This window comes from Enterobacter sp. SGAir0187 (assembly GCF_002952735.2).
Lineage (GTDB): Bacteria > Pseudomonadota > Gammaproteobacteria > Enterobacterales > Enterobacteriaceae > Enterobacter > Enterobacter quasiroggenkampii.
In genome coordinates this window covers 286,680-344,350 of record NZ_CP025034.2, presented here as the reverse complement: position 1 = coordinate 344,350, position 57,671 = coordinate 286,680, and the positions used below count along the sequence as shown (strand labels likewise).

General features: G+C 58.0%; 33 protein-coding genes (2 of these 33 cut by a window edge). 15 read left to right on the top strand and 18 right to left on the bottom strand.

What is annotated here, in order from left to right; all coding sequences use genetic code 11:
• Positions 1-3,715, top strand: the 3' portion of a protein-coding gene (gene hrpA / locus CWR52_RS01545; protein WP_104948622.1) for an ATP-dependent RNA helicase HrpA. Its footprint begins 188 nt before the window's first position; only the last 3,715 of its 3,903 coding nucleotides appear in the window; the start codon falls outside the window, past its left edge; the stop codon is at positions 3,713-3,715.
• A 69-nt stretch (positions 3,716-3,784) separates the two neighbouring features.
• Here hrpA and CWR52_RS01540 read toward each other — a convergent pair whose 3' ends face one another.
• The 4 genes from CWR52_RS01540 to CWR52_RS01525 all read right to left on the bottom strand — a co-directional run bounded on the left by CWR52_RS01540 (position 3,785) and on the right by CWR52_RS01525 (position 8,654).
• Positions 3,785-4,444 carry an O-methyltransferase gene (locus CWR52_RS01540; RefSeq protein ID WP_104948621.1) on the bottom strand — a complete coding sequence of 220 codons (660 nt, stop codon included), beginning with the start codon at positions 4,442-4,444 and terminating at the stop codon, positions 3,785-3,787.
• 76 nt (positions 4,445-4,520) lie between these two features.
• Entirely contained in the window at positions 4,521-5,900 is a 1,380-nt protein-coding gene (locus tag CWR52_RS01535) for an efflux transporter outer membrane subunit (RefSeq protein WP_104948620.1), read from the bottom strand.
• The gene (locus CWR52_RS01530; RefSeq protein WP_047746356.1) at positions 5,900-6,979 is read right to left on the bottom strand and encodes an HlyD family secretion protein; all 1,080 of its coding nucleotides are present in this window, start codon (positions 6,977-6,979) and stop codon (positions 5,900-5,902) included. The genes CWR52_RS01535 and CWR52_RS01530 overlap by 1 nt, the downstream gene beginning before the upstream one ends.
• Before the next feature lie 22 nt (positions 6,980-7,001).
• On the bottom strand, positions 7,002-8,654 hold the full coding sequence (locus CWR52_RS01525) for an MFS transporter (RefSeq protein WP_104948619.1): 1,653 nt from the start codon (positions 8,652-8,654) through the stop codon (positions 7,002-7,004).
• Positions 8,655-8,857: 203 nt separating this feature from the next.
• On the opposite strand from CWR52_RS01525, the gene CWR52_RS01520 reads away from it, so the two are divergent.
• Positions 8,858-9,658, top strand: coding sequence for a YdcF family protein (locus CWR52_RS01520; protein WP_104948618.1), 801 nt, complete (start codon positions 8,858-8,860; stop codon positions 9,656-9,658).
• A 408-nt stretch (positions 9,659-10,066) separates the two neighbouring features.
• Here CWR52_RS01520 and gap read toward each other — a convergent pair whose 3' ends face one another.
• Complete coding sequence (gap, locus tag CWR52_RS01515) at positions 10,067-11,068, bottom strand: type I glyceraldehyde-3-phosphate dehydrogenase (protein ID WP_024908382.1); 1,002 nt, start codon at positions 11,066-11,068, stop codon at positions 10,067-10,069.
• A gap of 189 nt (positions 11,069-11,257) precedes the next feature.
• Here gap and cybB point away from each other — a divergent pair, with 189 nt between their 5' ends.
• Complete coding sequence (cybB, locus tag CWR52_RS01510) at positions 11,258-11,788, top strand: cytochrome b561 (RefSeq protein ID WP_104948617.1); 531 nt, start codon at positions 11,258-11,260, stop codon at positions 11,786-11,788.
• 89 nt (positions 11,789-11,877) lie between these two features.
• Here cybB and CWR52_RS01505 read toward each other — a convergent pair whose 3' ends face one another.
• The gene (locus tag CWR52_RS01505) at positions 11,878-12,945 is read right to left on the bottom strand and encodes an oxidoreductase (RefSeq protein ID WP_104948616.1); all 1,068 of its coding nucleotides are present in this window, start codon (positions 12,943-12,945) and stop codon (positions 11,878-11,880) included.
• Between the two features lie 13 nt (positions 12,946-12,958).
• A complete protein-coding gene (locus CWR52_RS01500; protein ID WP_104948615.1) occupies positions 12,959-13,702 on the bottom strand; it encodes a DeoR/GlpR family DNA-binding transcription regulator in 744 nt (247 codons plus the stop codon).
• Between the two features lie 740 nt (positions 13,703-14,442).
• On the opposite strand from CWR52_RS01500, the gene CWR52_RS01495 reads away from it, so the two are divergent.
• The 4 genes from CWR52_RS01495 (at position 14,443) to CWR52_RS01480 (ending at position 37,332) form a co-directional block, all read left to right on the top strand.
• Positions 14,443-15,780 (top strand): TolC family outer membrane protein, encoded by a 1,338-nt coding sequence (locus CWR52_RS01495; RefSeq protein ID WP_104948614.1) that lies wholly within the window; start codon positions 14,443-14,445, stop codon positions 15,778-15,780.
• A gap of 121 nt (positions 15,781-15,901) precedes the next feature.
• Positions 15,902-33,907 (top strand): Ig-like domain-containing protein, encoded by an 18,006-nt coding sequence (locus CWR52_RS01490; protein WP_104948613.1) that lies wholly within the window; start codon positions 15,902-15,904, stop codon positions 33,905-33,907.
• Positions 33,908-33,979: 72 nt separating this feature from the next.
• Positions 33,980-36,160: a type I secretion system permease/ATPase gene (locus CWR52_RS01485; protein WP_104948612.1), complete on the top strand. Its 2,181-nt coding sequence runs from the start codon at positions 33,980-33,982 to the stop codon at positions 36,158-36,160.
• Positions 36,157-37,332: an HlyD family type I secretion periplasmic adaptor subunit gene (locus CWR52_RS01480; RefSeq protein ID WP_104948611.1), complete on the top strand. Its 1,176-nt coding sequence runs from the start codon at positions 36,157-36,159 to the stop codon at positions 37,330-37,332. The genes CWR52_RS01485 and CWR52_RS01480 overlap by 4 nt, the downstream gene beginning before the upstream one ends.
• Positions 37,333-37,367: 35 nt before the next feature.
• Here the strand turns inward: CWR52_RS01480 and CWR52_RS01475 are convergent, their stop codons facing one another.
• Complete coding sequence (locus tag CWR52_RS01475) at positions 37,368-38,252, bottom strand: MarR family transcriptional regulator (RefSeq protein WP_104948610.1); 885 nt, start codon at positions 38,250-38,252, stop codon at positions 37,368-37,370.
• Between the two features lie 276 nt (positions 38,253-38,528).
• Between CWR52_RS01475 and CWR52_RS01470 the strand changes: the two genes are divergently transcribed.
• On the top strand, positions 38,529-39,992 hold the full coding sequence (locus CWR52_RS01470) for an EAL domain-containing protein (RefSeq protein ID WP_104948609.1): 1,464 nt from the start codon (positions 38,529-38,531) through the stop codon (positions 39,990-39,992).
• A 31-nt stretch (positions 39,993-40,023) separates the two neighbouring features.
• Here CWR52_RS01470 and CWR52_RS01465 read toward each other — a convergent pair whose 3' ends face one another.
• The 3 genes from CWR52_RS01465 to CWR52_RS01455 form a co-directional block, all read right to left on the bottom strand.
• Entirely contained in the window at positions 40,024-40,296 is a 273-nt protein-coding gene (locus CWR52_RS01465) for a DUF883 family protein (RefSeq protein ID WP_104948608.1), read from the bottom strand.
• Positions 40,297-40,415: 119 nt separating this feature from the next.
• Positions 40,416-41,084 (bottom strand): epoxyqueuosine reductase QueH, encoded by a 669-nt coding sequence (locus CWR52_RS01460; RefSeq protein WP_048030544.1) that lies wholly within the window; start codon positions 41,082-41,084, stop codon positions 40,416-40,418.
• A 252-nt stretch (positions 41,085-41,336) separates the two neighbouring features.
• Positions 41,337-43,127, bottom strand: a complete 1,791-nt coding sequence (locus CWR52_RS01455) for an LTA synthase family protein (protein ID WP_104948607.1) — start codon at positions 43,125-43,127, stop codon at positions 41,337-41,339.
• A 205-nt stretch (positions 43,128-43,332) separates the two neighbouring features.
• On the opposite strand from CWR52_RS01455, the gene CWR52_RS01450 reads away from it, so the two are divergent.
• The 3 genes from CWR52_RS01450 (at position 43,333) to CWR52_RS01440 (ending at position 46,610) form a co-directional block, all read left to right on the top strand.
• Positions 43,333-43,608 (top strand): metal/formaldehyde-sensitive transcriptional repressor, encoded by a 276-nt coding sequence (locus CWR52_RS01450; protein WP_008502288.1) that lies wholly within the window; start codon positions 43,333-43,335, stop codon positions 43,606-43,608.
• Positions 43,609-43,639: 31 nt separating this feature from the next.
• Complete coding sequence (locus CWR52_RS01445) at positions 43,640-44,758, top strand: S-(hydroxymethyl)glutathione dehydrogenase/class III alcohol dehydrogenase (protein WP_021242543.1); 1,119 nt, start codon at positions 43,640-43,642, stop codon at positions 44,756-44,758.
• Between the two features lie 160 nt (positions 44,759-44,918).
• Positions 44,919-46,610 (top strand): methyl-accepting chemotaxis protein, encoded by a 1,692-nt coding sequence (locus tag CWR52_RS01440; protein ID WP_104948606.1) that lies wholly within the window; start codon positions 44,919-44,921, stop codon positions 46,608-46,610.
• 89 nt (positions 46,611-46,699) lie between these two features.
• Here CWR52_RS01440 and CWR52_RS01435 read toward each other — a convergent pair whose 3' ends face one another.
• From CWR52_RS01435 to CWR52_RS01420, 4 genes are all read right to left on the bottom strand, one after another.
• Positions 46,700-49,081, bottom strand: coding sequence for a glucose/quinate/shikimate family membrane-bound PQQ-dependent dehydrogenase (locus tag CWR52_RS01435; protein WP_104948605.1), 2,382 nt, complete (start codon positions 49,079-49,081; stop codon positions 46,700-46,702).
• Between the two features lie 254 nt (positions 49,082-49,335).
• Positions 49,336-50,259 carry a LysR substrate-binding domain-containing protein gene (locus CWR52_RS01430; protein WP_045910501.1) on the bottom strand — a complete coding sequence of 308 codons (924 nt, stop codon included), beginning with the start codon at positions 50,257-50,259 and terminating at the stop codon, positions 49,336-49,338.
• Positions 50,260-50,440: 181 nt separating this feature from the next.
• Entirely contained in the window at positions 50,441-51,325 is an 885-nt protein-coding gene (locus CWR52_RS01425; RefSeq protein WP_104948604.1) for an SDR family oxidoreductase, read from the bottom strand.
• Between the two features lie 64 nt (positions 51,326-51,389).
• Positions 51,390-51,779 (bottom strand): YdeI family stress tolerance OB fold protein, encoded by a 390-nt coding sequence (locus CWR52_RS01420; RefSeq protein ID WP_045910503.1) that lies wholly within the window; start codon positions 51,777-51,779, stop codon positions 51,390-51,392.
• 138 nt (positions 51,780-51,917) lie between these two features.
• Between CWR52_RS01420 and CWR52_RS01415 the strand changes: the two genes are divergently transcribed.
• The 4 genes from CWR52_RS01415 to CWR52_RS01400 are packed head-to-tail and all read left to right on the top strand — an operon-like array spanning position 51,918 to position 54,411.
• Entirely contained in the window at positions 51,918-52,421 is a 504-nt protein-coding gene (locus tag CWR52_RS01415; protein ID WP_104950877.1) for a hypothetical protein, read from the top strand.
• 9 nt (positions 52,422-52,430) lie between these two features.
• Positions 52,431-52,877: a DUF421 domain-containing protein gene (locus tag CWR52_RS01410; protein ID WP_104948603.1), complete on the top strand. Its 447-nt coding sequence runs from the start codon at positions 52,431-52,433 to the stop codon at positions 52,875-52,877.
• Between the two features lie 11 nt (positions 52,878-52,888).
• Positions 52,889-53,407: a 2-oxo-tetronate isomerase gene (locus CWR52_RS01405; RefSeq protein ID WP_104948602.1), complete on the top strand. Its 519-nt coding sequence runs from the start codon at positions 52,889-52,891 to the stop codon at positions 53,405-53,407.
• Positions 53,408-53,424: 17 nt separating this feature from the next.
• Positions 53,425-54,411 (top strand): SDR family oxidoreductase, encoded by a 987-nt coding sequence (locus CWR52_RS01400; protein ID WP_104948601.1) that lies wholly within the window; start codon positions 53,425-53,427, stop codon positions 54,409-54,411.
• Here CWR52_RS01400 and CWR52_RS01395 read toward each other — a convergent pair whose 3' ends face one another.
• The 3 genes in view from CWR52_RS01395 to CWR52_RS01385 are tightly spaced (at most 8 nt apart) and all read right to left on the bottom strand, a layout consistent with a single transcriptional unit that may run on beyond the window.
• Positions 54,412-56,037 (bottom strand): alpha-amylase family protein, encoded by a 1,626-nt coding sequence (locus CWR52_RS01395; protein ID WP_104948600.1) that lies wholly within the window; start codon positions 56,035-56,037, stop codon positions 54,412-54,414. It abuts the gene before it with no gap.
• Positions 56,038-56,045: 8 nt separating this feature from the next.
• Positions 56,046-57,056 (bottom strand): cytochrome d ubiquinol oxidase subunit II, encoded by a 1,011-nt coding sequence (gene cydB, locus CWR52_RS01390; RefSeq protein WP_104948599.1) that lies wholly within the window; start codon positions 57,054-57,056, stop codon positions 56,046-56,048.
• Positions 57,056-57,671 carry the 3' end of a cytochrome ubiquinol oxidase subunit I gene (locus CWR52_RS01385; RefSeq protein WP_104948598.1) on the bottom strand. 788 nt of this gene lie beyond the right edge of the window, so 616 of the gene's 1,404 nt are visible here — the last part of the coding sequence; the start codon falls outside the window, past its right edge; the stop codon is at positions 57,056-57,058. Before CWR52_RS01385 ends, cydB begins: the two co-directional genes overlap by 1 nt.

The window sequence follows — 57,671 nt, the reverse complement described above, 5'->3', positions numbered from 1 at the left end:
GCGCGAAGCTGCGCGCCCGGCGATTACCTACCCGGAAAACCTGCCCGTCAGCCAGAAGAAACAGGACATTCTTGAGGCCGTCCGCGACCACCAGGTGGTGATTGTGGCGGGTGAAACCGGTTCGGGGAAAACCACCCAGCTGCCGAAAATCTGTATGGAGCTGGGCCGTGGGATCAAAGGCCTGATTGGCCACACCCAGCCGCGTCGACTGGCGGCGCGCACCGTTGCCAACCGTATTGCCGAAGAGCTGCAGACGGAGCCGGGCGGCTGCATCGGCTACAAGGTCCGTTTCAGCGATCACGTTAGCGATAACACCATGGTCAAACTGATGACCGACGGTATTCTGCTGGCGGAAATCCAGCAGGATCGCCTGCTGATGCAGTATGACACCATCATCATTGACGAAGCGCACGAGCGCAGCCTGAACATCGACTTCCTGCTCGGCTACCTGAAAGAGCTGCTGCCGCGTCGCCCGGATCTGAAAGTGATCATCACCTCCGCGACCATCGACCCGGAGCGCTTCTCGAAGCACTTCAACAATGCGCCGATTATCGAAGTCTCTGGTCGTACCTATCCGGTCGAGGTGCGCTATCGCCCGATTGTTGAAGAGGCGGACGATACCGAGCGCGATCAGCTGCAAGCCATCTTCGATGCCGTTGACGAGTTGGGTAACGAAAGCGCGGGCGACATTCTGATCTTCATGAGCGGCGAGCGCGAAATTCGCGATACCGCCGATGCGCTCAGCAAGCGCGACCTGCGCCACACCGAGATCCTGCCGCTGTATGCCCGCCTGTCCAACAGCGAACAGAACCGCGTCTTCCAGCCGCACAGCGGACGCCGCATCGTCCTGGCGACCAACGTGGCGGAAACCTCGCTGACCGTGCCGGGCATTAAGTATGTGATCGATCCGGGTACGGCGCGCATCAGCCGCTACAGCTACCGTACCAAGGTCCAGCGGCTGCCGATTGAGCCGGTCTCCCAGGCGTCTGCTAACCAGCGTAAAGGCCGCTGCGGCCGCGTGTCGGAAGGGATCTGTATTCGTCTCTATTCCGAAGACGATTTCCTGTCGCGCCCGGAATTTACCGACCCGGAAATTCTGCGCACCAACCTGGCGTCCGTTATCCTGCAGATGACCGCCCTGGGGCTGGGCGACATCGCGGCGTTTCCGTTCGTCGAAGCGCCGGACAAACGCAACATCCAGGACGGCGTGCGTCTGCTGGAAGAGCTCGGGGCGATCACCACCGACGAGCAGGCGACGGTCTACAAACTGACGCCGCTGGGTCGCCAGCTCAGCCAGCTGCCGGTCGACCCGCGTCTGGCACGCATGGTGCTGGAAGCGCAAAAGCACGGCTGCGTGCGCGAGGCGATGATCATTACCTCGGCGCTCTCCATTCAGGATCCGCGCGAGCGTCCGATGGACAAACAGCAGGCGTCGGACGAAAAGCACCGTCGCTTCCACGACAAAGAGTCCGATTTCCTCGCCTTTGTGAACCTGTGGAACTATCTCGGCGAGCAGCAGAAAGCGCTCTCCTCGAACCAGTTCCGCCGCCAGTGCCGCGTGGATTTCCTCAACTACCTGCGCGTGCGCGAGTGGCAGGATATCTACACCCAGCTGCGCCAGGTGGTGAAAGAGCTGGGCATTCCGGTCAACAGCGAACCGGCGGAGTACCGCGAAATTCATATCGCGCTGCTGACCGGCCTGCTGTCCCACATTGGGATGAAGGACGCCGAGAAGCAGGAGTATACCGGCGCGCGTAACGCCCGTTTCTCCATCTTCCCCGGTTCCGGCTTGTTCAGGAAGCCGCCGAAATGGACCATGGTCGCTGAGCTGGTGGAAACCAGCCGCCTGTGGGGGCGCATTGCCGCACGTATCGATCCGGAATGGGTGGAGCCGGTGGCGCAGCATCTGCTTAAGCGCTCGTACAGTGAACCGCACTGGGAGCGCGCGCAGGGCGCGGTGATGGCGACCGAAAAAGTGACCGTTTACGGCCTGCCGGTGGTCGCCGCGCGTAAGGTCAACTACAGTCAGATCGATCCGGCCCTGTGCCGCGAGCTGTTTATCCGCCACGCGCTGGTGGAGGGCGACTGGCAGACGCGGCACGCCTTCTTCCGTGAAAACCTGAAGCTGCGTGCTGAAGTGGAAGAGCTGGAGCATAAATCGCGCCGCCGCGACATTCTGGTGGATGATGAAGCGCTGTTCGAGTTTTACGACCAGCGCATCAGCCACGACGCCATCTCCGCCCGCCATTTTGACAGCTGGTGGAAGAAGGCCAGCAAAGAGACGCCGGACCTGCTCAACTTTGAAAAGAGCATGCTGATTAAAGAGGGCGCGGAGTCGGTCAGCAAGCTCGACTACCCGAACTTCTGGCATCAGGGCAACCTCAAGCTGCGTCTGACCTATCAGTTTGAGCCGGGGGCAGACGCGGACGGCGTGACCGTCCACATTCCGCTGCCGCTGTTAAACCAGGTTGACGAGAGCGGGTTCGAGTGGCAAATCCCCGGCCTGCGCCGCGAACTGGTGATCGCGCTGATCAAATCCCTGCCGAAACCGGTGCGCCGCAACTTTGTGCCTGCGCCGAACTATGCGGAAGCATTTTTGGGCCGCGTCACGCCGCTGGAGCTGCCGCTGCTGGACGCGCTGGAGCGCGAGTTCCGCCGCATGACCGGAACAACCATCGACCGCGATGACTGGAACTGGGATCAGGTGCCCGATCACCTGAAAATCAGCTTCCGCGTGGTGGACGATAAAAATAAAAAGCTGCTGGAAGGGCGTTCCCTGAGCGAGCTGAAAGAGGCGCTGAAAGGCAAAGTCCAGGAGACGCTCTCTGCGGTGGCCGACGACGGCATCGAGCAGAGCGGGCTGCACATCTGGAGCTTTGGTCAGCTTCCGGAAAGCTACGAGCAGAAGCGCGGCAACTATAAGGTGAAAGCCTGGCCTGCGCTGGTGGACGAGCGCGACAGCGTGGCGATCAAACTGTTTGATAACCCGCAGGAACAGCAGCAGATGATGTGGCGCGGGCTGCGCCGCCTGCTGCTGCTCAACATCCCGTCGCCGATCAAGTATCTGCACGAGAAGCTGCCGAACAAGGCCAAGCTGGGGCTCTACTTTAACCCGTACGGCAAGGTGCTGGATCTGATTGACGACTGCATCTCCTGCGGCGTGGACAAACTGATCCACGAAGCGGGCGGCCCGGTCTGGACGGAAGAGGGCTTTGCTCAGCTTCACGAGAAGGTGCGTGCGGAGCTGAACGACACCGTGGTGGAGATTGCCAAACAGGTCGAGCAGATCCTCACTGCCGTGTTCAACATCAATAAGCGCCTGAAGGGGCGCGTGGATATGACCATGGCGCTGGGGCTGTCGGACGTGAAGGCGCAGATGGCGGGGCTGGTTTACCGCGGCTTTGTCACCGGCAACGGCTTCAACCGTCTGGGCGATACGCTGCGCTATCTGCAGGCCATTGAAAAACGCCTGGAGAAAATGGCGGTCGATCCGCACCGCGATCGCGCGCAGATGTTGAAAGTGGAGAGCGTGCAGCAGGCGTGGCAGCAGTGGCTCAACAAGCTGCCGCCAGCGCGTCGCGACGATGAAGACGTGCAGGCGATCCGCTGGATGATCGAGGAGCTGCGCGTCAGCTTCTTTGCCCAGCAGCTCGGTACGCCGTATCCGATTTCGGATAAGCGTATTTTGCAGGCGATGGAGCAGATTTCCGGTTAAAACCCTTGCCCGTTTTTCTCCCTCTCCCGTGGGAGAGGGTTGGGGTGAGGGCACCAGGCCGCAAAATTTTCACCCATTCACAATCGCCAGCGTAAACCCATCCCATCCCTTAACCCCCACCGTTTGCAGCGCGGTGGCGGTTAAGCGCGGATTATCTCCAGTCATTTCAATAAACCGACGCACGCCCAGCACGCGCGCGTCGTCGCTTTGGCCGTTAATGACTTCGCCATCACGGACCACGTTATCGCCGATAATTACCGTACCGGGGCGGGAGTAGTGCAGCGCCCATTCCAGATAGCCGGGATTGTTCGGCTTATCGGCATCAATAAAGATCAGGTCGAACGGCGGAACCTCGCCGAAATTCTCCAGCGAGCTCAGCGCCGGGCCTTCAATTAATTCAATACGTTCGTCTAGCCCCGCGAGGTGAATATTCTGGCGGGCAACCCCGGCATGCGTCGGGTCGGCCTCAAGCGTAATCAGCTTACCGTCCGGCGGCAGCGCGCGCGCCATCCAGATTGAGCTGTAGCCACCCAGCGTCCCAATCTCAAGAATGCGTCTTGCCTGCGTCATGCGCACGAACAGTGCCAGCAACTGCCCCTGATTGGCCGCGACATCGTGTTCGGGTAGCCCGGCGCGTTTGTTGTTTTCCAGTACCTGGCTCAGTACGTCATCGTCATGAATAAGCGAAGAAATCATGAAATTATCAACTGCAGACCATTGTTGTTGCATAGATTGACTCCTTGGATTTTTCTCCCTCTCCCTGTGGGAGAGGGTCGGGGTGAGGGCATCAGCGCGCAAGCCGGGTTCATGCACTCTTCCAGCCGCCGCCCAGCGCTTTATACAAATCAATCTGCGCCAGCAGCAGGTTATTTTTCACCTGCACCACGCTGGTCTGAACCGAGTACAGCGTGCGCTGCGCGTCCAGCACGTCCAGATAGGAGGAGTAGCCGTTGCGATTGCGGTTCTGCGCAATGCGCAGCGTCTCCTGGGCCACCTCCTGCTGGGCAAGCAGCTCCGTCAGCTGTTCCTGATAGCGACTTATCGCATCAAGGCTGTTGTTCACTTCGGCAAACGCGTTACGCACGGTTTTTTCATAGGCGTACAGCGCCTGGTTACGCTGGGACTGGGAAATGTCTACCTGCGCATTCAGCGCCTGGCGGTTCAGCAGCGGGGCGAGAATACTGCCCCCGACACTCCAGAGCTGAAGCGGGTTGTCCAGCAGGCCGGATAGGGTGCGATCCTGAACCGATCCGCTGGCGGTCAGGTTGAACGACGGCAGCAGGCTGGCGCGCGACGCCGCGAGCGAGGCATCCGCCGCCACCAGCTGGCGTTCGGCCTGGACGATATCCGGGCGGCGGTTCAGGAGCGTAGAAGGCAGCTGCGACGGCAGCGTCAGCGGCGTCAGCGCCGCAAAGCTTTCGCTGCGCGCCACGTCGCCCGGGTTGCTTCCCAGCAGCAGGCTCAGGGCATTCTCCTGCTGTGCGATCTGATGCTGCAGCACGGGCACCTGCGCCCGCGTTGAGCGCAGTTCGGAATCCGACTGCATCAACTCCAGACGCGAGCTGTAGCCCGTTTCAAACTGACGTTTCGCGAGGTTAAATGCCTCCTCGCGCGATTTCAGCGTGGACTCCGTCACGCGCAGCTGTTCGTCAAGCGAGAGCAGGGTGACATAGCCGGATGCAACGGAAGACGCGACGGTCAAATCCGCGGCCGCGGCGGCGGCTTTTTGCGCCGCCAGCGAGGCTTCGGCAGCGCGCGAGGTGCTGCGGTTGACGCCCCAGATATCCACGTCATAGCTCGCCGTCAGGCTCCCTCTGTACAGCGTGCCGTAAACCGGCAGCCCGGTCGCGGCGGATTGTGAACGGGCGCGCGTCCCGGTTACGCCCGCGTCAAGCGAGGGAAACAGGCTACCGTCGGCCGCATAGACCCGCGCCTGATACTCGTTTATCCGTTCGCGGGCGATCAGCACGTCGCTGTTATTCTGCAGCGCCTGGTCCACATAGCGGTTGAGATGGTTGTCATGGAAATTACGCCACCAGAGCTGCTCCGTCGGGCTGGCAGGGCCGGAGACGGTGCGCCACTGGGTGGGGATGTGCAGCGTCGGCTGCGCCGGTTTCACGTCAACGGACTGGCATCCGGCCAGCATGACCGCCGTCACCAGCGCGGCTATCGGGCGAAGGAGCATTACTTCGCCTCCCGCGTATCAATGGTCACCTGTACCGACATACCCGGACGCAGCAGCGCGGAATCTTCTGGCTTACCGAGCACCTCAATGCGCACCGGAATACGCTGGGCAATTTTGACAAAGTTGCCGGTGGCGTTATCCGGCGTGATGGCGCTGAACTCCACGCCGGTTGCCGGGGAGATGCTCTCCACGCGGCCCTGATACGCTTTATTGTTCAGGGCATCTACCGTGAATTTCACCGGCTGACCGACGCGCAGCTCCGCGAGCTGGGTCTCTTTAATATTGGCGATGACCCAGTGCTGCGGCGGCACCAGGGTGGTGAGATGGGTTCCGGCGGTCACGTAGGCCCCGAGGCGCACGGCGATCTGGCCGAGCTGACCGTCACGCGGCGCCACAATGCGGGTATTTTGCAGGTCAATCTGCGCCAACTCCAGCGCTGCTTTAGCGTTTTCAACATCCGCTTCCAGCGCACCGCGGTTCACAATCACCGTCTGCAGATCCTGACGCGACATCTCAAGCGCGGCTTTGGCCTGGTCGATATCGGCGCTGCCCTGGGCGGCACTGGCCAGCGCCGCGTCGCGCTCGCGAATGGAAAGCGAGCCGTCAGATGTCAGCTCTTTCACCCGCTTTAAATCCGCCTGGCTTTTCAGGCTCTGGGCGCGGGCATTTTTCAGCGCCGCGTCATTTTTGGCGATCGTTGCTTCGGCGCTTTTACGCTGCTGCAGGTTGTTATTCAGGGCGGCAATTTTCATCGCCAGCTGCGCCTCGGCCTGGTGCACGCGCTGACGGTAGATACGGTCATCAATCTGCAGCAGCAGGTCGCCTTTTTTGACCTGCTCAAAGTCCTGAACCTTCACCTCGGTGATATAGCCGTTCACCTGCGGGCTGATAAACGTCGTCTGGCCGCGCACGTAGGCGTTATCGGTAAACTGCGCGTGACGGGTGAACGGCGGCAGCTGCCACGCATAAAGGATCACCAGCACGCCGACGATACCGATGGCGGCGGCGGTGAAAACGGAAACAATGCGCACATTTTTGCGGGTGTTGGCCTGCTCTTTGGCGGCATCCTGCTGACTCATAAACTCTCCAGAAGTATTTCAATTATTTGTTGCCGGTGGCGTTCTTCAGCGCCAGACGGGCAGTGATGCGCAGGCGCAGCAAGCGCCATAAAATCCAGACCAGCGTGGCGGCAGCGATGCTCGCCGTCAGAAGATAAGTATCGTTGTAAGCCAGAATGTTTGCCTCAAGGGCGGTGACCGTTTGCAGCTGCGTTATCGCCTGGGTCCCCAACAGCGAACTGTCACCGATCAGGCTTTTATACATCTGGGTATAAAGCTGAATGCGCTCGTTGACCAGCGGGTTAAGCGTGGTGAGCTGGTCCGCCAGCAGGCTGGAGTGGTACTTCTCGCGCCAGGTCTGGAAGGTGCCGAGGATCGCGGAACCCAGCAGGCCGCCGAGGTTCTGGCTCATGCCAAACATCACCGAGAAGCTGACCAGGTTACGCGGGTCGGCGATCACCCCGCCAATGGCGGCCAGCATAGCGGGCGCCAGGAAGAAGGCGCTGCCGAAGCCCAGCAGGAACTGGCTGACCATCAGCTGATCCGGGCGGGTCAGGTTATTGGACTGGCTGTCCAGCAGCGAGGCAACAATCATCAGCGCCAGAGACGTGATGATTGGCCACGCCAGTTTCGTCGGCTTGATGGTGAGACAGCTGGTGACAATCCCGCAGACGATCCCGGCGAAAATAGACCACGCCAGGTGCGTCATCTGCTCGTTCTGTAAGCCCACGTACTGCAGCCAGCCGATGACGCCGGTGTTTTGCTCGGCCAGCACGATGCGGATCAGCAGCATAATTAGCCCCAGGCGGACTATGCTGCCGCTCGACAGCCAGCGGGTGTTCAGCAGCGGGTTGGCGCGGTTATGTTCAAAGACGATGGCAGCGACAATCAGCACCAGCGATAGCGCCAGCGACCAGCCGATCCACGGCGCCTCGAACCACCAGTCCAGACGGCCTAAAGAGAGCACGGCGCAGAGCAGCGCCATTCCGGGAGCCAGTAAAAAAAAGGTGATAAAGTCTTTTTTCTCGAAGACCTTGCGCCGGTCGCCCGGCGGCAGTTTTAAGGCTATCACGCAGGCCAGGGAGATCAGCGCCAGCCCCAGCTCGAAGAAATAGAGCCCGCGCCACTCGTCCAGCTGCAGCAACTCGGTCGAAAACAGGCGGGCCAGCGGGATGGCGAGTGACGATCCGGTGATGCCGATGGTCAGCGCCTTGAGGCGGTGCTTCGCCGGCCAGGCCTGGATCTGATAGTAAATCCCCAGCGAGCTGAGCGCGGCGGCCACCATGCCGTGCGCGGCGCGAACCATCAGCGCCGAGCTGAGATCGTTTACGAACAGGTGGAAAAAGGTCACCAGCACGTACAGCACCAGAAAACCTTCCGTAAAGGCGCGCAGGCCGTACTGCTGGCGGAATTTCACCAGCAGCAGGTTGATGGAGATGTTGGTCATCACATAGACCGCGGGCAGCCAGGCGATTTCGGTGGACCAGGCCCCGAAAGTCCCCTGCAAATTTTGCAGGTTGGCGGTCACCACCGCATTGCCCAGCGCCCCCGTCAGGCAAACCAGCAGCCCAACGACGCCATAGGCAATGCGTTTTGGCGTACTGTGTTCGGGCGTGGAGGGCGAACCCAGCAGGGCGGGTTTCTCATGTGGCTGCCACTCGCGAGGAGCATAAGGGTCGCGTTCGGGCAGGCGCATAACGTCGTTTACCTTAGAAATGATTGAATAATTAGCGGGCTAGCGATTCTACGTCTGCCGCAAATGATAATTCAAGTGAATATGATTTACGCATGTTAATCAAATGGTGAAGGGAAATTTAAGGAAAAAGAGCGGCCCGATGTCGCCGTTGTGTTGAGAACCTTAAGTCGCTACCCTGAAGGGATACAGAGAAGGAGTTCATCATGGAACAGACCCATTTTCCCATCCTGCCGGATGCCACGCTGGCGGCCATCAATACTGTCGGTGAATGGCTGGCGCAGGATGACCTGAGCGGCAGCCGCCAGCACCTGGACGTCGATGCGGTGATCCTGGCAGGGAACGCGGTGATCCCGACCATTGAGGCGGCATGTCGAATTGCCGCGAAGAGAGATGTACCGCTTCTGATTAGCGGTGGCATCGGCCATTCGACCCCCTTTTTATATACCGCCATTGGCAATCATCCACGTTACCACACCGTACCGGTCACAGGGCGGGCTGAAGCGAGCATTCTTGCCGACATTGCGCGGGCGTTCTGGCAGATCCCCGAGGCGCAGCTGTGGGTTGAGGATCGCTCCACCAACTGCGGTGAAAACGCGCGCTTTAGCTGGAACATGCTGAAACAGCGCCATCGAACGACCGGACGGGTGCTGGTGGTGCAGGATCCGACGATGCAGCGCCGCACGATGGCGACGTTTGCCCGCGTTTGTCGGGATGAGCCCGTATCGCCGCAGTGGGTCAGCCATCCTGGGTTTACGCCGACGCTGCAAAACGGTAACGAAGGTGTGGAATTCAGTGAGGGCAACACCGGCCTGTGGCCCGTTGACCGTTACCTTTCACTGGTTATGGGGGAACTGCCGCGCCTGTATGATGACGCCAACGGCTATGGCCCGGCCGGGCGGGATTTTATCGCCCACGTTGCCTTTCCGGAGGCGGTGACTGCCGCGTGGAAACAGCTACAGCAGGATCCTGTCCTGACGGATGCGTTGTCCAGGCGCTCGCTTTAGGGACGTAATTAGAAGCAATAACAACCGCTTCAGAATAACATTTGGCTTACAGCGACACCCTGGTCCGGCTGTAAATCGCCGAAGCGTTTCCGTAAGGCCGGGGCGAGGCGCAGGGATGCGCCGAGAGGGCGTGGCCTGCAGGGATGCAGGCTCATGCCCGACCCGATAGCCTGAAGGAATAAGCTGAGGGTACCGCAAAGCGGCGATTTACCGCCGGAAGCCTGGGTCGGCAGGGTGGTGGCGATTGAGCCACCCTGGCACGTTCACCGGTCATGTCGTTACAGAGTAGCAAGGAACATAACGTGAACGGAATGACCACCAGAGCCGTATGTTCCCCTCACCCTAACCCTCTCCCATAGGGAGAGGGGATGGTTCACAGCTCATATTAGCCTTGAATAAAGAAAAAAATCACAGCGCCGCAAACTTATCCAGCGTCCGCACCAGCTGCGTCACAAACCCATACTCGTTGTCATACCAGGCAACGGCTTTCACCAGCTGAAGGTCTCCCGCTTCTGACACCTCCGTCTGCGTGGCGTCAAACACTGAACCATAATGTGAACCAATCACATCTGACGACACGATCTCTTCATCGGTATACCCGAACGATTTATTGCCCTGCGTCGCCTTTTTCAGCGCGGCGTTGATCTCCTCAACGGTCACTTTCTTGCCCAGAATGGCCACCAGTTCGGTAACGGAGCCCGTTTTAACCGGCACGCGCTGCGCGTGGCCCTTCAGCTTGCCGCTGAGCGCAGGGATCACCAGACCAATGGCTTTGGCGGCGCCGGTGGTATGCGGAATGATATTCTCTGCCGCCGCCCGCGAGGCGCGAAGATCTTTCCCGCGCGGGCCATCCACCAGCGCCTGCGTACCGGTATAGGCGTGAATGGTGGTCATGGTGCCCACTTTTATTTCAAACGCATCGTTCAGGGCTTTCGCCAGCGGGGCAAGGCAGTTGGTGGTGCAGGAGGCGACGGAGATGATGGTATCACCCGCGTCAATGGTGTCGTCATTCACGCTGTAGACGATGGTTTTCATGTCACCCGCAGGTGCGGAGATGAGCACTTTCTTCGCGCCCGCGTCCAGGTGCGCCCGTGATTTTTCTTCAGAGGTATAAAAACCGGTGCACTCCACGACGATATCCACACCGGCGGTTTTCCACGGAATGTGCTTTGCCTCTTTTTCGGCATAGACCGCTATGGTTTTACCATCAACAATCAGCGCATCCTCCGTGAAATCCACGCTCCACGGGAAGCCACCGTAGTTGGAATCGTGCCTGAGCAGGTAGGCCAGCACTTTGGGGGAGGTGAGGTCGTTGATGGCGACGACGGTATTACTGTCCTGGGTTTCAAGAAGGCGACGAAGTACAAGGCGGCCAATACGTCCAAAACCGTTAATGCCAATTTTACTCATGGTGTTCTCCTGTAAACGTGTCGATGTGACAGTTTGAACTCATCCAGGCTTAGACCATCACGGGCAGGGCGGCAATTGAAGATGCTTCATGCGGGAGGATGTATTTGAAAAACCATACAGAAAAGTTAATGAATTTTTAAGGAAAGGAGATTATGTTGGCGCGGTAACTGTTTTTAATCGAGAAATCACATGCGCACTAAATATACAAGCCTGCAAATTGGCATCCACTGGCTGGTGTTTCTGTTAATCATCGTCGCTTACTGCGCCATGGAGTTCAAAGGTTTCTTCCCGCGCACCGCGCGCCCAGCGATCAATATGATCCACGTCTCATGCGGTATCAGTATCCTGGTGCTGATGGTGACGCGTCTGCTGGTTCGCCTGAAATTCCGCGCGCCGCCGATTCAACCGAAGCCAAAAGCAATGGTGACGGGGCTGTCTCATCTGGGGCATCTGGTGGTGTATCTGCTGTTTATTGCGCTGCCGCTGATTGGCATTGTGATGATGTATAACCGGGGCAGCGACTGGTTTGCCTTTGGTCTGGCGATGCCGCATGCGGCGGAGTCCAATTTTGACCTGGTAGATGTGCTGAAAGAGTGGCACGAGACACTGGCAAATCTGGGCTATTTTGTGATTGGCCTGCACGCGGCGGCGGCGCTGATGCATCACTATTTCTGGAAAGATAATACTCTTCTGCGCATGATGCCGAAAAAGCGTTCGTAGTCTTCTCGCCCGGCGGCGCTTCGCTTGCACGGGCCTACAAACGGCTCTGAATCGTAGGCCGGGATCGCTACGCGTCACCCGGCTTGTTTTTAACCCAGCAAAGCACGCTCTTCAGCTGTTAATGCCAGCGCCTGCGTTGACCCCGTCTCCGACGACGTCACCGCCGCTTCCAGCACGGCCATGACTGCCAGTGCCTCAACCGGGTGGACAGGATTGGTGATTTTCCCAAGCAGCGCGTCACGCACGTTGATGTAATACTGGCGCTGATCGCCTTTCGGGGTAGGGATCGTCTGCGATGCGCCGTCAGCGCCAAAGAACACCATACTGTCGATGTCTTCGCCCCAGGTTTCACTGCCCGGGATCACCCCGGAGAGCAGCTGTGCTTCCTGCTGATCGATTCTGGCCTTCACCACGCTGCCCTTGTCCCCGTGGACGGCAAAGCGCGCCGTACCGCCTGCCACCAGCATGCTGGCGTGCAGAATCACCTTATGCTCCGGATAGTTTAAGACCACGTGCGCCCAGTCGTTGATTTCTGCGCCGTCGCGCAGCGTCGCGATATTCCCCTGAACCGACTGCGGTAGGCCAAAGAGCTGCAGCGTCTGGTCGATAAGATGAGGACCCAGGTCAAACCATAAGCCGCTTCCGGGGACGTTCTGCTCGCGCCAGCGCACGCGCACTTCCGGGCGGAAGCGGTCGATATGCGACTCCAGGTGCTTAACCTTGCCGAGCGTGCCTTGCTCAATGACCTGCTTAATGCCGAGGAAATCGCTGTCCCAGCGGCGGTTGTGGAAGACAGAAAGCAGTAGCTGCTTTTCCTCGGCCAGCGCAATCAGGTCGCGGGCTTCCTGCATGTCGAGGGTGAAAGGCTTATCCACCACGACATGCTTGCCGGCGTTCAGAGCCAGCGTCGCCAGCGGGGCGTGCGTGGCGTTGGGGGCGGCAATCACCACCAGGTCAACATCAGGATGCTGAATAGCCTCTTCAGGGGTGGCGACCACCTCTACGTCCGGCAGATCGCGTTTCACCTTCTCTTCATCACGAGAAGAGACCACTGCCAGCTTAAGCCCGTCCACAGACTGGATTAACGGGGCATGGAAGGTTTTGCCCACAAATCCATACCCGATCAGCGCAATGTTAATTGTTCGAACTGTACTCATGAACTTCTCCACGTTAATTCGCGCACACCGTGACCTGCAATGCGCCAGGGTCCCCAAGCTCTGGCCAGGGACGATCTAAAAAGAGTTGTTGAATGTTGGATAACCCGGAAACCAGATACGGCTCGCAGCGGTTGACTTTCAGGTGGTCGGCAACAATCCAGTGCGCATAGCTTGCGTCAAGCATCGCGCGCTTAACCTCGGCATCCGCTTCTTTACCGGCGCTCAAACCGAGTTCAGCATGAATGGCGCACGCCCCGAGGATGGCGATATCTGCCCGATAGCGGGACAGCAAGGACAAGGTGGCGCTTCCGGCAAACAGGCGCTGCTTATGGTCCCATTTCCCGCCGAGCAGGATCAGCTCAACGTCTTCCCGGTCGCTAAAATGCTGGGCGATGTCCAGCGACGTGGTAATGACGGTGAGCGGCCCGCGAAGAAAGGAAGCGACAGCCATCACCGTGCTGCCCGCATCCAGAAACAGGGTAGAACCCGCAGGAACCTGCTGTGCGACCTGTTTTCCCAGGCGCTGTTTGGTTTCCGGCAGCAGCGTATTGCGGCCCTGGCGATTCATGGCGGAAAGATTCAGCGCGATGGCCCCGCCGTGGTTCTTCTGCGCCAGCCCCTGGTTTTCCAGGTCGGTCAGATCCCGACGGATGGTATCGGCTGAAACCTGCAGCTTTTCTGCCAGCTCGGTGATGCTGGCCTGGCCTTGCTCGCTCAGGATATCCAGAACGTGGCGTTGTCGTGCGGTTTTGTGCATCGGTGTGCATTCCTGCAAAATGTCGCAATAGTTTGCATAATACAGCATTTTAACGCAGAGAAAAGGGCAACGTCGTTTTGGTGTCGGGGAGAGGCGTGATGATTCAGATGCGTGATTATTAAAATTTTATTAAACAGGTATAAGTAAGCCGTTTTGAATGTTAACCACAATGTTATTGTTATGTTTTATTTAACGATTTGGGTTATGTAACCACTGCATTCCTATTGTCTGGATTTTTATTCTGTTTAATATTTTTGGTGTGGTTTTTGATTGCTTTAATTAGTTTATTAATAGCATTAAATTCTAATTTGACTTGTTTGGCTACTTAAATTGACACTTCTTTGAAAATCTTTGTGTCTGACCCGCCCGGAAATTAACGCAAAAATGTGCAGGTAACGAATTAAGAATTTTCCTTAAATAACAGTCGGTTTATATGTTTCATCTGAAAGGTCATTTTAAGAGTTTTGTCCAGAAACCCCATCTTTTTTCTTAATTGTAACACCACATTAACATTGGGGGTGTAGTGGCTTATAACGCATTTTGTTATGCTGCTAACCACTTTAGGAAATAAGTAAATTCTTAATTTAAATAAGACGCAGGCAGATCTCATCTCCAGAGTAAATGGGTATGGGGAGTTTTACCTAAAATTCGGCAAGGATGCGAAATAAGATATTTGTCTAATTATCTATACCTCTTTTTGGGTAATTGCTTCAGTGTCACTCAGAGTCAGGGAGATAAAAATGACGATATTGCGAAAGCCTATGTTACGTCGATTTACAGCAGCACTGGCATTCATTTCATTAGCCATAAATACGGCGTACGCCAATAGTAGTCAGGTGGGTATTGCCCCGGTTGCCACGACAACCTTAAAAGAAAGTATTCTTTTTGCTATCGATCGCGATCCGTCGATTAGTCAACAGGCCGCGCAACTCGGTATTGGTCAGGCGCAAATAGATGAAGCGCGCAGCGGCTGGATGCCGCAAATATCGCTGAACGGCAGCACGGGCCATAGCCAGACCACCGATTCCAGCGGGTCGCTGAAGAATTCAGCCGCGTGGGGGCTGAGCCTGACGCAGCTGATATATGACTTTGGCAAGACCAATAACAGCATCAGCCAGTCTTCCGCCCAGCGCGATAGCTACCGCTACCAGCTGATGAGCACACTCTCTGACGTGGCGGAAAAAACGGCGCTGAGCTATGTCGAGGTCAAACGCTATGCCGATCTGCTGCAGGCGGCAAAGGAGAACGTTCAGGCGCTAAAAAATGTTGAGCAGCTGGCAAAGCTGCGCGCCGACGCGGGCGTGAGCTCGACCTCCGATGAGCTCCAGACCCGCACGCGTATTGCCGGCATGCAGGCGACGGTTGCGCAGTATCACGCCGCCTTAAACAGCGCCCGCGCAAGGCTCGCGGTATTAACCGGAATGCAGGCCGATAACTTTTCGCCTGTACCCGCAAATCTCGCGGTTGAGCCTGATTCGCTCAACCGCATTGATTATTCGCTGATACCGGCGGTTATGGCCGCGCAAAACATGGAGCGCTCTGCCCAGTATGGCGTGGAAACGGCGAAGTCCCAGCACTGGCCGACCCTAAGCCTGAAGGGCGGACGTACCCGTTACGAGTCGGACAACCGTTCGTACTGGGACGACCAGATCCAGCTCAACATTGACGCACCGCTTTATCAGGGCGGCGCGGTCTCTGCACGCGTGCGGCAGGCTGAAGGGGCACGGGCGATGGCCTCCTCTCAGGTCGATCAGGCGCGTTTCGATGTCCTGCAAAAAGCCTCCGTCGCGCAGGCGGACTGGACCGGTGCACGGGGAAGAATGGAGGCCGGGAAACAGCAGATGGAAAATGCCCTGCGCGCCCGTGATGTCTATAAAAATGAGTACACCCTGAGCAAGCGGAGCATTAACGATCTGCTCAGCGTTGAGCAGGATGTCTGGCAGGCCACCTCGGCGAAAATAATCGCTGAGTATGATGGCTGGAGTTCGGCAATTAATTATGCTTCCGCGGTTGATAATTTAATGCCGCTTATTGGAATAGAGAAAAACGCTGCCGCAAAACTACCCGATTTGAGTTAAAAAAAGACGCGTATTGTCGCGCAAAATAAGTCTGAAAATAATGGGTGTTTTTTCCCAGGGATAGCTACATCCGTCTGGTGGACATATCCACAGGAATCCGTACACCTGCAAGGAGAGAAATATGAGTAACATAAAGGTTGTTGATGTCATCATTCGCAAAACGGCGGAGAAAACGAAATTAACCGGCGAAGGGAATTTGTCGGTCTCAATTTCCTCCCCGAGCGTGATTGAAATCCAGGGTTCTGCTCAGGATGTGGCGCGTTATGTCCGCCAGGGAAAAGACCTCCTCATTTATATGAAAGATGGCAGCGTGATTCGCTGCAATAACTATTTTGTTGAAGATCCTGAAACGCATACTCAGTCAGAGCTGGTATTCAACGATCGTCAGGAACTGACGCATATTTCCTTTGCCGATGCCGGGGAAGCATCAGGCGTGGCGGTGACCGAGTTAACCGCGCAGGCCACACCGATTAGCAGCATTCAACCTTTCCTGGAGCAGGAAAGTGTCTTAAGCGACGCGCCGTGGGGCTGGATTGCCGGGGCTGCGTTAGGCGGCGGTGCCATCGGGGCGCTGCTGGCAAACGGCGGCGACGGCGATACGAAAACAAAAGTTATTGATAATACGAAAGAGGTGGAAAGCGCCACGCCAACCTTCCTGCTGTCGGATAAAGCGGGTGACAAGCAGGGCGTGCTGACAGCAAACGCGATCACGGACGACAACACGCCAACCTTTAGCGGCACCGGTCAGCCGGGCGCGACGATCCAGATCAAAGACAGCAGCGGCAGCACCATCGCCAGCGCCATGGTGAGTAAAGAGGGTACCTGGACGGTAAAATTACCGACCCAGACGGACGGGGAACACACCTGGTCGGTGGTGCAGATCGACGGCAGTAAGACTACCGATGCGGGCAATATCACCGTAACGGTCTCGACCGCCGAGGCCGCCATTACGCTGGCCACCACGGCGGGTGATAACGTGCTTAACGCCAGCGAGCAATCCGCAGGCTTTACGCTCTCCGGCGCCAGCAAGAATCTGGCGCAGGGCACCGAACTTACCGTGACGCTGAACGGTAAAACCTACGCGACCGAGGTGGGCGCTGACGGGACGTGGAGCGTTAACGTACCCGCGGCCGACGCGCAGGCGCTGGGTGATGGCACCTGGACGGTCAACGTCAGCGGCAAAGACGCGGCGGGTAACACCGTGAGCGGCAGCCAGACAATCGGCGTGGATACCGTCGCGCCAACCCTCTCTGTCGATACCCTCGCGCAGGACAACATCATTAATGCCGCCGAGCACAGCCAGCCGCTGACGCTGACCGGCAAAACGAATGCGGAAGCCGGTCAGATCGTCACGGTCACGCTGAACGGTAAAAACTACAACGCCACGGTGGGCAGCGACGGCACCTGGTCCGTCACGCTTGCCGCGAACGACGTGCAGGCGCTCAGCGAGGGCAATCACACCCTGACGGTGAACGTCAGCGACAAAGCGGGCAACGGCTCGTCTGTCACCGCCGATTTTGCGGTGGATACCACCGCGCCGGTCGTCACCATCGATACCGTGGCGGGCGACGATATTCTCAATACCAGCGAGCAGGATCAGGCGCAGATTATCTCCGGGCAGGCAAACGGCGCCGCCGCGGGGGATGTGGTCACCGTGACCGTTGGCGGCCAGTCCTTCACCGGCGTGGTGCTGGCGGACGGCAGCTGGAGCGTAGGCGTTCCGGCGTCCGTGCTGGGCGCGCTGGGGGAAGGTAACCATACGATTTCAGTTTCCGTGACCGACGCGGCAGGCAACACCGGCAGCGCCACACACGGCATTACGCTGAGCGGCAACCCGCCAGAATTTACGATTGATACCATCAGCCAGGACAACGTGTTGAATGCTCAGGAGGCAATGCAACCGCTGAGCCTGACCGGCACCAGCAACCTGCCTGACGGCAGCGCCATCACCGTGACGCTGAACAACGTCAGCTATCTGGCCACTGTTGAAAACGGCATCTGGGCGGTCCAGGTGCCGGTGTCCGACGTCCTGAATCTGGCGAACACGCTTTACACCGTCAGCGTCAGCGGTACCGACAGCGTGGGTAACAGCGGTTCTGCCGAAGCGAATCTGCTGGTGGATACCGTCCTTCCGCAGGTCATCATCAATACGTTTGCGGGCGACAACCTGGTCAATCACGCCGAAGCGGGTGTGGATCAAACGCTCAGCGGTCGCGTCACCGGCGCGGCGGCGGGCGATACCATTTCTGTCACCGTGGGCGGCAAGAGCTACACCGCCACGGTGGGCAGCGATCTGACCTGGAGCGTAAAAATCCCGTCAGCGGATCTTCAGGCGTTCGGAGACGGCGATTTAACCTTCACGGCGTCGGTGACCAATTCGCACGGCAATACCGGCACCGGCGAGCGCGATATCAACATCAACGCGCAGCTGCCGGGTCTGCGCGTGAATACCATTTCCGGCGATGACGTGGTCAACGCCATTGAGCAGCAGCAGGATCTGACCGTCACCGGCTCCAGCACCCATCTGGCTGCCGGCACGCAGATTACCGTCACCATCAATAACGTTGAGTACGTTACCGCGGTGAACGCCAGCGGCCACTGGCAGATCGGCGTTCCGGCCGCGGACCTGCAGGCCTGGACGGCGGGCGGCATGACGGTGAGCGTCAGCGCGGTAGATGCCTGGGGCAATCCCGTTGCGGCTGAACACCCGATTGAACTCGATCTGAACGCCGTGGCGGTCACCATTGATACCGTCTCCGGCGACGACATGCTGAATGCGGCAGAAAAAGGCGCCGATTTAACTCTCTCCGGCCAGACGCAGGGCGTGGAGGCGGGGCAGACCGTGGTGGTGAAATTCGCCGACCAGACCTTTACCGCACAGGTGCAGCAGGACGGCTCCTGGAGCCTGACCGTGCCTGCCAGCGCCATGGAAACCCTGATCGACGGGCGCGCGCAGGTGAGCGTCAGCGTCACGAACGTCAACGGCAACAGTGCCGACGCGTCGCGCGTGGTCACGGTGGATACGCTGCCGCCAGCGATTACGCTCGATAATCTGACCGCCGACAACATCATCAACGCGGCTGAGGCGCAGCAGGATTTAGCCTTGAGCGGCACCAGCGGTGCGGAACCCGGCCAGACGGTCACCGTGACGCTGAACGGCAAAACGTATCAGACCACGGTCCAGACGGACGGTACCTGGCAGCTGATCGTACCGGCGGCTGACGTCGGCGCCCTCAACGATGGCATCGTGACCGTGACGGCCACCGTGAGCGACGTGGCGGGCAACAGCAGCAGCGCCGACCGCGTTGGGCTTGTGGACGCGACCGTGCCGCAGGTGACCATTAACGACTTTGTCACCGACACCAACACCGTTAACCAGCTCGCCCATTCACAGGCGCAGATCCTGAGCGGCTCCGTCACCGGTGTGGCAGCGGGCGACCTTGTGACCATTACCATTAACAGCGTCGATTACACCACCGTGGTGGATGCGGCGGGCAACTGGAGCCTTGGCCTGCCGGCGTCTGTCGTACAGGGGCTGACGGACGGCACCTGGACCATCGACGTCTCCGTGACCGACAGGTCCGGTAATACCGGAAGCACTTCGCTGGATGTGGTGGTGAATACCGTGACGCCTGTCATCGGTATTAACACGCTGGCGGCGGACGACGTGATCAACGCGGCTGAGAAAGGCGAAGCTCTGCAGATTTCCGGCACCAGCAACCAGCCGGAAGGCACGACTATCACGGTGACCCTGAACGGCGTTCACTACACGGCCACCGCTGACGCCAGCGGCAACTGGAGCCTGACCGTTCCGGCGGCAAACGTCTCGGCGCTGGGCGAAGCGAATTACACCGTGACGGCGAGCGTCACCGATAGCGTAGGCAACAGCGCCTCAGCCACACACGATGTGCTGGTGGACAGCTCGCTACCGGTGGTGACGATCAACACGCTGGCGGGCGACAATATCGTTAACGCGGCGGAAGTGGCGGCAGGGCAAACCCTGACCGGTAAGGTGACGAACGCGGCGGCAGGTGACACTGTCACTATTATTCTTGGCGGCCAGACCTACACCGCTACCGTGCAGGACGATCTGACCTGGAGCCTGCCGTTAAGCGAGAGCCAGCTTACCGCGCTCGGCAACGGCGACCTCACGGTCTCCGCCAGCGTGACCAACGCGCACGGCAATACCGGCTCTTCTTCTCTCGACTTCACCATCGACGCCCAGCTTCCGGGGCTGCGTATTGATACGGTCGCAGGCGACGACGTGATCAACGTGATTGAACACGCGCAGAACCTGATTGTGTCCGGCACCAGCACCGATCTGGCGGCGGGCAGTGCCGTCACCGTAACCATCAACGGCAAAGCGTATTCCGCAACGGTGCTGGCGGACGGTACCTGGCAGGCGGCGGTACCGGCGGCGGACGTGTTCCAGTGGGCAGATGGCTCGCTGGATATCAAGGCAAGCGCGCAGGATGCCTCCGGCAACCCGGTAACCATCGGGACCGTCGTGGACGTCGATCTCGCGCCGGTCGCCATCACCATCAGCAGCGTGACCGACGACAACGTGCTTAACGCGGCGGAAAAAGGCCAGGATCTGGTGCTGTCCGGTACGACATCCAACGTTGAAGCGGGCCAGACCGTCACCATCACCTTCGCAGGGAAAACGTATACCACGACGGTGGATGGCAACGGCGACTGGACCTGGACCGTTCCGGCTGCCGATCTGAGCGGCCTGAAAGAGGGTGACGCCAGCGTGCAGGTCAGCGTCACCAACGTGAACGGCAACACGGCCTCTTCGGCGCAGGCATTCAGCGTCGACACCACCGCGCCGACGGTGACCATCAATACCATCAGCGGCGATAACATGCTGAATGCGGCTGAGGCGACGCAGGATCTGACCCTGAGCGGGACGTCTACGGCCGAAGCAGGCCAGACGGTCACCGTGACCTTCAACGGCAATCAGTACAGCGCGCAGGTGCAGGCGGACGGCAGCTGGACGCTCGACGTGCCTGCGGCGGATCTGGCAGGCATTACCGATGGCAGCGCGGCGGTCACGGCATCCGTGTCCGATAAAGCAGGTAACCCGGCCAGCGCTGGATCCTCGGTGTTGGTGGACACCACCGTGCCGCAGATCACCTTCAACATCGTTGCCGGCGACGACATCGTGAATATTGCCGAACACGGCCAGGCGCTGATCGTCTCCGGTAAGGTGACGGGCGCGCAGGCGGGCGACGTGATCACCGTGACCCTGAACGGCAAAGACTACACCGCCATGCTGGACGCGTCCGGCAGCTGGAGCGTGGGCGTTCCTGCGGCGGACGTGGGCGCGCTGGCCAATGGTGACCAGACGATCTCCGCGACCCTTACCGATAAAGCCGGTAACAGCGCCACCGCGACGCACGAATTTGACGTCTCCCTGACCGCGCCGGTCATTGCCATCAATACCCTGGCGGTTGACGACGTGATCAACGCGACCGAGAAAGGCCAGGATCTGCAGGTATCCGGCACCAGTAACCAGCCGGATGGCACGACCATTACGGTGACCCTGAACGGCATCAGCTATACGGCCACCACCGACGCGAGCGGGAGCTGGAGCGTGACCGTTCCGGCGGCAAACGTCTCGGCGCTGGGCGAAGCGAGCTACGCCGTGACGGCGAGCGTGACTGACGCCGCGGGCAACAGCGCGAGCACCGGCCATAGCGTGCTGGTCGACAGCGCGCTGCCGCAGGTCACCATCAACCCGGTCGCCACGGACGATGTCATTAACGCGGCGGAAGTGGCTAGCGGGCAGACCCTGAGCGGGAAAGTGAGCGGTGCGGCGATTGGTGACACTGTCACTATTTCCATCGGCGGCAATACGTATACCGCGACGGTTCAGGACGATCTGAGCTGGTCGGTCAACGTGCCGTCCTCGGTCTTAACCGCCATCGGTAACGGCGATCTGACGGTGTCAGCCAGCGTCACCAACGGCCACGGCAACACCGGCACCGGCGAGCGCGACATCACGATTGATGCCAACCTGCCGGGCCTGCGCGTCGATACCGTGGCAGGCGACGATGTGATCAATAGCATCGAACACGCTCAAAACCTGATTATCACCGGCTCCAGCGACGGTCTGGCAACGGGCGCGGCGCTGACCGTCACCGTCAACGGCAAAACCTACGCGGCCACCGTACTGGCGGACGGCACCTGGACGGCGGCCATTCCGGCGGCAGACGTCAGCGCGCTGGCTGCGGGCACGGTCACCGTGACCGTGGAGGGGCAAAGCACCGCGGGGAATCCGGTCTCCATCAGCCATGACGTGAAGGTGGATCTCGCGGCAGTCGCCATCAGCATTGACCCGATTGCCACCGACGACGTGATTAACGCGGCGGAGAAAGGCGTGGACCTGGTGCTGTCCGGCTCGACCACCAACGTGGAAGAAAACCAGACCGTTACCATTACCTTCGGCGGCAAGTCGTACACCGCGACGGTGGATGCCAGCGGCAACTGGACGGCGACCGTACCGTCTGCCGATTTGGGCAGCCTGAAGGACGGCGATGCCAGCGTGCAGGTGAGCGTGACCAACGTGAACGGCAACAGCGCCTCGGCGGGCCGCGAGTACAGCGTGGACGCGACCGCGCCGACGGTGTCTATTGACATCGTTAGCGACAACAACATCATCAATGCGGCCGAAGCGCAGCAGGATCTGGTGATTAACGGCGTCACCAACGCCGAAGCGGGCCAGACCGTCACCGTGACGCTGAACGGCGTGGACTACACCACCACCGTGCAGGCAAACGGCAGCTGGAGCGTGACCGTGCCGTCCGCGGATCTGAGCGGTATTACCGACGGGAACTACACCGTCAGCGCCGCCGTATCGGATAAAGCGGGTAACCCGGCCTCGGCGGACCGCGACGTGCTGGTGGATACCACCGTTCCACAGCTGACCATTCACACCGTTTCCGACGACGACGTGATCAACAGCGCCGAGCATGCGCAAGCCCTGATTGTCACCGGTTCCGTGACGGGCGCGGCGGCGGGCGACGTGGTCACGGTCACCCTCAACGGCAAATCGTACACCGCCACCCTGGACGCCTCCGGCAACTGGAGCGTGGGCGTGCCTGCGGCGGACGTCACCGCGCTGGCCGCCGGGGATTACACCATTACCGCAGCGCTGACCGATAAAGCGGGCAACAGCAACAGCGCCACGCACGGCGTGGCGGTGAACCTGACCGCGCCGGGGCTGACCATTGACACCGTTTCCGGTGACGATGTGATCAATAACACCGAGAAAACCCAGGATCTGACCCTCTCCGGTACGGCTTCCGGCCTGGCGGCAGGCGCGGTGGTGACCGTGATGCTGAACGGCAAAGCGTACAGCGCGCAGGTGGACGATAACGGAAAATGGACCACCACCGTTCCGGCGAACGAAGTCGGTCAGTTGGGCGAGGCGTTGTATACCGTCACCGCATCGGCAACGGACAGCGTCGGTAACAGCACCAGCGCGTCACACACCGTAAACGTGGAGTCCGTTCTGCCGGGCGTGATTATCAACACCATTGCGGGCGACGACGTGATTAACGCCGCGGAGTTGGCTGCCGGCCAGACCATCAGCGGTAAGGTGGTGAATGCCGAAGCGGGCAACACCGTGACCGTGACCATTGGCGGCAACCGCTACACCGCAACGGTGCAGAACGATCTCACCTGGTCCGTCGATGTGCCTGAATCTGTGCTGACGGCGCTGGGCAACGGCGATTTGACGGTGACCGCCAGCGTCACGAACGGCGTGGGTAATAGCGGAACGGGCGAGCGCGAAATCGTGATAGACGCTAACCTGCCGGGACTGCGCGTGGATACCGTAGCGGGCGACGACGTGATCAATAGCATCGAACACGGGCAGAATCTGATTATCACCGGCACCAGCGACGGGCTGGCGGCGGGCGCGGCGCTGACCGTCACCGTCAACGGCAAAACCTACGCGGCCACCGTACTGGCGGACGGCACCTGGACGGCGGCCATTCCGGCGGCAGACGTCAGCGCGCTGGCGGCAGGCACGGTCACCGTGACCGTTGCGGGCCAGAGCAGCGCCGGTAACCCGGTTTCCATCAGCCACGATGTGACGGTGGACCTGGCGACCGTTGCCATCAGCATCGATGCGATTGCCACCGACGACGTGATTAACGCGGCCGAGAGGGGCGCGGATCTGGTGCTCTCCGGGGCGACCTCTAACGTTGAGGAAAACCAGACCGTTACCATCACCTTCGGCGGCAAGAGCTACATCGCGACCGTTGGCGCCGACGGCAAATGGACGACCACGGTGCCAGCCGCCGACCTGGCGGGTCTGAAAGACGGCGACGCCAGCGTGCAGGTGAGCGTCACCAACGTGAACGGCAACAGCGCCTCGGCGGGCCGCGAGTACAGCGTGGATACCACCGCACCGTCCGTGACCATTAACACCCTGGCGACGGACGACATTCTCAATGCCACCGAAGCGAAGAGCGATCTGACCGTGTCCGGTACCAGTACCGCCGAAGCGGGCCAGACGGTGACCGTATCGCTGAACGGCAAAGACTACACCACAACCGTCGGCGCGGATGGCAGCTGGACGCTGAACGTTCCGGCGGCCGATCTGGCAGGATTAACCGACGGCAGCGTCACCGTTACCGCATCGGTCAGCGACAAGGCGGGTAACCCGGCGTCCGTGGACCACAACCTGACGGTGGACGTGACCGTTCCTGCGGTCACTATCAACACCATCGCGGGTGACGATGTGATTAACGTGGCTGAACACAGTCAGGCACACGTTATCAGCGGCACCGCCACCGGCGCGGCAGCGGGCGATAAGGTGACCGTCACCCTCGGCGGCCAGACGTACACCACCGTGCTGGACGCGGCGGGGAACTGGAGCGTGGGCGTACCAGCAAGCGTGATTTCCGGCCTCAGTGACGGCACCGTGACCGTCACGGCATCCGTCACCGACGCGGCGGGCAACACCGGCACCGGCAGCCATAACGTGACCGTCGATACCGGTCTGCCATCGGTCAACTTCAACGCCATCAGCGACGATAACGTGCTGAACGCGGTGGAGAAGGGGCAGGATCTGAGCGTCAGCGGCACCAGCGCCAACCTGGCGGAAGGCACCGTGGTGACCGTGACCCTGAACGGCAAAAACTACACGGCGACGACTGCGGCAGACGGCACCTGGAGCCTGACGGTTCCGGCAGCGGATCTGGCCGGTCTGGGGCAGGCCAACTACACCCTGAACGCGACCGCTACCAACGGCGTGGGCAACAGCGTCAGCAACACCGCGAACCTGCTGGTAGACACCGCGCTGCCAACGGTCACCATCAACACCGTGGCGGGCGATAACGTCATTAATGCGGCGGAAGTGGCCGCAGGCCAGACTCTGAGCGGCACCGTGGCGAATGCCGAAGCGGGCAATACCGTGACCGTGACCCTTGGCGGCAACAGCTACACCGCAACGGTGCAGAACGATCTGACCTGGTCCGTCAACGTGCCGTCTGACGTGCTGACCGCGCTGGGCAACGGCGGCCTGAGCGTGACGGCAACCGTCACCAACGGCCACGGCAACACCGGCACCGGCGAGCGCGATATCACTATCGATGCCAACCTGCCGGGCCTGCGCGTGGACACCGTTGCGGGTGACGACGTAATCAACACCATCGAGCACAGTCAGAACCTGATCGTCACCGGCTCCAGCGACGGGCTGGCACCGGGCACGGCGCTGACCGTCACCATCAACGGCAAAGACTATGCGGCCACGGTGCTGGCGGACGGCACCTGGAGCGCGGCGATCCCGGCTGCTGACGTGAGCGCGTGGCCGGAAGGCACCGTCAAAATCAGCGTCACTGGCGACAGCGCTGCGGGTAACCCGATTACCATCAGCCACGAGGTGACGGTAGATCTGGCGACCGTTGCCATCAGCATCAATCCGATTGCGACCGACGACGTGATTAACGCGGCGGAGAAGGGCGCGGATCTGGTGCTGTCCGGTGCGACCACCAACGTGGAAGCCGGGCAGACCGTGACCATCAGCCTGAACGGCAAAATCTATAGTGCGACAGTAGACGACAGCGGCAACTGGACCTGGACCGTACCGTCTGCGGATCTGGCTGGCCTGAAGGACGGCGATGCCAGCGTGCAGGTGAGCGTCACCAACGTGAACGGCAACAGCGCCTCGGCGGGCCGCGAGTACAGCGTGGATGCCACCGCGCCGACCGTCACGATTAACGCCCTGGCGACGGACGACATTCTGAATGCCACCGAAGCGAAGAGCGAACTGACCGTGTCCGGTACCAGCTCTGCCGAAGCGGGCCAGACGGTGACCGTGTCGCTGAACGGCAAAGACTACACCACAACCGTCAGCGCGGATGGCAGCTGGACGCTGAACGTCCCGGCGGCCGATGTTGCGGCCCTGACGGACGGCAGCGTGACCGTTACCGCATCGGTCAGCGACAAGGCGGGCAACCCGGCGTCGGTTGATCACAACCTGACGGTGGACGTCACCATTCCGGCGGTGACCATCAATACCGTGGCGGGTGACGATGTCATTAACCTCGCAGAACACAGCCAGGCGCACATCATCAGCGGTACCGCCACCGGCGCAGCCGCGGGTGATAAGGTCACCGTCACCCTCGGCGGCCAGACGTACACCACCGTGCTGGACGCGGCGGGGAACTGGAGCGTGGGCGTACCGGCGAGCGTGATTTCCGGCCTCAGCGACGGCACCGTGACCGTCACGGCGTCCGTCACCGACGCGGCGGGCAACACCGGCACCGGCAGCCATAACGTGACCGTCGATACCGGCCTGCCGTCCGTGGCCTTCAACGCCATCAGCGGTGACAACGTGCTGAATGCGGTGGAGAAAGGTCAGGATCTGAGCGTGAGCGGCACCAGCGCCAACCTGGCGGAAGGCACCGTGGTGACCGTGACCCTGAACGGCAAAAACTACGCGGCGACGACCGCGACAGACGGCACCTGGAGCCTGACCGTTCCGGCAGCGGATCTGGCGGGTCTGGGCGAAGCGAATTACACCCTGAGCGCGAGCGCGACCAACGGCGTGGGCAACAGCGTGAGCAACACCGCGAACCTGCTGGTGGATACCGCGCTGCCAACCGTGACCATCAACACCGTGGCGGGCGATAACGTCATCAACGCGGCGGAAGTGGCCGCGGGCCAGACCCTCAGCGGCAAGGTAACGAACGCGGAAGCGGGCAATACCGTCACCGTGACCCTTGGCGGCAACAGCTACACCGCGACGGTGCAGAGCGATCTGACCTGGTCCGTCAACGTGCCGGAGTCCGTCCTGACGGCGCTGGGCAATGGCGATTTGACCGTGTCAGCAACCGTCACCAACGGCCACGGCAACACCGGGACCGGCGAGCGCGACATCGCGATCGACGCTAACCTGCCGGGCCTGCGCGTGGATACCGTGGCGGGCGACGATGTGATCAACAGCATCGAACATACTCAAAACCTGATCGTCTCCGGCACCAGCGACGGGCTGGCGGCAGGCACGACGCTCACCGTGACCGTCAATGGCAAAACCTATGCAGCCTCCGTGCTGGCAGACGGTTCCTGGAGCGCGGCGATCCCGGCGGCAGACGTCGCGGCCTTCGCAGCAGGTACGGTCACCGTGACCGTTGCAGGCCAGAGCGCGGCGGGCAACCCGGTGACCATCAGCCATGACATGACCGTCGATCTGGCGGCGGTGGCTATCAGCATTGATGCGATTGCTACCGACGACGTGATTAACGCGGCAGAAAAAGGCGCGGATCTGGTGCTGTCCGGCAGCACCTCGAACGTGGAGGAAAACCAGACCGTTACCGTCACCTTCGGCGGCAAGACGTACACCGCGAAGGTGGATGCTGACGGTAACTGGACGGCCACCGTGCCGTCTGGGGATCTCGCGGGCCTGAAAAACGGTGACGCCAGCGTGCAGGTGAGTGTCACCAACGCGCACGGCAACAGCGCGTCGGCGGGCCGGGAGTACAGCGTGGACGCGACTGCGCCAACCGTGACCATTGATACGATCGCAGGCGATAACGTGATTAACAGCAGCGAAGCGGCTGCGGGCGTGGCCATCTCCGGCACCACCACGGCGGAAACCGGGCAGACGGTCACCGTGACGCTGGGCGGTAAGAGTTATACCGCCCAGGTGCAGCAGGGCGGCGTCTGGAGCGTGAACGTGCCGGGAACCGACCTCTCCGCACTGGCGGATAACGGCTATACCGTGCAGGTGAGTGTGAGCGACGCCGCGGGGAACTCGGGCAGCGCGGGCAAGTCGATTACGATTGATACCACGCCGCCGACCGTCAGCTTTAACGTGGTGGCGGGCGATGACGTGATTAACAGCGTGGAGCACGGCCAGGCGCAGATCGTCAGCGGGTCGGCAACCGGCGCGAACGTCGGGGATAAAGTAGTTATCACCCTCGGTTCGTACCAGTACACCACCACCGTTGACGCCAGCGGCAACTGGAGCGTAGGCGTTCCGGCCAGCGTGATTTCCGCCCTGACCGACGGCACCGTGACCCTCAGCGCGACCATTACCGACAGCGCAGGCAACAGCAGTGCCCAGACCCATGACGTGGTGGTCAACACCGCCTCCGTGGCGCTGACGGTGAACACCGTTAGCGGTGACGACGTAATCAACGCGGCTGAAGCCGGTTCATCACTGGTGATTAACGGCTCCAGCGCGCAGTTCGCCAGCGGGACGCAGGTCACCGTGACCCTGAACGGCAAGACCTATACGGCCACGATCCAGAGCGACGGTACCTGGGCGACCACCGTACCGGCCGCCGACGTGGGCGCTCTGGCCGATGGCGCGAGTTATCAGGTGTCCGTGTCGGCGCAGGACAGCGCGGGCAACAGCGCCTCGGCGACGCACGGCATCAGCGTGGATACCACCGCGCCAGTGGTGAGCATTGCGACGCTGTCGGGTGACGACATGCTGAACGCCGCGGAAGCGCAGCAGCCGCTGACCGTGCACGGTTCTTCCAGCGCGGAGGAGGGTCAGACCGTTACCGTAACGCTGGGCGGCAAAACCTACACTGCGCTTGTCGGCAGCGACGGCACCTGGACGCTGGATGTTCCGGCAGCCGACCTGGCCGCCCTGAGCCAGGGCACGCTGACGGTCACTGCCTCGGTCAACGATAAAGCGGGTAATAACGGCCAGACCACGCACACCTTAACGGTCGATACCGTCGCGCCAACCGTAACCATCAGCACCGTGGCCGATGACGATATCGTCAACAACGCCGAGCAGCTGGCGGGCCAGACCATCCGTGGTACGACCACGGCGGAGCAGGGCCAGACGGTGACCGTCTCCTTCAACGGGCACAGCTATCAGGCGACCGTCGGGGCGGACGGATCGTGGTCGGTCTTCGTGCCGGGCCGTGATTTCCTCGGCCTGAGCGACGGGGAGTACACCATCACCGCGTCGGTAAGCGACAAGGCGGGCAACCCGGGCAGCGCAACGCACGACGTGACGCTGAACGGCGATGTTCCAACCATCACTATTAACACCTTTGCACAGGACGACATCGTCAACGCCGCCGAGCACGGCACGCCGCTGGTCATCAGCGGCACCACCGATGCGCCGGCAGGCCAGACGGTGACCATCACGCTGAACGGTAAAACCTATGCGGCTACCGTCCAGAATGACGGTACCTGGAGCTACACGGTGGGAAGCGCTGACGTGACCGCGCTGGCAGACGGCGGCTCGTACGTGATTAACGCGCAGGTCAGCAATACCATCGGCAACAGCGCCAGCGATAACCATACCGTCACGGTCGATCTGACCGCGCCGTCGATGGGTATCGCTATTGATTCTCTGCAAAACGACACCGGCCTGAGCGCAACGGATTTCATCACCAACGACAGCCAGGTCGTCGTCAACGGCTCGCTGACCGCGCAGCTCGGCAATAACGAGAAGGCGCAGATTAGCCTGGACGGCGGCACCACCTGGATTGACCTGACCGTGACCGGCACCACCTGGCGCTACGCCGATGGCCGCACCCTGACGGACGGGACGTATCAGTACCAGGTGCGCGTGATTGATAACGCGGGCAACGTGGGGGCCACGGACAGCCAGGACGTGGTGATTGACCTGACGAAGCCTGCGGCAACCACCATTACCGTGGATTCCATTACGCAGGATACCGGCCTGTCCGGCAGCGACTTTATCACCAGCGACAACCAGATCAGCCTTAAAGGGACGCTGGGCGCGGCGCTGGGCAGCGGTGACCACGCGCAGATCAGTCTCGACGGCGGCGTCACCTGGACCGACGTCAGCGTCAGCGGCCTGACCTGGACCTACGTGGACGGTCGTACGCTGGCCGACGGGGATTACAACTACCAGCTGCGCGTGATTGACGATGCGGGCAACATCAGCGCCACCGCCAGCCAGGTGGTGACCATTGATACCGTTGCGCCGGACGCCAGCAAAACCATCGCCATCGACAGCATCAGCGACGATACCGGGCTGAGCAGCAGCGACTTTATCACTAATGATACGTCCCTGACGCTGCACGGCTCGCTCGGCGCGACGCTGGCCGACGGCGAATACGCCCAGATCAGCATCGACGGCGGCGTCACCTGGCAGAACGTGATCGTCACCGGCAACAGCTGGTACTACGTCGATAGCCGCACGCTGGGTAACCAGACCTATGACTACTACGTCCGCGTGGTGGATGCCGCCGGTAACGTAGGGGCCAGCGCCCATCAGCAGGTGACCGTCGATACGGTCGCCCCGGATGCGGCGATTACGGTGTCCGTGGATAACATCACCGTCGATACCGGCTTCGACAATAACGACTTCCTGACCAGTTCGACCTCGTACACGCTGCACGGAACGCTCGGCGCAGAACTCGGCGCGGGTGAATTCGTGCAGGTGAGCATGGACGGCGGCACCACCTGGGTATACGCCACCGTCAGCGGGACGCAGTGGAGCTACAGCGACACGCGTACCCTGACCGACGGCAGCCATAACTACCAGGTGCGGGTTGTTGACCAGGCGGGTAACGTCGGGGCCACCACCTCGCAGGCGGTGACGGTGGATACGCAGGCGCCGCAGTACGGCGTCACCATCGACAGCATCAGCGAAGATACCGGCCAGTCCGGGAGTGATTTCATCACCATGGACACCACGCTGACCATCAACGGTTCGCTGGGCAGCGCGCTGGCAAACGACGAGCGCGTACAGATCAGCCTCGACGGCGGGAATACCTGGCTCGATACCACGGTCACCAACCAGCGCTGGAGCTACACCGATACCCGCGATCTGCCTGACGGTGACTACACCTACCAGGTGCGGATTATCGACCAGGCGGGCAACGTGGGTTCCACCGCGTCTCAGGTCGTCACGGTAGACACCACGCCGCCGACCACGGTAGGCACGGTAGTGAGCTATACCGACGGCGAAGGTGAGCGTCAGGGCACCTTTGGCAGTGCGGTGGCAACGGACGATAACTCGCCGCTGATCAACGGGACGCTTAACCGCGCCCCGGACGACGGCGAGATCGTGCAGCTTTACCGTGACGGGATCCTGCTCGGCCAGGTGACCATGAACGGCAGCGCGAGCTGGTCCTTCCAGGACAACGGCCTGAGCGACGGGAATCACACCTACATCGTGCGCGTCACCGACAGGGCCGGTAACTACACGGAATCCGACGGCTTTGTGCTGAACGTCGATACCAGCATTCCGACCACCACGGCGGCGATTACCGCGCAAACCACGTCGGATACCACGCCGATCGTCACCGGTACTGTCTCCGCTGACCTGGTGAACGGCGAATACCTGGTGGTGACGGTAAATGGCAAAACCTACACCTCCCAGACGGGCGGTGCGGTGGTGGTCGATCCAGATCACAACACCTGGTATCTGCAGATCCCGGACGGCGATGCCCTGAGCGTGGCGAGCTACAGCGTCACGGCGCAGGTGAAGAGCAGCGCGGGTAACGGCAACACCACCGGTACGACGACCGGCAGCCTGGTGATTGACACCACCTCGGTGAATACCGACTGGGCAACCACGGCGGGGAACAGCAACAACTCCACCATGACCCTCGGCATGAACAGCAGCGGTCTGTGGAATATCATCGCTAACGGCCAGTCTTACTCCAGCAGCGATAGCTCGACCTATGCCGGCAACACGCTGACCAACACCCGCGGCTACTATGTGGTGAGCCAGACCGCCGCCGACTTTGACCGTAACGGCACGCAGGATATCTTCGCGACCGAGAATACCTACGCCGGGTCAACGCAGGTGATGTGGACCTACGATGGCAGCACCTATAACGCCAGCCAGCTGGCGATGGGGACCACCATCTGGTACGGCGGCGTGATTGCTTACGACAAAACCGGTGATGGCTATCTGGATCTGGCCTACGGCGATGCGGGTGCAGACTCTATAACGTACCTGATCAACAACAACGGGGTTCTCTCGCCTGACGGCACCAACGGCGGCGCGGGGTTCTGGGGACAATTCACCACCATGCGCGAAATTTCCGGCGTTGACCTGAACAACGACGGTACGGTGGATATTGTCCAGCACACAAACCGCAGCGGCGCGTACTCGTTAACTGTGATCAACAACAACGGTAACGGCACGCTCTCCATCGGCCAGAACATGACCAACGTATTCGTGGTCAACGCCGCGAACACCACCACGGCGGCGTCCATGACGTGGGCAGACTTCAACGGCGATGGCTACATGGATCTGTACCTGGGCAGCAGCTACAACAACAACGGCGGTGTGATCTACTACAACGACGGTACCGGGAAGCTCGCCACCACCAAAAGCGCGGTAGAGGCCTCTAACGCCACGGCGGGCTATCTGTCGGTGGCGGTGGACTGGAACGGTGACGGGCAGATGGACATCGTTAAGCTCAGCACCTACGGCGGTTCACAGACGGCGACCCTGTTCACCAACAACGGTTACGGTTCCACCTGGACCGCCAGCCAGCTGGCTTCAGGCATTACTTACGCCACCGGCGTGGCGGCAGTGGACTACAACTGGGACGGTGCGCAGGATCTGCTGGTCTCCCAGCAGAACGGCAAGGTGGTGCTGGTGCAAAACAGCAAAACCATTGCCGACGGCACCGCAATGCATCTGCACATTGTCGACAGTGAGGGCATCAACGCCTACTACGGCAATACGGTCAACCTGTACAACGCCGCGGGCGTGCTGGTGGCCTCGCAGATCATCAACGCCCAGTCCGGTATCGGGTCGAACGATACGTCCGCGCTGGTGAGCTTCTACGGGCTGGATCCGAATGAAACCTATTCGGCCGAGATCCTGAAGATCACCAACGGCGTGTCGGATAACGTCACCTGGAGCGGCCTGGAGGCGGGCAACGGCAAAGAGGGCTACGTCCTGACGGCCGAAGCGGCCACTGGCGGCCACAGTGGAACCATTACCGGAACCGGGTATAACGACACCTTTATCGCTGAAAATGGCACTTATACCTACAACGGTTCCGGCGGCTGGACTACTCATTCCGACCATGACACCTGGAGCAACACCGGTGGGATGGACGTGGTGGATTACCGCAATGCGACCTCCGGCGTGACCGTGGATCTGCGACTCTCAACCGCGCAGGACACCGGCTTCGGCACCACGCGTCTGCTGAACATTGAAGGGATTAACGGCTCGGATTACGACGACGTCATCACTGGCAACAGCGGCGATAACCGGTTCGAAGGCCGCGGCGGAAACGACACCTTCAACATCGGCAGCGGCGGTCACGATACGTTGCTCTACAAACTGATCAACGCCTCGGATGCCACGGGCGGTAACGGTCATGATGTGGTGAACGGCTTCACCGTCGGCACCTGGGAAGGGACCGCGGACACGGATCGTATTGACCTGCGCGATCTGCTCTCTGGCAGCGGCTATACCGGCACGGGCTCGGCGAGCTATGTGGACGGCGTGGCCACGCTGGACAGCAGCGCGGGCAACATCACCGACTACATCCGCGTGGTGCAGAACGGCAGCAATACCGAGATCCAGGTTGACCTGGACGGTACCGGCGGTCAGTTCTCGCCAACCACCCTGGTGACGCTGAACGGCGTGCAGACGGATCTGGCGACGCTGCTGGCGAACCATCAACTGTTAATTGCGTAAAACAACGCCGCGGGGAGCGATCCCCGCGGCCTTTTGGCGTTTCTTTACACGAATTGCGTTACCCCGGAGATTATGAAGACACATCCACAGTACGAACCCTGGCTGCAGGGCATGCTCATCATCGCGAAGCACTACCGGCTGGACTTTTCGGTGGAGCACGTTCGGGTCACGATTAACCATGAAAGCCAGTCGCCGCGCCAGCTGGTGCTGGAGGAGATGGCGCGCCAGCTTGGGCTGGGGATGCGTGTGGTGGCGGCAGAAGCGGCATCCCTCGATCCGTGGCGTCTGCCGCTGCTGGCAGAATTCACCGGTGGGCAGATTGCGGTGATCAACCGCATGGACAACGAAGGCAACGTCAGCCTGCAGTTCAGCGGCGACGGCGGCCTGGAGACGACGCTAACGCGCGAGGCGCTCGGGTCGCGATTAAAGGGCCTGATGGTGCTGCGCCCGCTCGAGTCCACGCCGGATGCCCGCGTGGATGACTACATCAAACCGTATGAGAAAAACTGGTTCTGGCAGCTGGCGCTGAAGGACTGGCGACGCTACAGCGACATTATGCTGGTGGCGCTGGTCGCCAACGTGCTGGCGCTTTCCGGCATGGTCTTCTCCATGCAGGTCTACGACAGGGTGGTACCGTCGCAGTCAGAAGCCACGCTGTGGGTGCTGTTTGGCGGCGTGATGATTGCCATCGTGTTCGAATTCATCATGCGCATGCTGCGCGTACACATTTCTGACGTGGTGGGGAAGCGCGCCGATCTGCGCATCTCTGAACGCGTCTTTGCCCACGCGCTGCGGATTAAAAACGGCGCACGCTCGAAATCAACCGGATCGTTTATCGCGCAGATCCGCGAGCTGGAGTCGGTGCGCGAGCTGATCACCTCGACGACCATTGCGGCCCTCTCCGATCTGCCGTTCTTCCTGCTGTTCGTCTTCATTCTGTGGATGATTGGCGGTCCGCTGGTGCTGGTGGTCCTGCTCGCCGTGCCGCTGCTGCTTATTCCGGGCCTGTTGGTGCAGCGCCCGCTGGGGAAACTCTCCAGCGAAGGGATGCGTGAATCTGCCATACGTAACGCCACGCTGGTGGAAGCGGTGCAGGGCATTGAAGACATCAAGCTGATGCGCGCCGAGCAGCGTTTCCAGAATCAGTGGAATAACACCAACGACGTCGCCGCCAGCGTCGGCATGAAGCAGCGCTGGCTGACGGGCCTGCTGCTTACCTGGACACAGGAGGTGCAGTCCATTGTTTATGCGGTAGTGCTGCTGGTGGGCTGCTATCTGGTCATCAGCGGTGACATGACCACCGGTGCGCTGGTGGGTACCTCGATTCTTGCGTCGCGGACCATTGCGCCGCTGTCGCAGATCTCTGGCGTGCTGTCGCGCTGGCAGTCGGCAAAAGTGGCCCGCAAGGGGCTGGACGACCTGATGCAGCGGCCGATTGACGATCCGCAGCACGGGAAGAAGGTGCACAAAGCCCACCTGCGCGGGGATTACCGGCTGGAAGACGTCGGCTTCTACTATGACGAAGAAGAGAAACTCACCGTGCTCAACATCAGCAAGCTGCAGATCCGCGCTGGAGAGCGTGTGGCGGTGCTCGGGCGCAATGGCTCCGGCAAAAGCACGCTGTTACAGCTTCTGGCGGGCATGCAGGAGCCGCAGCAGGGCAGCATTCTGCTGGACGATATTGCCCTTAATCATCTCGACCCGGCGGACGTGCGTCGCGACATGCAGCTGCTGAGCCAGCAGGCCCGTCTGTTCTTTGGCTCCGTGCGGGACAACATCCTGATGGGTAACCCGCTGGCGACCGACGATGAGATTCACCAGGCGCTGGTCAACAGCGGCGCGCTGGAGTTTGTGCGCAAACAGAAAATGGGGCTGAACACCATCATCAACGAGGGTGGAACGGGCCTCTCCGGGGGGCAGCGTCAGGCGCTTTTGCTGGCGCGCGCCCTGATCACCTCGCCGACTATTCTGCTGCTGGACGAACCTACCGCGTGGCTGGACGAAATGAGCGAGAAGCAGTTTATTCAGCATCTTCACACATGGCTGGGTAAGCGCCGGACGCTGGTGGTGGCGACGCATCGCCTGCCGATTCTGGACCTGGTCGACCGCATCATCGTGCTGGAAAACGGCAAGGTGGTGATGGACGGCCCGCGCGACGCCATCCTGCACCAGCATGGTATGGCGCCGCAAAAGGCAGCCCAGCGCACCGTGACCATGAAACCGGCGGTGGTTGCAGAGGAGGGCGCGGCATGAATGATTTCTCCCGTTTTAATAGCCGACTGAAGGAGCCTCGCCTTCCGCGCTCTACCCTGGTGGCATGGTCCCTGTTCGCCCTGCTGGTGGTGTTTATCGTCTGGGCGAGCCTGTTCCATCTTGATGAGGTGACGACCGGCAGCGGTAAGGTGATACCGTCTTCTCATGAGCAGGTCATCCAGTCCCTGGAAGGCGGCATTATCCACAGCCTGATGGTGCGCGAAGGCGACATCGTCGAGCGCGGCCAGCAGCTCGCGCAGCTTGATCGGACGAAAACCGAGTCGAGCGTGCTGGAGAGTGAGTCGCGTCTGAATGCGGCGCTGGCGACGGCGGCACGCCTGAAGGCTGAAGTTAACGACACGGAGCTGACGTTTCCCGAGGAGCTGGATGACGACGTTGAGCTGGTTAAGCAGGAAACGGCGCTCTATCAGTCCCGTCGCGAGAGCCTTGAAAAAGGGCTGGCTGGCTTACATCAGGGGGCCGAGCTGGTGCAACGCGAGCTGTCGTTGACCCGTCCGCTGGTGACCCAGGGGGCGGCCAGCAAGGTGGAGGTGCTGCGTCTTGAGCGTCAAAAAAATGAGCTTGAGAATAAAATCACCGAGATGAAAAACCAGTATTACGTCCGCGCCCGCGAAGAGCTGGCGAAAGCCAATGCGGAGATTGAAGCCCAGCGTTCGGTGATGAAGGGGCGGGAAGACTCCCTGACCCGACTGACCTTCAATGCGCCGGTTCGCGGGATCGTGAAGGATATTGACGTCACGACTGTGGGCGGCGTCATCCCGCCGAACGGCAAGCTGATGAGTCTGGTTCCGCTTGACGATCAGATGGTGGTCGAAGCGAAAATTTCGCCGCGCGATGTGGCGTTTATCCATCCCGGCCAGAAGGCGCTGGTGAAAGTGACGGCCTATGACTACTCCATTTACGGTGGGCTGGAAGGGGAAGTGACCATGATTTCGCCGGACACCCTGCAGGATGAGGTGAAAAGAGATGTTTATTACTATCGCGTCTATATTCGTACCGACAGTAACCATCTGACCAATAAGCAAGGGCAGGAATTTCCGGTCTTTCCGGGCATGATTGCCACCGTTGATATTAAAACCGGCAGCAAAACCATTCTGGATTATCTGCTGAAACCGCTGAACAAGGCAAAAGAGGCACTGCGGGAAAGATAAGTGAAGGGCGTTCGGGAGACCGAACGCCTGGAGGATTATACGGTTGACGTCGCGTTGTTAGCGTGGCGTCGCTCTTTGGGTACTACGTTGATGTAATGCGTAACATAGGCAAAATATAACCCGGCATAATTTTCGACGAGTTCGATAAACGCCGGGTATATCGATAGCCGACCATCACCCCGATCTTTCAGGTAGCCTGCCTCCTGAGCCGATTTGATAATCCGGTTGACGTGGATACGCGAAACGAAAAATTCTTTTGCGAGCGTGCTGGCTGAATAGTCGATGACGGCACCATGGGCAGATTTATTTTTCATGGCCTGCAGATAAAGATAAAGCATAATCATACGTCCGCCATCTTTATCGATAAATAATCCCACTTCAGGCAACACCTTTCTGAACGTTAATCCCCGAAAAAGATATTCTGCCGCGCGGCGGAAGAAGTTATTTCTCAAAATATCATTATCCAGCAGGTTCACGTTAATATTGAATGTCGGATAAAGAATACTGACGGGCAAAAAAGCGCCGGACATATATCGCTTAAGTTCATTCAGGCCTTTTTCGGTTGGTGCAATTCTCGTTTTGCGTCTGTCTTCCGTACAGCGCCAGGTCCTGATGCGCCCGGTGGTTCTGAGTATCGTGATGATCGCAATAACGCTGTTAGGGCTGGCTATCTTATAGCGAGAACATAACTCTTTAATTTCTGAGACTGACTCGGCCTGATTTCCAAAAATAAAACAACACATGGAGAGGATAATGTTGAACCGGGATTCCTGCAGCATTGTCTTGTAGAACAAAGGTTGTTTTTTGTAGATGGTGTCATTAATTGTGTAGTGCTCTAATATTGCCTCACCGAATCGTGGATTGCTCTTTATGACATCCCTTCGATGTAGCAAGGCCCTGGATGAGATATGATTATCCATAGCATTTTTCTCGTATTTGAATGAACCGATAGATGAAGTATCCAGTCTTCTTTTTCGGAATTTTCATTATACCCTGAGAATAAAACATTTGCCGTGGTTATTTGAAAAGAAAAGTATATTTAAACGCGGGTGATTAACGCAAAGATGTTTCGGTGAATTAGACTGATAACAGTTTCTTAACCCTGGGTGCTACTGTAAAATTATACTACGCAACAGATGCAATAAATTTTACGCATACTCAAACAGAAATGGCGCTTTGGTGCCCAGGAGCAGGTTATGACCCAAAAAATGTCTCTCAAAAATGGGGTTTGCGATGAACATAAATTTGTCATCTCAGCCTGCGGTTTCACATTCCAGGGGTATTGTTCGATCCTCAATAAGTACGGAATCCATGCTTCCCAAATTCACTTTAACGAAGATGAGGCATCCCAACAGGATATTGAAAATATCCTTAAAAATCAGGATGCCCATATCGTGGTGTTCCTCGGGAAAGGTGTCGTCAATCTCCTGGAAAGCCTGAAGCGACTGGCCTCGGTACTCAATGCACTCCCCGTTATTCGGCATGTCACCCTGTATGGTGATATTCCTGACGGCTGGCTGTACCGCACGCTGGGCAGTCTTTTAAATAACAGTTATCAATTATCATTGATTCGCGTTGCCAGCGTTTCGGATGTAGTAGACTGTTTTAATACCCATTACAAAAGCTTTAAGGATCGTTCTCGTGTATTACGCGAACGCTACATGGATATTGGCTCTGAAGAAAATCTAAAGTGGTTAACACGAAGAGAAATTGACGTATTATTAAGTTTCTACCGCGGCATGTCCGTAAAGGAAATGTGCGATAGAATGGGGTTGTCGAATAAAACGGTGTATACCCACCGAAAGGAAGGTGTGCTTAAATTACGTTTAATTAAGCGCTGGTTACACGATCCGCACAATTTTAAAGCAGACAAACCTGAGAAACATCCGCGTCAAAAAATAGGGTTCACGGAAAAAGAAGCCGAAATTTTTAATGCGTTACGTAATCGGGAAATATTTCCGGCATATCAGATAATTACCGATCGAGATAAAAAAGGGGTTGGATTTGAAATCCTGATTCGCTGGAATAAAAACGGTAAAATTGTCAAGCCTGCCAGTTTTTTAACGGATGTTTCCAATCATGAAATCTGGTTGAAAATTACGGCGTTGGTCATCCATGCTGCCGTATCAGGTATTAATAAGTATAACGGAAAATATTATTTTTCTGTGAATATCCCGCCTCGTCTGGCGTCCGGGAATGCTTTGCCTGATATGGCACGGAAAGCCATCGATATGCTGCTTAAACCGCAGTGGGCCGAAAAGCTGGTTTTTGAATTTGCAGAAGATATTGATGTGACGAAGGACAAAAGGATCCCTGAAACCATGCGGCATTTACGCAATACGGGGTGTCGTTTGTTTCTGGATGACTGCTTCTCTAACCATCAAACCATGTTCCCGGTACGCCAGGTTCATTTCGATGGACTCAAGCTGGATCGGGACATCGTCGATCACTTTGTGGCAAATGACAATGACTACAATTTGATAAAAGCGATTCAGATTTACAGCGACATGACCGGCACTGACTGTATTGCAGAAGGGGTTGATAGCGAAGAAAAGTTTGTGAAACTCGTCGCGCTGGGCGTTAAAAACTTTCAGGGATATTATTTATCGCGTGCCGTGAAAGAGGAGGAGTTAGACCGCATGGTACGGTTATTTAGCTGATAAGAAAAATAAAGCCCCGAAGGGCTCTGGTTTATTTTCGACCCAGCAACAGGCCGAGAACAATACCGACAGCACCCGCGGCGATGAGGCCGGTGAGGGGATTATTTCTGACCGCTTCTGTGACGTCGGAAACGGCATCGCTGGCCTGAGCGGCGTATTTTTTCGCGGCACCTTTTACCTGATGTTTTGGTGAATCGACGAATTCACCAAACTGCTGCTGCGCTGAACCTGCAAGTTCATCAAATCTATTTTTTGCCTTGTCTTCAGCAAACTGGGTGTTTTTATCAGTACCGATATCAGACATTTTTGCCTCCTTTTGTTGATAATTAAAGGATAGCCGCTCTTTGCGGATGTGGGAGACGAAAGGCTAAATTCGGCACCTGACAGAGCGGTTTTCGGATATATCTCTATACCGGGAACCCGTTATTTCTCATTGTCATCCTGACCGTAATACAGTTTCCCGATGCGGATCAGCGGGCGACCCTGAGACTTACGGTGCAGGTTACTGTCCCTGAGCGAGTAAACGCACCCGCAATATTCCTGCTGGTAAAACTGTTCCCGCTTGCTGATCTCAATCATGCGTGAGGATCCGCCCTGTTTGCGCCAGTTATAGTCCCAGTAAACCATACCTGGATAGCGCGCGGCCGCACGCTGGCCGCAGTCGTTTATTTGCTGCATGTTCTTCCAGCGGGAGATCCCCAGCGAGCTGCTGATGACGCTGAATCCATTTTCTGCCGCATAGAGCGCCGTACGCTCGAAACGCATATCGAAGCACATGGTGCAGCGGACGCCGCGCTCGGGTTCCCATTCCATGCCTTTAGCACGCTCAAACCAGTTATCGGTGTCGTAATCGGCATCAACAAACGGCACGCCGTGCTTTTCCGCAAACCGAATATTCTCCTCCTTACGAATGAGGTATTCCTTTTGCGGATGGATATTGGGGTTATAGAAGAAAATGGTGTACTCAATACCCGACGCCTGGATAGCCTCCATCACTTCACCCGAGCACGGGGCGCAGCAGGAGTGAAGCAGCAGCTTGTCGGCACCGTCTGGCAGGGTAAGTTGTGGGCGAATAAAAGGGGCTGTCGTCATGTTATTTTGCACTATGTTGATGAACTTTATAGGATTGTAACACAACTTTTAACGCACTTCAGACGGTACTGCCGGGAACGGGGTTAGCGCGCGGGCTGGACTTCGTACTGAGTGGCGCCGTTAATCAGTAAGTTGCTGTGCAGTAATAGCCCGATGGTACTGAGTGAATTCCACCGGGACGTTGCTGAGAAGCTAAGGCTGTAAAACCTGTTTAATATCAGTATGTCGGTATATTCATTGCCACTTTAAACATCATTTTTCATCGCCTTCGAATAGTGCCACCGAATATACCCATGATGGCATCGCATTGATTTTTTCTTCATACGAATGACTTGTGTCAGAACAACGATTTTTAACGTTATATCTGAAGCTTGTTAGTCCGGAATTAATTAAATATTTATCAATAAGAGATGAAACGCAAAAATAGGGTTGATTATTCGCTTCCTGAGCAAGTCTTTCTAAATTTTTATCATTGCCCGCAGCGACAAAAACCGGAACATCGCCGTAATCTGTCGGTTTGATATCCCATTTAAATACAAAATCATTGTCATTTTCACCTGTTTTGCTGAAAAGATTGGATGGCAGAACATTCTTGTTCATGAAAAATTTATTCAGTGCAGGCTTATGATCGCCATAAACAACAACAACGGCATTCGGATCTATTTTTTTTACTTCTTTGTAGAAGTCAACAAAGCGGTCAACTGCTTGTTTCAATTCGAAGGTATAGATGTACTCACCTGAGTCGTTCTCATGAGGGTACGGGCCATGTGTTGACATGGTAATTAAATTCATGAAAATGTTCTTTCCGTCAGCTTGTTTTAAATGTTCAATTGCTGACTTGTAAAGCAGGTAGTCATCGGGTTGCCATTGCCATTTTTTTCTGGCTGCCAAAATTCGGTCAGGAAGGCTTATAGTCGACATTTCATAAAGGCCATCGAAGCGTTCAAAGCCAAATTTTTTATAAACAGTATCCCTGTGCCAAAACTCTTTTAAATAATTGTGTGCGGCATAGGTGATAAAGCCTTTACCGCCCAGAGCGCTAGCAATGGAATCGGTATACGATTTGAACTGTGTCGCATATTCTTGATAAATTATGCCAGATAATACCCTTGAATTACTGGGGAGGCCGGTGAGCATTTCAAATTCAACATTCGCAGTACCTCCGCCATAAACGGGTGAAGTTGCTCGAAACGTAACAAAACCTTCATTTAATATTGGGGTGATAATTTCTTTGAAGTTGGCATTGTCATACCAGCATGATTCGCAAAGGACGTAAATAACTGTTTTATGTTTTGGTAATTCCGCACTCCCTGCGCGCTTTTCAAGATTGTACGTATCTTTATTGTTTTTACTGGCTAAAGGTGCAGATTTTCGAGAACTGGTCATCACGACATGCATTGCCATTCCATTATCCTGCAGGTTTTCCGACCAATTCCATGATTTATAAGTGACATTCATTTCCTTAGCTAATAATATCATTTTCCGCGAGAAGATGCTGTCTTCGCCAAAGAGAGAACTGAAGTGAGTATAAAAGGAAAATGGTAATATGGTGATAAAACTGATAGCAAGTACCAGAGTGTTTTTCTTTGTTGTGTAAAATTTCCTGCTGATAAAATATAAAATAACACACAATGAAAATGCGAGGAAAAGCAAGAGTGCTGGCCAGACTGTCAGGTAATGTTTTGCAATGGTTATGTTGGATTGAGAAAACAAATCATTCCAGGACAGCACTTCACCCGTGAGTGATAGCTTGATGCCATTGATGTATTCAAGCAGTTTTAAGAGTAAAAAAACAATATAGGCTGAAACGAATGATGGTAGTTTTACCAATCGGAGAAAGATATAGACTAAAGGCAGTGGACTGGCAATCCATAGATAATGTATTAAAGAATATAAATAATTTGGTAATGGTGCGGGGTTTTTAATTTCAGCGATAGCTAATCCGAAAAAAATAATAATTAAAAAGAAATCTAGTAATGATGACGTGGATTTTTTGCGATAGGTATTTGAGATGAGAGACGTAGTTTTAAAGAGCACGTTCATGCTGGGGCCTTAAAATGAATAATTCTCATTATATCATGCAATTCTTAGATGTGTCATTACCTGACTGGGGGGACCGTATGGGAAGTTAACGTCCGCTTTATGTCCAACATTGCCTGTTGCACATGTTTATCACCCTTGTAAACATAATGTTTACAAATTAAGAATAAAAAAGTTACTATACCCCCCTACAGTATCAGGAGGGCGTATGCCGCATTCACCCGAAGATAAAAAACGTATTCTTACCCGCGTCCGTCGCATTCGGGGTCAGGTTGATGCCCTTGAACGCGCACTGGAGTCGGGCGACCCCTGCCTGGCCATCCTGCAGCAAATTGCCGCCGTGCGCGGGGCTGCCAATGGCCTGATGGGCGAAATGGTTGAAATTCACCTCAAAGATGAGCTGGTTGCGGGGGACACCACGCCGGATCAGCGAGCCGTACGCATGGCGGAAGTCGGCCATTTACTGCGCTCTTATCTAAAATAAATCCACATACCTGACAAAAAAGGGAAGGCATATGAAATCTCGCGCTGCAGTTGCATTTGGCCCCGGCCAGCCGCTCAAAATCGTTGAAATTGACGTGGCACCGCCGAAGAAAGGCGAAGTGCTGATCAAAATCACCCATACCGGCGTGTGCCATACGGATGCGTTTACGCTCTCGGGTGACGATCCGGAAGGCGTCTTCCCGGCAGTGCTCGGCCATGAAGGCGGCGGGATTGTGGTGGAAGTGGGTGAGGGCGTGACCAGCCTGAAACCGGGCGATCACGTGATCCCGTTGTACACCGCGGAATGCGGCGAATGCAAGTTCTGTAAATCCGGCAAAACTAACCTCTGCCAGGCGGTGCGCGCCACCCAGGGGAAAGGGCTGATGCCGGACGGGACGACCCGTTTCTCTTACAACGGCGAACCGGTTTATCACTACATGGGCACCAGCACCTTCAGCGAATACACCGTTTGCGCGGAGATCTCGCTGGCGAAGGTGAACCCGCAGGCGCCGCTGGACAAAGTCTGCCTGCTGGGCTGCGGCGTGACCACCGGTATTGGCGCGGTGCATAACACGGCAAAAGTCAAAGAGGGCGATACCGTGGCGGTGTTCGGTCTCGGCGGCATTGGTCTGGCGGTGATTCAGGGCGCGGTGCAGGCGAAGGCTGGTCGTATCATCGCGGTCGATACCAACCCGGAGAAATTCAGGCTGGCGGGTGAAATGGGCGCGACCGATTTCGTGAACCCGAAAGATCACGAAAAACCGATTCAGGACGTCATCGTTGAGATGACCGACGGCGGCGTGGACTTCAGCTTTGAGTGTATCGGCAACGTGAACGTGATGCGTTCCGCACTGGAGTGCTGCCACAAAGGCTGGGGTGAGAGCATCATCATTGGCGTGGCCGGAGCGGGTCAGGAGATTAAAACCCGTCCATTCCAGCTGGTCACCGGGCGCGTATGGCGCGGTTCCGCGTTTGGCGGCGTGAAGGGGCGTACCCAGCTTCCGGGTATGGTTGAAGATGCGATGGTCGGCAAGATTCAGCTCGATCCGTTCATTACCCATCGCTTACCGCTGGAGCAGATCAACGAGGCGTTTGATCTGATGCACGAAGGAAAATCCATCCGTACCGTTATCCATTTCGGCGACAAGTAACTCTTCTGCCAGCGGTTTTTCGCCGCTGGCGTTTCTTTAATAATCTTCTCTAAAGTGTGACCAGTGCGGCGTTTTTAGCCGTAATCTAAATCTCTGCCGTGCCGATGACTATTTAACAGGCGTGTTTTTACGCATCTTACCTACAAGAGAGTCGACGGTCATGGACAACACTACTTCGATGCTGGCGCAGCGCAAGCTGAGCTTCTTGCATCACATCAGGCTGGTTCCGCTGTTTTCCTCCATTCTCGGTGGCATTATTCTTCTGTTTGCCTTGAGCGCAGGTCTGGCGGGGTATTTCCTGTTGCAGGCTGATACCGATCAGCAGGATGTCACATCAGAAATTCAGGTGCGTATGGGGCTTTCGAACAGCTCCAACCATTTACGTACCGCGCGAATCAATATGATCCATGCCGGTGCGGCGAGCCGTATCGCGGAAATGGAGGCGATGAAGCAAAACATCAGCGAGGCGGAAACACGCATCAAGCAATCGCAGTCAAGCTTTACCGCCTATATGAATCGCGCTGTGCGCACCTCAGCGGACGAGGCGCTGGATGCTGAGCTGAAAGCACGCTACGACGCCTATATTGCGGGGCTGCAGCCGATGGTCAAATTTGCCAAAAATGGCATGTTCGAAGCGATCATCAACCACGAAAACGAAACCGCACGTCCGCTGGATGATGCCTACAACGCCGTCCTGCTGAAGGCCATCAAAATCCGTACCGATCGTGCCAGCGCGCTGACCACTCAGGCCCACACCCGAACACAGCTTGGCCTGATGTTTATGGTGGGCGCGTTTGCGCTGGCGCTGGTGCTGACGGCAATGACCTTTGTCGTGCTGCGCCGCACGGTAATCAATCCGCTGCAGCGGGCAGCGAAACGTATCGAGAATATCGCTAAGGGCGACCTGACGATGCCGGACGACGTGGCGGGGCGCAGCGAAATTGGTCGCCTGACGCGCGATCTGCAAACCATGCAGCACTCGCTTGAAAATACCGTGGGCACCGTACGTCAGGGGGCGGAGGAAATCTACCGTGGCACCAGCGAAATTTCTGCCGGTAACACCGATCTCTCTTCCCGCACCGAGCAGCAGGCTGCCGCCATCGAGCAAACCGCCGCGAGCATGGAACAGCTGACCGCGACGGTGAAGCAGAACGCCGATAACGCCCATCATGCCAGCAAGCTGGCGGAAGACGCTTCCGGTAAAGCCACCCGCGGCGGCCAGATGGTCTCCGGCGTGGTGAAAACCATGGGCAATATCTCCAGCAGCTCGAAGAAGATCTCTGAAATCACCGCCGTGATTAACAGCATTGCCTTCCAGACCAATATCCTGGCGCTTAACGCGGCGGTAGAAGCGGCGCGGGCGGGTGAACAGGGGCGCGGATTTGCCGTGGTGGCAAGTGAAGTGCGCACCCTGGCAAGCCGCAGTGCGAATGCCGCAAAAGAGATCGAAAGCTTGATCAACGAATCGGTTTCGCTGATTGACCAGGGCTCCGGCGAGGTTGTGGCCGCCGGTAACACCATGAATGAGATTGTCGACGCGGTGAAACGCGTTACCGACATCATGCTGGAGATCGCCGCAGCGTCCGATGAGCAGAGCCGCGGTATTGTGCAGGTGAGCCAGGCGATTTCTGAGATGGATAAAGTGACCCAGCAGAACGCCTCGCTGGTGGAAGAAGCCTCCGCGGCGGCGGCGTCTCTGGAAGAACAGGGCGCGCGTCTGACCGAGGCGGTTGGCGCGTTTCGGTTGAACAGCGCAAAGCAGGGCCGCGTGATGACGGCTGCACCGGTGGCGCAGAACGTACCATTGCGCCCGGCGGCGACGGTTTCCGGGGATAACTGGGAGACGTTCTGAGCGGCGTGTTGCGTCGGCTGGCGCTTCGCTTACCCGACCTACAAAAACTGACCTACAAAAAAGGGACCTTTCGGTCCCTTTTTCACATCTTATTTCTTATCAGGTAATGCGTACGCGATAACGTAATCACCGCGGTCCGGCGACTGACGGGCGCCACCGGCGTTAATGATGATGTACTGCTTACCGGTTTTCGGCGACACGTAGGTCATCGGGCCGGACTGGCTGCCAACCGGCAGGCGATCTTTCCAGATCTCTTTCCCGGTGGCGGTATCAAACGCGCGCAGGTAGAAATCCTGGGTACCGGCAAAGAACAGCAGACCGGACTGGGTAGAGAGCGACGCGCCCAGGGTCGGCATACCGATTGGGATTGGCATGTGCATGCGAATGCCCAGCGGGCCGGTATCTTCCACCGTGCCGACAGGAACCTGCCACACCAGCTTGCCGGTTTTCAGGTCAACGGCTGACATGGTGCCAAACGGCGGCTTCTGGCACGGAATGCCCAGCGGTGACAGGAAGCGTTCACGCATCGCGCCGAACGGCGTGCCGTCCATTGGAACAATCCCCATCTCGATGCCGCTGGCATTTTTCGCCACGTTCGCGCGCGGCACCATATAGTTCGCCAGACCCAGACGCATATCGTTGACGAACATCAGGCTGTTGTTCGGGTCAACGGAGACGCTGCCCCAGTTCATCCCGCCGAGTGAGCCGGGGAACTGCAGGGAACGATCGAGACCCGGAGGGGTGAAGACGCCCTGATGACGCATCTCTTTAAACTGAATGCGGCACAGCAGCAGGTCAACAGGCGTCGCGCCCCACATGTCGGACTCGGTCAGCGTCTGGTTGCCAATCATTGGCATGCCTACGGAGTACGGCTGGGTTGGGGAGTAGCGTTCACCTTCAACGTTACCTGCCGGGACAGGGCGTTCCTCTACCTTCGCCACCGGCTTACCGGTTTCGCGGTTAAGCATGAAGATCATGCCCTGCTTGCTGGTCTGCACCAGCACCGGTGTGGTGCCGCCTTTACCGTCAGGCAGGTCGTACAGCAGCGGCTGGGAAGGTAGGTCGAAGTCCCACAGGTCGTGGTGGGTGGTCTGGAAATGCCAGCGGACCTGACCGGTGGCCGCGTCGACGGCGACGATGGAGGAACTGTACTTATCGTCCAGCGCGGTACGCTCGCCCGCCCAGAAGTCTGGCGTGGCGTTGCCGGTTGGCAGGTAGATCAGGTTCAGTTTGGCGTCGTAAGACATCGCAGACCAGACGTTCGGCGTACCGCGGGTGTAGGTCTGGCCTTCCGGCGGCAGGCCGGTCAGGTCTGGATTACCCGGATCCCACGCCCAGGCCAGTTTACCGGTGTGAACGTCGTAGGCGCGCACCACGCCCGGCGGTTCACCGGTAGAGTAGTTATCCGCGACGCGACCGCCAACGACGACAACGTTCCCGGCAACCAGCGGCGTGGAGGTTTGCTGATAATATCCGGGCTTGATCTCGCCCATGCCGACGCTCAGATCCACGATGCCATGGTCGCCAAAGTCGTCGCAGACCTTGCCGTTATCCGCGTTGATGGCAATCAGTCGGGCATCGGTGGTGGGCAGGAACAGGCGGCGAGGGCATGCCGCTGGCGGTGTTCCGGTCTGTGACGCCGTCACGTTTGCATGATCTTCAAAGTAGCCCAGACCGCGGCAGCGTTGCCAGTTCGGCGCGGTGGCTTTCGAATCATAACGCCATTTTTCTTTACCGGAATCCACGTCCAGCGCCAGCACTTTACTGTACGGCGTACAGACATACAGCGTGTCGCCAATTTGCAGAGGCGTGTTCTGATCTTCCGCACCCGAGCCGTTGCTCTGCGGAATATCGCCGGTGTGCGCAACCCACGCGACTTTCAAGGAGCTGACGTTATGCTTGTTAATCTGGTCCAGCGCGGCGAAACGGTCGCCGTGGGTGGTGTTGCCCCAGTGTTCCCAGTTCTTTTGCTGCTCGCCGGGTGCAACGGGTTTCACCGGAACGGGCTCGTTCGCTGCCACGAGGGTTTGCGGCTTAAACATCCAGCCCAGGCTGACCAGCATGGCCACCGCCAGCAGGGCCGCGACGCCAAAGGCGGGCGCCTTGTTCGGGGCAGTGTGGTTTGCTGCGCGCAGGAAGGGCCAGACGATGGCGCAGAGGAACGCCAGCACGGCAAAGGTAAACAGGCGGGAGAAGAGCGGCCAGAAATCCCAGCCTGCATCGCTTACCGCCCAGAACAGCGAGGCAATAAACGCGATGCCGTAAAGCAGGATCCCGCTGGTGCGGTTGAGGAAAATCAGGATCGCGGCAATCACCATTACCACGCCCATTATCAGGAAGTAACTACTTCCGCCTACGGTGGCGAGCTTTAAGCCCAACCCGCCGACGGCCAGACCGATGAGCATCATCAGTCCGGCAAGAAGCCACTGCAGAATACGAGGTATCCCGCGCGGCGCGCTGCCAAATGCCATTTCTGTCTCCTTAGATCCCCCGCCGTGTCGGGTATGTACCAGTTGGGTAATAAATGCGGTGGGATTGATGGTTAATACCGGTGAATTCGTTTCTGTCAAATAATTTGCGAACCATTTGGTGAATTCGCCGCTATGATAAAACTGTTAAATTGTTTTACGCAATTGTTAATGATTTATTCCGCATTATTTGATTAACGCACAGGACAGCCCCCTCGCCCTGAGGGGAGAGGGTTAGAGGGAGGGGCAAAAAGGTTTTAGACCGGCATCGATTTGCGGATGGCGCTCAGTAGCGTCTGTGCGCCCGTGGAAAGCGGGGTATCTACCCGGGTCAAAATACCAATAGGTTCACCGGCGCCGGGGGCCGTTACCGGGAGAGCGGTCAGCGTGCCCTGGCGCAAATCATCTTTTACCGCCCCGGAGGGAACGAACCAGACGTAGTCATAGTCGAGCGTGAGCTGGCGTGAAAGCGAGGCTGACAGCGTTTCGATGCACCCTGAGGGCAGCGTACACCCCTGCATTTGCAGCAAGGTTTCGGCGGTCTGACGTGGGACGGTCCCTTTCGGGCACACCACCACCGGCCACTCCATTACGCGGCTTAACGTCACCGTGTCCTGCAGCAGAGGGTGATCGGGACGAACCACCAGCTTCAGGGATTCCAGGAACAGCAGTTCGTAATTGAGACCCCCCATCAGTTCAGGATCGGACATGCGGCCGATACCGATATCCAGCTCGCCCGACTTCAGACCCGCGAGCAGCATGGTGTTATTCATGGTGGCTACCTGGATCGTGGTATGCCGTTGCTGCTTGTGGAACTGGCCAATCACCGGCGGAAGAATGCCGAGCGCGGCGGTAGGCAGGGCCCCGACACGGACAACCTCGCTGCTGTGCTCTTCTTTTCGATGCAGGGACTGGCCTGCGGTATTGAGCGCATCCAGCACCTTAACGGCGTGCGTCAGGAACTGTTCGCCCACGATGGTAAGCTGCGCGCCCAGCCGACCGCGGTCAAAAAGACGGGCGCCGGTCAGCTGTTCCAGCTCGTTGAGGGTTTTCGAGAGCGCAGGCTGGCTCAGGTTAAGAGTTTCAGCCGCACGCCCCAGCGTTCCCTGTTGAGCGACGGCCACAAATGTATGCAAATGGCGCAAGCGTATGCGCTGACTGAACAGACCATTTTTTTCCATAGGCGATGTTAAAAACAGAGCGATGCGGGTGACAAGTTAAGTTGTTTAATTTTGATAACCTGATAGCAAAATATTTTTAACATTTGATCTGTTTGAGTTACAACATGTTTTTCGGCGGGGGAATAAGAGCGAACATCCTTGTTCATTTATTGCTCGTTGCTGAGGGGAAAGGGTTATGCGGTTAGATTACCCCGTCACCGCCGTCAGAACACCACACCTGGCCGGACGTAAATGAACATTCATCCGAGGCCAGCGTGACGTACAGCGGGGCGATCTCGACGGGCTGACCCGGACGTCCCAGCGGCGTATCTCCGCCAAACTCCTTCACTTTTTCCATCGGCTGGCCGCCGCTGGACTGCAGCACCGTCCAGTAGGGACCGGGAGCGACCGCGTTGACGCGAATGCCTTTCGGACCCAGCTGCTTGGCTAAGGATTTGGTAAATACCGCCAGACAGGCTTTCGTCTGGGCGTAGTCCAGCAGCACCGGGCTGGGCTTCACCGCCTGGACGGAGGAGGTATTAATGATTACGGACGAGGCTTTCAGGTGGCGCAGAGCCGCCTTCGTGATCCAGAACGGCGCGTACACGTTAGTTTTAAACGTCGCGTCAAAATCTTCGGTGGTCAGCTCTTCAAGCGATTCACGGAACTGCTGGCGACCGGCGTTGTTGATCAGAATATCCAGCCCGCCCAGCTTCGAGACGGCTTCTTCGACCAGATTCTGGCAGAAGGTTTCGTCCCGGACGTCCCCCGGCAGCGCGACGGCATTCCGACCTTCGGCTTTGATCAGGTCGATAACCTCAGCGGCGTCTTTTTCCTCTTCAGGCAGGTAGTTAATGGCCACGTCCGCGCCTTCTCGGGCATAGGCGATGGCTACAGCGCGACCGATACCCGAGTCACCGCCGGTGATCAGCGCTTTTTTGCCGGCGAGACGGCCGTGTCCTTTGTAGCTTTTCTCCCCGTGGTCGGGTACGGGCTGCATTTCGGATGCCAGTCCCGGCGGTGTTTGCGGCTGTTCCGGGAACGGGGGCTGCGGGTAAGCGTTCGTACGTTGTTGGGTATCACTCATAGCTGACTCCTTAAGCCAAGGGGTGAGATTTGATGGATAACTGCAGCGTTAACGCTTCGCTGAATTATTTCTGCAAACGATCAACACGAACGACGGCAGGGGATGATTTTTTATCAAGCGAACCGTTGATGCTGATCATCTGGTCGGGTTTTACCGTTCTGCCGTCGAAAACTGCCTGGGGAATAATAACGTCGATTTTTCCGGTTTTATCCTGAAATACAAACTTATCGCCGCTACCATCAATAAGATTACCGCGTAAAGAAATGGTCGCACCGTCGTGCAGTTGTTTGGCCTGGTCGATAGTCATAATACGCGCATCATCGGTTCCGCGATATCCGCTATCCAGCGCATGGGGTGGCGGCGGAGCTTCACCTTTTTGTAACCCGCCGTTATTATCTGCGAAGGCGGCCGGAACCAGAAATATCATAAAAGCGGAAATAAGCGATAATTTCATCGGATATCCTTCATTTTGGGTGTCTTGACTTATTAAGTATTGTTGCTATTTCTTTATGTGGCAAATGTGATAAGTCCTAAAAACATTCGCGTGAAAAATCAAACTTATCGGATAATAAGCGAAACGGTGACGATGGCCATGAAGCGTGAAAATAAAAAGTTGCCCGGGATAGATGAGAGTTATCGCTTGCTGACGTTTGAATACGCGTTTCGTCAGGTGGGTTTTATTGTTCTGTTGGCTATTATCATCGCAGCCATTGCCGGTCTGTTTTCAAGCGGGTGGGTCAGCGATACGGTTAAAACCAATTCCGCTAAATCACTGACCATAAGCTATGAACGGTTTGGCCGCCGGGAGACGGAGACGCGAATGGAGCTGGCGTTCCCGGTGCGAACAGAGGGAAAGTATGTTCTCAGTATGGCCAGCGAGAGCAGCGATGTTTACGAGCCTGGCAGTGTCTGGCCGCAGCCGGACAGCATGGTCAGCCGTGGCAAGACCCTCTATTTTGTCTATAACAACCTGAAAAAGTCAGACCGCTTCGCGGTGTTACTCTTCACCACGCCTTCGAGAGCCGGTAAATGGAACACGACCGTTCGTATAAACAACGAGCCGGAGATAACCCTCTGGCAATTTATTTACCCCTAGGAGGCTGATATGGATATGGTCTTTCGTGCGCTGGCGATTTATCTGTTCCTCGTGGTGGTATTTAAAGTGGCCGGGCGGCGTGCGCTGCTGCAGATGACCAGCTTCGATCTCATTCTGCTTCTGATAATTAGTGAAGCTACTCAGCAGGCGCTTCTCGGACAAGATTTTTCCGTCACCGGTGCGATGATTACGATTACCACCCTGGTGGTAGTCGATATTATTTTTGGCCTTATGAAGAAGTTTTTTTCCCCGGTGGAGAATATTCTGGACGGCACTCCCGTGATTCTGGTGGAAAACGGCGTACCCCTGGCGGATAAACTCAAAAAAGTCGATGTCTCTTGCGATGATATTCTGGTGTCAGCGCGTCAAAATAATGGTATTACCGAAATAAGCCAAATTAAATATGCCATACTTGAGCGCAATGGACATATTTCAATCATTCCTTTCGAGAAATAAGAGGCGAAAAGATGAGCAATCTTTTTCACGACAACAATTATACCGTGGGTGAACTGACGAAAAAACTGGCGAGCAAATTAACCGATCTCGGGCTTCGCTTAACCACGGCGGAATCCTGCACCGGCGGAAAGCTCTCGGTAGCACTGTGCGCCGAAGAGAACACGGCCGATTTTTATGATGTTGGCCTGGTCGTATTCAGCGACGAAGCCAAAGCGCGGATCCTCGGCGTTCGTCCTGAGACGCTCGCGCGCTATACCGCCGTCAGTGAGCAGACGGTGGCCGAGATGGCCGCCAGCATCCGCGACATCGCCCAGGCGGATATCAGTATCGCCATCAGCGGCTATGCTGGCCCGGAAGGGGGTGACGATGGCACGGCGGCGGGGACGGTCTGTTTTGCGTGGAACATACGTGGCGAGACGAAAACCCGTACCGTGCTTTTCTCCGGCGACTGTCAGGACGTGGTGGAAAAAGCGGTGCATTTTTCGCTGGCCGAGCTGGTAACAACATTGTCGGACGGAAATAACGGTTGAGTTCACGTGGAGGTTCTATGGCTGTCATAGTGATTACCGGTGGGACGGCGGGCGTGGGCAAAGCCACGGCGCTGCACTTTGCAAAAGCAGGTTACGATGTCGGCCTCATCGCCCGCGATGAGGCAAGCCTGCACTCCACCCAGGAAGAGTTGCGCCGCTTCGGCGTAAATGCACACGCCGTGCAGGCTGACGTCGCCGACAGTCAGGCGGTGGTCGACGCGGCTAATGAGATTGAGTATCGCCTCGGTGCGATTGATGTCTGGGTCAACAACGCCATGGGGGCCGTGCTGGCACCGTTTCGTACCCTTACGCCGGACGAGTTTCGGCGCGTGACTGAGGTGACGTACCTCGGCTACGTGAACGGTACCCGCGCGGCGCTTGAGCTTATGGTTCCGCGCGACAGGGGCGTGATTATCCAGGTAGGGTCCGCGCTGGCCTACCGTTCCATTCCCCTGCAGTCTGCCTACTGCGGGGCCAAAGCGGCGATTCGCGGGTTTACCGACGCGGTACGCACCGAGCTGATGCATGAGAACAGCCGGGTTCAGCTTTCGATGGTGCAGATGCCGGGACTCAATACGCCGCAGTTCGAATGGGCAAGGAACAAGTTCGCGTGGGCGATGCGGCCGGTACCGCCGGTGTTCGAGCCTGAAGTCGCCGCCAGCGCCATCTTCAGGGTGGCGCAAAAGCCGGTACGCGAGCTGTGGGTAGGCAGCAGCACTATTCAGTCGATTGTCGGGCAGTTCCTCTTCCCGGGTTTTCTGGACCGGCTGATGGTGAAGAAAGCCTGGGAAGGTCAGATGACGGACGATCTGAACGCGCCGGACCGCCGGGATTATCTCGACCAGCCGGTTAACGACCTGCACAAAATCCATGGCCGTTTCACTGACGAAGCGAAAACCCGCGCGTCGTCCGTGACCTCCGGTATGCCGGGCAAAGTAGCGTTAGGGGGACTGGCGTTGGCGGGGATTGTATTAACGCGTTTGCTCACCCGCCGGAAACCGTAATCAGCGCAGCGCGCTACGGTGCGTCCAGAACCAGCGATAGCCGTAGCCGCCAAGGCTGAGCTCAACGGTTTTACCGCAAACCAGCGCGTCATCGTAGCGTTTGTCCGCAAGACAGGCGGTCCAGGTGGCGTTGCGGATCCCCTTGACGGTGAACCGTACCGGCTGGTCGCTGAAGTTAACAAAGGTCAGGATGCTGCGTTCTTCGGTTTCGTAATAGATCCCCAGCACCGCGTCACTATCGATCGTGAGGAGCCGAAAGGGCGCAACGGCGATTTCGGGGAACTCCGAGCGGGTATTGGCGATATCAATGATCCGGTGCAGAAGCGAGTTGCGGTGGAGCAGCGAATCGGCGACGTTGATTTTCTGATAGCGATAAGGGCCGCGGTCGATAATCGGCGCGATAAATTTTTCCGGGTCGGCTGCCGAAAAACCGCCGCCTTGCGATCCCGCCCACTGCATCGGGGTGCGCACAGCGTAGCGCTCCTCCAGATCGAGGTCATCCCCCATGCCGATCTCATCGCCATAGCGCATCACCGGAACGCCAGGCAGGGAAAACAGCACCGCATGACAGAACGCCAGCCGCTTTTGATCGCCATTGAGCATCGGGGCCAGGCGACGGCGGATCCCGCGCTGGTAGACGTTCATCTCGTCGTCAGGGGCGAAGGTATCGAGGACAAACTGTTTGTCTTTCTGGCTAATGCCCTCCAGATCCAGCTCGTCGTGATTGCGCAGCCAGTTGGCAAAACAGCAGGAGTCAGGCGGGACGATCATCTTCTTCACCGCGTTGCGCAGCGGACGGGCGCTTTTGCGGGCCAGGCTGACGTAGAAATATTTGTTGAGCCAGAAATTGAGCACCAGATTCAGGCGGTCATTATTGCCAAAGTAGTCCTGATAGGCCTCTACCTCGACGTCCACCTCACCCAGCAGGATCGCCGCCGGATTATGCTGCTCAATAAGACGGCGCATATGCTCGAGGATCCACAGGCCCTTTTTTTCATTACCGTTTCCCGCCTGCGTGGTCAGGTGGGAGGCGGCATCCAGGCGGAACCCCGATACGCCCAGCTTGAGCCAGAAGAGGATGATGTTCTCAATCTCTTTCAGTACCGCGGGCGAGGTCAGGTTCAGGTCCGGTTCGTGGCGATAGAACATGTGCCGGTAGTATTGTCCCGCCTCGTCATCCCAGCTCCAGATGCTCTCCTCCACGCCGGGAAACATGGGGGGCGTATCGTCCTCGTCAGTATCTGACCAGAGGTAGTAATCCCGGTAGGGTGACGCCGGGTTACGGCGGGCCTGCTGGAACCAGGGGTGCGCGTCGGAGGTGTGCTGGATCAGCAGCTCAATAATGACCTGCATGCCCAGCTCGCGGGCCTGTTCGATAAGGGCAATGATATCGGCCAGCTTTCCGAAGCGGGGGTCCACCTGGAGATGGTCGCTGACGTCATAGCCTTCATCGAGAAAGGGGGTGAGGTAAAACGGGGTGATCCAGATAACCGTCGCCCCCATCCGGCGAATGTAGCGCAGCTTGGCCGCTATCCCGGCGATGTCCCCGCAGCCATCGCCGTTCAAATCATAAAAGAGTGCGGTATCAATCTGGTAAATAATGGCCCGTGTATGCCAGTCCGTCATAGCGTTCCTCAGTGATAGCCTTCAGTATCCGAAACTTTGCCCCGGAAGACGTAATAGCTCCAGGCGGTGTACACCAGGATCACCGGAATAATCAGTAACGTCCCAACCAGCATAAACAGCTGGCTGGCAGGCGGGGCTGCGGCCTCCCACAGGGTGATGCGTGGCGGAATAATGTTTGGCCAGAGGCTGATGCCCAGCCCGCTAAACCCGAGGAAAATCAGCCCCAGCGTCAGCAGGAAAGGGCGCGCGTGGCTGGCCGGATTGCGGGTCAGGCGCCAGATCAGCACGCTGAAGATCCCGACCAGCAGCGGAACCGGCAGGAACCAGAAGAAGTTGGGCAGGGTAAACCAGCGGTCGGCGACGTACTGCCAGCCGAGCGGCGTCCAGATGCTGACTACCGCGATAACCACCATCAGGGCCAGCAGCACGTGGCGGGTCAGTTCGCGCATGCGTTGTTGCAGCGCGCCTTCGCTCTTCATGATGAGCCAGGTGGTGCCCAGCAGCGTGTAGGCGACGACCAGACCGATGCCGCAGAAGAGGCTGAAAGGCGTGAGCCAGTCCAGCGAAGAGCCGACAAAACGTCGGCCCTCCACGTCAAAGCCGTTGATCACGGCGCCCACCACCACGCCCTGGCTGAAGGTGGCGAGCAGGGAGCCGCCGGCAAAGGAGTAGTCCCAGAATTTGCGGTGTGAAGGGGTGGCTTTGAAGCGGAACTCAAAGGCAACGCCGCGAAAAATAAGGCCGATCAGCATTGCGGTGAGTGGGATCGTCAGCGCATCAATAATCACCGCGTAGGCCAGCGGAAACGCGCCGAACAGCCCCGCGCCGCCGAGCACCAGCCAGGTCTCGTTGCCGTCCCAGACGGGCGCCACGCTGTTGACCATCACATCGCGCTCTTTCGCATCGCCCACAAAGTTAAACAGCAGGCCAATGCCCAGATCGAAGCCATCCATAATGATGTACATCAGCGTGGCAAACACGATGATAGCAAACCAAATCACTGAGATATCGACGCCCATCAGATTCTCTCCTCTTCCGGAACAGACTCCGCGGCTGACAGCGGACGGGCAGGCGTGCCCGAGGTGTTTGACGTCAGCGTATCGACGGGCTGAGGTCCTTTCTTAATCAGCCGGATGAGATAAACATAGCCCACGCCAAACACGGATGAGTAGACGACGAAGAACGCCAGCAGGCTGATGCTCATCTGTAGGGTGCTGTGCAGCGATACCGCGTCGAGGGTGCGCAGGTAGCCATAGACGACCCACGGCTGACGGCCCACTTCGGTGGTCACCCAGCCGGCAAGCAGCGCCAGCAGCCCGGCAGGCCCCATGCAGAGGGCAAACCACTGGAACGGACGCGAGTGGTAAAGTCGATGGCGATAGCGTAGCCAGAGGCTGACCAGACCAAGGGTAATCATCAGCAGTCCCATCCCGACCATCACGCGGAATGACCAGAAAACGATGGTCGAGTTTGGGCGATCCTCTTTCGGGAAGTCTTTCAGCGCGGGGACCTGCTTGTCCAGGCTGTGCGTCAGGATCAGGCTGCCGAGCGCGGGGATCTCCAGTCCGTATTTGGTGCGCTCTTCCTCCATATCCGGCAGGCCAAACAGCAGCAGCGGGGTGGCCTCACCGGGG

What these genes read in the sequence shown, in the direction of transcription:
- CWR52_RS01540 (WP_104948621.1), bottom strand. Translation starts at nt 4,444, where the DNA reads ATGCAACAACAATGGTCTGCAGTTGATAATTTCATGATTTCTTCGCTT.
- CWR52_RS01535 (WP_104948620.1), bottom strand. Translation starts at nt 5,900, where the DNA reads ATGCTCCTTCGCCCGATAGCCGCGCTGGTGACGGCGGTCATGCTGGCC.
- CWR52_RS01530 (WP_047746356.1), bottom strand. Translation starts at nt 6,979, where the DNA reads ATGAGTCAGCAGGATGCCGCCAAAGAGCAGGCCAACACCCGCAAAAAT.
- CWR52_RS01525 (WP_104948619.1), bottom strand. Translation starts at nt 8,654, where the DNA reads ATGCGCCTGCCCGAACGCGACCCTTATGCTCCTCGCGAGTGGCAGCCA.
- CWR52_RS01520 (WP_104948618.1), top strand. Translation starts at nt 8,858, where the DNA reads ATGGAACAGACCCATTTTCCCATCCTGCCGGATGCCACGCTGGCGGCC.
- gap (WP_024908382.1), bottom strand. Translation starts at nt 11,068, where the DNA reads ATGAGTAAAATTGGCATTAACGGTTTTGGACGTATTGGCCGCCTTGTA.
- cybB (WP_104948617.1), top strand. Translation starts at nt 11,258, where the DNA reads ATGCGCACTAAATATACAAGCCTGCAAATTGGCATCCACTGGCTGGTG.
- CWR52_RS01505 (WP_104948616.1), bottom strand. Translation starts at nt 12,945, where the DNA reads ATGAGTACAGTTCGAACAATTAACATTGCGCTGATCGGGTATGGATTT.
- CWR52_RS01500 (WP_104948615.1), bottom strand. Translation starts at nt 13,702, where the DNA reads ATGCACAAAACCGCACGACAACGCCACGTTCTGGATATCCTGAGCGAG.
- CWR52_RS01495 (WP_104948614.1), top strand. Translation starts at nt 14,443, where the DNA reads ATGACGATATTGCGAAAGCCTATGTTACGTCGATTTACAGCAGCACTG.
- CWR52_RS01490 (WP_104948613.1), top strand. Translation starts at nt 15,902, where the DNA reads ATGAGTAACATAAAGGTTGTTGATGTCATCATTCGCAAAACGGCGGAG.
- CWR52_RS01485 (WP_104948612.1), top strand. Translation starts at nt 33,980, where the DNA reads ATGAAGACACATCCACAGTACGAACCCTGGCTGCAGGGCATGCTCATC.
- CWR52_RS01480 (WP_104948611.1), top strand. Translation starts at nt 36,157, where the DNA reads ATGAATGATTTCTCCCGTTTTAATAGCCGACTGAAGGAGCCTCGCCTT.
- CWR52_RS01475 (WP_104948610.1), bottom strand. Translation starts at nt 38,252, where the DNA reads ATGGATAATCATATCTCATCCAGGGCCTTGCTACATCGAAGGGATGTC.
- CWR52_RS01470 (WP_104948609.1), top strand. Translation starts at nt 38,529, where the DNA reads ATGACCCAAAAAATGTCTCTCAAAAATGGGGTTTGCGATGAACATAAA.
- CWR52_RS01465 (WP_104948608.1), bottom strand. Translation starts at nt 40,296, where the DNA reads ATGTCTGATATCGGTACTGATAAAAACACCCAGTTTGCTGAAGACAAG.
- CWR52_RS01460 (WP_048030544.1), bottom strand. Translation starts at nt 41,084, where the DNA reads ATGACGACAGCCCCTTTTATTCGCCCACAACTTACCCTGCCAGACGGT.
- CWR52_RS01455 (WP_104948607.1), bottom strand. Translation starts at nt 43,127, where the DNA reads ATGAACGTGCTCTTTAAAACTACGTCTCTCATCTCAAATACCTATCGC.
- CWR52_RS01450 (WP_008502288.1), top strand. Translation starts at nt 43,333, where the DNA reads ATGCCGCATTCACCCGAAGATAAAAAACGTATTCTTACCCGCGTCCGT.
- CWR52_RS01445 (WP_021242543.1), top strand. Translation starts at nt 43,640, where the DNA reads ATGAAATCTCGCGCTGCAGTTGCATTTGGCCCCGGCCAGCCGCTCAAA.
- CWR52_RS01440 (WP_104948606.1), top strand. Translation starts at nt 44,919, where the DNA reads ATGGACAACACTACTTCGATGCTGGCGCAGCGCAAGCTGAGCTTCTTG.
- CWR52_RS01435 (WP_104948605.1), bottom strand. Translation starts at nt 49,081, where the DNA reads ATGGCATTTGGCAGCGCGCCGCGCGGGATACCTCGTATTCTGCAGTGG.
- CWR52_RS01430 (WP_045910501.1), bottom strand. Translation starts at nt 50,259, where the DNA reads ATGGAAAAAAATGGTCTGTTCAGTCAGCGCATACGCTTGCGCCATTTG.
- CWR52_RS01425 (WP_104948604.1), bottom strand. Translation starts at nt 51,325, where the DNA reads ATGAGTGATACCCAACAACGTACGAACGCTTACCCGCAGCCCCCGTTC.
- CWR52_RS01420 (WP_045910503.1), bottom strand. Translation starts at nt 51,779, where the DNA reads ATGAAATTATCGCTTATTTCCGCTTTTATGATATTTCTGGTTCCGGCC.
- CWR52_RS01415 (WP_104950877.1), top strand. Translation starts at nt 51,918, where the DNA reads ATGAAGCGTGAAAATAAAAAGTTGCCCGGGATAGATGAGAGTTATCGC.
- CWR52_RS01410 (WP_104948603.1), top strand. Translation starts at nt 52,431, where the DNA reads ATGGATATGGTCTTTCGTGCGCTGGCGATTTATCTGTTCCTCGTGGTG.
- CWR52_RS01405 (WP_104948602.1), top strand. Translation starts at nt 52,889, where the DNA reads ATGAGCAATCTTTTTCACGACAACAATTATACCGTGGGTGAACTGACG.
- CWR52_RS01400 (WP_104948601.1), top strand. Translation starts at nt 53,425, where the DNA reads ATGGCTGTCATAGTGATTACCGGTGGGACGGCGGGCGTGGGCAAAGCC.
- CWR52_RS01395 (WP_104948600.1), bottom strand. Translation starts at nt 56,037, where the DNA reads ATGACGGACTGGCATACACGGGCCATTATTTACCAGATTGATACCGCA.
- cydB (WP_104948599.1), bottom strand. Translation starts at nt 57,056, where the DNA reads ATGGGCGTCGATATCTCAGTGATTTGGTTTGCTATCATCGTGTTTGCC.